The organism is Serratia sp. GW822-FHT06E05, assembly GCF_058799445.1.
On the sequence record NZ_JBXALM010000005.1, the window covers coordinates 1 to 55730 of the forward strand.

Genomic DNA, 55730 nt, shown 5'->3' on the forward strand with positions numbered 1-55730 from the left:
CTCAGAAGTGAAACGCCGTAGCGCCGATGGTAGTGTGGGGTCTCCCCATGCGAGAGTAGGACACTGCCAGGCATCAATTAAGCCAAGAGGCCATCCGCAAGGATGGCCTTTTTGCTATGTCCGCTATATAAATATTTGCTGTTATTTCGCCCAATTTTCACGCCAGTCTTCAATGCGCATCACAAAAATCACGCTATATTCTTCGCCCGCTATTTGTTTTAATTGTTAACTCAATATTAACAATTGAGTTACATTTAAACGGCAGGACGCCGACTTCACGGTTTATCTGGCTCGGAGAATAGAAAATGACAGAAACAACCTCGGCCATTGAGGATGGAAATACCGTCGATCCGGCAGTGCAGGACAAAAAGAAACGCATTTTCGCTATTGTTGGCGCTTCATCGGGTAACCTGGTGGAGTGGTTTGATTTTTACGTCTATTCCTTCTGTTCTATCTACTTTGCCGCTTCATTTTTCCCCGCCGGTAACAGCACCACCCAATTGCTGCAAACTGCCGGCGTGTTCGCCGCCGGTTTCTTCATGCGCCCGATCGGCGGCTGGTTGTTCGGTTATATTGCCGATAAGCATGGTCGCAAAAACTCGATGCTGATCTCTGTTTGCATGATGTGTGCAGGATCGCTGGTGATCGCCTGTTTACCGACCTATGAGTCGATCGGAAGTTGGGCTCCGGTGCTACTGTTGGTTGCGCGTCTGTTCCAGGGCCTGTCGGTCGGCGGTGAGTACGGTACCAGCGCCACCTATATGAGCGAGGTGGCAATAAAAGGGCGACGTGGTTTCTATGCTTCTTTCCAGTATGTCACGCTGATTGGTGGCCAATTGCTGGCGTTGCTGGTTCTGGTGGCTCTGCAGCAGATCCTCTCTGCTGAGGAATTAAAAGCTTGGGGCTGGCGTATTCCCTTTGCGATTGGCGCGGTATTGGCGGTAGTGGCGTTATATCTGCGTCGGTCGCTGAATGAAACCTCCGATGCCAAAACCCGTAACCATAAAGATGCGGGTTCACTGAAGGGGCTGTGGAAAAATCGTAAAGCCTTCCTGATGGTGTTGGGCTTTACCGCCGGTGGTTCGCTGAGTTTTTATACTTTCACGACCTATATGCAAAAGTATCTGGTCAATACTTCCGGGATGGACGCCAAGCTGGCCAGCGGCATTATGACCGCTGCACTCTTTATCTACATGCTGCTGCAGCCCTTGGTCGGGGCATTGTCAGACAAGATCGGTCGCCGCAGTTCAATGCTGATCTTTGCCTCGTTGGCGACCTTGCTGACCGTGCCTATCTTGCTGACGCTGAAAAATGTCAGCAACCCTTATGCGGCCTTCGGTCTGATTGTGCTGGCGTTATTTATCGTCAGTTTTTATACCTCGATCAGCGGGCTGCTGAAGGCTGAAATGTTCCCGCCGGAGGTGCGTGCGTTAGGCGTTGGCCTGTCTTATGCGGTGGCTAATGCGATGTTTGGCGGGTCGGCGGAATATGTTGCACTGTCGCTGAAGTCGTTTGGCTTCGAGAATGCCTTCTTCTGGTATGTTTCCGGCATGTGTCTGCTGGCGCTGATCGTTTCTCTTCGCTTGCACCGCAAAGGGAAAGAGATCCAGCTGTGAATCAGCGGGTTGCGTGGTAAAGGCTATAGCCGGTCGCTGCTCCCGCGACATCCCAGGCAAAATCTTTCCAACTCCAGCCGGTGCCGCCTTCGCGACTGTCATACAGTTCTTTGGCGGCGCCGAGCCCGATTGAAAACATCAGGCCAAAGCTGCGGCTGCGTGCCTCATTCCAGTTTTGATGATCGCCATAAGCCGCACCGGCGGCAGCGAAAGCCGCAGACGCGACAAAGTGCTGTGCCTTGTCTTTCCCGGTCCAGCTGTCATTTGCCAGGTGGGTACAGCCGCTGGTGAGCAATAAAAAAGGGAGCACGGCCAGGCAGCGGAGTGGGCGCATAATGAAAACATCCTGTTGTCATGACACATAAAAACCCCGGCATAGGCCGGGGTCTGCGATAGCTAAATTATAGCGGGATTACAGTATACGGCTAATCAACCGGTCAATACGGATACGGCGCAGACGGCGGATCAACTTGCGCACTTTGATCGGGTACTGCTGGATGCTTTGCAGTTCCAGGTAGTTCCCCACGACGGTGGTGTGAGTGCGGATGCACTCCAGCTCTTTATGCCGTTGCTCACGCATCTCCTGCTTGGGATCGTGGATCAGAATGGCATTTTCCAGATCCAGTCGCCAGGCGCGCGGATTAAGGTTATTACCGGTAATCAACTGCCATTCGTCATCCACCCACATGCCTTTCAGGTGGTAGCTGTTATCGCCGTCTTTCCACAGGCGAACAATCAACTGGCCGGTATCGACATAGCGCTGCAGGCGGCTGAGAAAGCGTCGCAGGTTGATTTCGTACAGATAAGGCAGGGCGCCGATAATTTTGAACGGCTGATCTTCCGGAATATAGAAATCATTGGCGGTTTTGTCGCCCACAATAATTTCCACCTGTTTGCCCTGGCGCAGCAGATAGATGATATTGCGCACCAGCAGGGCCGGCAGGTTGAAGTAAGGGGTGCACAGCGTCAGTTTCTGATCGGCACAGGACATCAGATGGTGAATGGTTTTATTCAACACGCTTTGCTTACCCAGCCCAACCAGCGGCGTTACCGCCAGCTCATCGTTGCCCGCCTGGTTGCGAAACTGATAACCGGCTCGGCGCAGACCGAAACGAAATAAGCGAGTTTCGTTTTTGATCTCCGGGCTCTTGGGACGATCGTCACGATCCAAACGTTGCACGGCACCGGCGGTCAGCAGGTGCTGCTTGATGTAATCGATCATGGTATTGGCCAATTCGCCATTGGTGATCAACTGGTAACGATCGTAGCGGTATTTCTCATGCTGATGCAGGTAAACGTCATTGATGCTGGCACCGCTGTAAACCACGGTATCGTCGATCACAAAACCTTTCAGGTGCAACACGCCCAGGGCTTCGCGGGTATTCACCGGCACGCCGTAGATTGGCACGGCAAGCTCTGGGTGCTGGTCTGCCATTGAGCAATACCAATCGGCGTTGGTATTGGCGGCCGCGGCGCCGATGCGCCCACGCTGGGCACGATGCCAGTCGACCAGAATGCAAATCTCCAGCGCCGGGCACCGCTGCTTGGCTTGATAAAGCGCGTTGAGAATATCGCGTCCGGCGTCGTCATGCTCCAGATACAGAGCGACCAGATAAATGCGTTGGGTGGCGTTAGCGATCAATTCCAGCAGCGTGGCACGGTAATCAGACGGTGTGTACAAAGTACGTACATCAGCTACCGTCTGGGGGAGTTTGGGCAGTTGTGCAAGGTGTTGTTGATGTTTGCTACGTTTAAATTTTGACAACATCACAGTGCGCTTCTTCTCTCATGATTAGATGGCCGGAACGCCAAATACGGGAAAACAGTAAATCGAATAATCGGGCGATAATACCACTAGTTGTCCCGATTGTGCGTATGTTTTGGCGTTAAGTGGTGGATTCGTAGCGCATTGCGACACAGGTCACTGCGCTTCTTCCGCCTGCAGCGGCAGGGTCAAATTGACGATACCGTCCTCAAGCTGCACATCGATGCCAAAGCCCAGCCGTTGCGCCAGCGCTATCATTCCGCGGTTATTAGGCATGGTGATGCCGGTCAGGCGGGCCAACCCGTGGGCGCGGGCATAGGCAATCATTTTTTCCAACAGTTGGCGCCCCAGACCGAGCCCTTTCAAATCTGAACGCACCAACACGGCAAATTCCGCGTCGGTATTATCCGGGTCGGAGAGAGCACGTGTTACGCCAATGATTTGGTCATCCCGCACCGCGACAAAAGCCATCTCCCGATCGTAGTCGATCTGCGTCATGTTAGCCAAATCGTCATGGGTAAACTCGTTGATCTCACTGAAGTAGCGATAGTAGAGATCTTCCTTGGTCACGCGATCGATAAAGTGTTTCAGCGCGGGTTCATCTTCCGGCAGGATCGGTCGGAACAGGCATTGCGATCCGTCTTTCAATCCGATGGTTTCTTCCAGCTCATGAGGGTAAGGACGGATCGCCAAGCGTGCCTGCGGATCACCTTCGAACGGAGCAAGCTGCATGGAAACGTCGAGCAGGGTGAATTCGCTGCCAGAGGCCAGAACCGGGTGGATATCCAGACGGGTAATTTCCGGGCAGTCGAGGATCAGATTGGACACCTGTACCAGCAAGCGGCTCAGTCCAGGGATATCCAGCGGTCGTAAAGCGCTGCGGCCGCGAATTTTTCCGCCTTTCACCGCCTGCAATACCAGATAACGCGCCAGCGCCATATTCAGCGGCGGCAGCGCTACGGCGACCTGATTTTCCTGGCGCCATTCGATACCGCCTTCACCCAGCATGATTAGCGGGCCGAAAATGGCATCTTGCTCCACCGCGATACGAAGCTCCTGCGCTCCGGCGCGGTTGGCCATGCTCTGAACCAGCAGGCCGTGAATGCGCGCTTGTGGATAGGTACGTTTAACGCGGTCGAGAATTGCCTCAGCGGCGCGTTGTACCTCGGTAGCGGTGCGCAAATAGAGCATTACACCCTGAACTTCAGACTTGTGCGGAATATCGGGGGAGCGCAGCTTCAGGGCCACAGGATAGCCAATTTGCTCGGCAATATGCACGGCTTCGGCGCTGTCTTCGGCAATCCAGGTAGGCAGCGTCGTCAGGTCATAGGCCTTTAGAATCGACTGTACCTCGTGGGTATCGAGCTGCGTTGCGCCCTCCGCCAGCGCCTGCTGAATCAATCGGTGAGCGTCGGCGGTGTTGGCCGTCAAACCGACCGGAAGCGCCGGGGTTTCTTTAAGCTGTTTCTGATTACGGCGATATTCCACCATATGCATAAACGCGGTTACTGCACCTTCCGGCGTTCGGTAGGTGGGAATACCGGCTTCGGTAAATAACCGGCGGGCTTCTTGCGAAGAGTACTCGCCGCACCAGTTGGTCAGCAAAGTCACGCGTTTACCACGCGGGTGCTGACGCACGGCCTCGATAATACGTTCGGCGGTCAGGGTGCCTGGGGCTGCCGCGCTAGGAGCGTGGATCAGCAATAAAGCGTCGTAGTCGTGGCTGTCGAGCAGGGTCTTGACCGCCGCCAGATAGCGCTGCGGTGTTGCATCGTCTCGCAGGTCAATCGGGTTGCCGGCGCGTATAAAGTCGGGCAAGGCGTCACCCAACTGCGCCAGGATCTCGTCTCCCAGCGGCGCCAGCTTGCCGTTGCGGCCCAACAGTTCGTCCAACGCCATTGCCGCCGGTGCCGCACCGTTGCTGACGATCATCAACCGCTCTCCGCGCAACGGATGCATATGGCTCAGCGTTTCCACTGCCGAGAACAGCTCGTGGGTATCCTGTACGCGCAGTAAACCGGCGCGTTGGATTGCGGCATCGTAAGCGGCATCCAGCCCCTGCTGACTGTTGAGCAACAGCTGGGCCTGCTGACTGCGTCCGCTTTTGACCACCAGAATGGGTTTGTTGCGCGAAGCACTGCGCGAGGCAGATAAAAAGCGGCGCGCATCGCTGATGTTTTCCAGATACAGCAGGATGGCGCTGGTTTTACTGTCGCGTGCCAGAAAATCCAGCAGGTCGTCGACGTCAATATCCAGGCTGTCGCCCAGCGCGATAAAATAGGAAAAGCCGACTTCGCGTTGCTGTGCCCAGTCGAGAATGGTATTGGCCACCGCGGCGGACTGGGAAATAAACGCCAGCTTGCCCTTCAGGATCGGTACCGGCGAGAAACTGGCGTTGATGCCTTGCCAGGGGGCCAGCAGGCCCAGGCTGTTCGGCCCCAGCAGGCGCATAGAATAACGCTGCGCGCAGGCTTTCAGCTCGGCGAACTGTTCTGGCGGTGAGGAGAGCACAATGGCCGTTTTGCAGCCGCGTTTGCCCAAATCCTCAATCAAGGCCAGATTGCGATGCGCATGGGTACACAGTATGGCCAGATCGGGGCTGAGCGGCAGGCTGGCGACGTCCGGGTAGGCCATGACTCCGCATACCGCCTTATAACGCGGCGTGACGGGCATGACCGGCCCGTTGAAGCCGCCGGCCAGCAGGTTGCTCATCATCAGGTTGCCGGCGCGGCCAGGCTGCTGTGAAGCGCCGAGAACGGCAATCGATTTAGGACGTAAAAGCGCTTCTAACCCTCGCTGGCTCATGCACGGCTCCTTTATATCCGTTATCCTTCAAAAGACAGGGGTGTTGGCTGCCCTCTCTCACCCTGGTCACTTAGTTAACTAAGCTCCCTGGGATTCGTTCAGTTGCCGCCTACCTGTCTTTCGAATGCTATTGGCTATAGGCAACGTTACCGACTTGATTCTAGGCGTTTTACAACGGCTTTGCTGTGACCGGTGCCTCCGGGCGAGTAGGTTTCCCTGCCAGATACTGTTGACGGAAGTAGCGAAAATGCTCAGCCAGGCCGTCGGCCGCGGCGGTATCACCGGCCTGTTGCAACAGCGCTGTCGCCACTTCCGCGGTGCAGTGCTGCTCGGTGCGGCTGGCTTCTCGCAGTTGGTAATTTGAGGCAGCGGTAACATTGAGCGAAAACACCGGAAACTGATTGAGGTACGGGCTTTTGCGGAACATCTTGCTTGCCTCGGTCCAAGTGCCGTCGAGCATAATAAACAGCGGCGGTTTACCACCGACGGGCAGTTCGCTGAATACCGGTCGTTCAGGGGCGGCATAGGACGCGGGAAACACCACGTAAGGCTGGCGTTCGGGATCGTTAATCGCCGCCAGCAGGCCAGGGTCAACCTCGGTACGCGACCAAAGAAACGCCTGGGTGTCCGGCAGAATATCGGCGATCAATCTGCCGGTATTGCTTGGTTTGAGCGGTTCTGCGCCAAACATGATCAGGCAAAAACGGCTGGCGGCCGGCTGCGGCTGGATGGTGTCACACAGGCAGTTTTTTTGTGGCAGCAGACACCCCTGACAACGCGTAATGCGGTTGCCACGCGCCAGAAAAGGGCGGGTTGATCGTTCCAGGCGAAACTGGCGCAGGCGAAGTACGGCGTTGTCGGTCATAAAGATCCCGGGGAAAAAACGCCATTGTAACGCAGAAAAAAGCCCGACGGGAGCGTTCGGGCCGGTTTGAAATGCGGCGGTGTCATTGACAATGGGCAACACCGCCTGGACTTTCTGCGTTAAACTAGTTCATTGAGCCAGTTATCAAACGGCGTTTTCGGCATGGCGCCATTGAGCATGTCGACCATTTTTCCGTCGCGGAAGAGCATAATGGTCGGGATGCTGCGGATGCGGAAACGGGCGCTCAGTTCCGGTTCAGCCTCGGTATTCACTTTTACGAAGCGGACTTTACCGGCGCGCTCTTCGGCAACGTCTTCGAAGATTGGCGCAAAGCTGACGCAAGGGCCACACCACGGTGCCCAAAAGTCGACCACCACCGGCAGGCCATCCTGCAGCAGCGCGTCCAGTGTCGCGGCGGTGGCATTGATCACTTCACCGTCAAAAAGCGCATGGCCGCAACGGCCGCATTTTGCGCCGTCAGCCACACGATCTTCAGGTACGCGGTTGGTGGCATTACAAGCGGGACAAACTGTATTCATGATGACCTCGGATACTGGGAAAGCACGACATACCGCATTCGGGTTGCGGAGATGTATCTTTAATGCTGCTTATTATCGTTAAAAGCGCGTCAATGAACAAAGAGGTTTGTTCAATGAATACGATAGTTGTTAGCTTTTAGCGCAAGTAGGTGGCTTAGCACCCCAACATCAGGTAATCTTCGCGCCCTGCGCGTTGGTGGAGAAGAAAATGAACGATTCATTTAGTGGCAAGAACGGTAAAGTTAAAGTGATGTACGTCCGCAGTGACGACGACAGTAACGGCGACGACCGTAACAAGAATAAGCGTCCGGCCGGCAAAGGCCGTCCGGCAGACGGTGCTCGCTCTTCGGGCCGTACCGGTCAGGACAAGCCGCGCGGTAACAACGATCGCCGTGGCTCTGGCTCTGATTCCCGCCGCAGTGAAAGCGATCGTCCTCGCCGTCCAGCGCGTACTGAAGACCGTGGCGGTTATGATTCGCCATGGAAAACCGTTTCTCGTGGTCCGGAAGAAGAGCCGGCGTTCGATCACGGTGGCATCAGCGGCAAAAGCTTTATCGATCCAGAGCAACTGCGTCGCCAGCGTGCGGAAGAAACCCGCGTGTACGGTGAAAACGCCTGTCAGGCGCTGTTTGCCAGCCGTCCGGACGCGATCGTCCGCGCCTGGTTCGTGCAGTCGGTCACGCCGCGTTTTCGTGAAGCGCTGCGCTGGATGGCAGCCAACCGCAAAGCCTACCACGTGGTAGATGAAGAAGAGCTGGCCAAAGCGTCCGGCACCGAGCACCACGGCGGCGTATGCTTCCTGATCAAAAAACGTCAGGGCCTGGATGCGCAAACCTATCTGAAAGAAGCACCGGCGAAAGACTGCGTGCTGGCATTGGAAGAGGTGGGCAACCCGCACAACCTGGGCGCTATCGTCCGTTCTTGCGCACACTTTGGCGTGAATGGCGTTCTGTTGCAGGATCCGGCATTGCTGGAGTCCGGTGCGGCGGTACGTACCGCAGAAGGCGGCGCGGAACACATCAAGGCGATCAGCGCAGATGACTTCCTGTCGGTGCTGGATACTTTCCGCAAGGCCGGCTACGCCATCGTGACCACTTCTAGCCATAAAGGCACCCCATTGGCGCAGGCTAAGCTGCCGGCCAAAATGGTGCTGGTATTGGGGCAGGAGCGTGATGGCCTGAGCGACAGCGCCTGGCAGCAGGGTGATATGAACGTGTCTATCGGCGGTACCGGCAAGGTAGAAAGCCTGAACGTATCAGTCGCGACCGGCATTTTGCTGGCCGATTGGTGGCGTCAAAACCAGGCTTAATATCCGTCGCCTGGCTGCAACGGTATAAATAAAAAACGGGCGCCTCTGGGCGCCCGTTTTGCTTTCTCTGGTTTAGTGAGCGCCGCCGCCCCCACCGCCGGAGCTGAACGGCGGTTTCGCCACCCAGACCAGCACCAGCAGGACCAGGAACACCCCGGCCGACAGCCAGAAGATCTCGTTGGCGGAGATAATCAGTCCCTGCGCGGTGATCTCGTTGGCGATGTAGGCCGAGGCCTGCTGCTTGCTCATGCCAATTTGTTCCAACTGCCGGTACATCTCTTGTGACTGTGGGTTGTAAGGATTCACAAACTCCGTCAGCTGCGAGTGATGCTGCGATTCTCGCTGGGTCCACAAGGTCGTGGTGATCGATGTCCCGATCGACCCCGCCAGTGTTCGAGTAAAGTTCGACAGGCTCGATGCCGCCGCCATGCGCTCCGGCGGCAGACCGGACAGCGTAATGGTGGTCAATGGCATAAAGAAGCAGGCGATGGCGAAGCCCTGAATAAACTGCGGCCAGGCCGAGGCGCCAAAGTCCATTCCCGGTTCAAAGGTATAGGCGCGCCAGTAGAAGCACACCGCATACATAATGAAACTGAAGGTCACCAATCGTCTCATGTCGAGCCGGTTGCCGAACTTGCCGATGATCGGCGACAGCAATACCGGTATCAACCCGACGGGTGCTGAAGCCAGTCCTGCCCAGGTGGCGGTATAGCCATAAACCTCCTGCAGCAACTGCGGCAATAGCACAATGGCGCCGAAGTACAGCATGTAGGCCAGGCTGATACACAGGCAGCCGACGGTAAAGTTGCGCGATTTGAACAGTGACAAATCCACCACCGGATGGTCGTCCGTCAGTTCCCAGACAATCAGGAACAGCAGCGCCACCACCGCCACCACCGTCAGAACGATGATCTCGGTCGAGTTGAACCAGTCGAGCTCCTTGCCCTGATCGAGCATCACCTGCAAAGATCCTATACCGACGATCAGCAGCACCAGACCGACGGTATCGATCGGTTTGATCTCGGTTTTGGTTTCCCTGCCTTTCAGCGTCGACATCGCCACCAGGATTACCACGGCACCGATCGGGATGTTGATGAAGAAGATCCAGCCCCAGTGATAGTTGTCACTGATATAACCGCCGAGGATAGGCCCGAAAATGGGCGCAACGATCACCGTCATCGACCATAGTGCCAGGGCCATCGCTCGCTTGGCGGGCGGATAGTTGTTCAGCAACAGACTCTGCGACAGCGGGATCAACGGCCCTGCGACCACACCCTGAATCACGCGGAAGAAGATCAGCATGCCCAGGCTGTTGGAAATGCCGCACAGCCAGGAGGCGAGTACGAACAGCGCGGTGGACCAAAGGAACAACCGCACTTCACCGATGCGCTTTGCCAACCAGCCGGTGATCGGGATGGAAATGGCGTTCGCCACGCCAAACGAGGTGATCACCCAGGTTCCCTGCGAGTTGGAAGACCCGAGGTTACCCGCAATCGTTGGGATCGCCACGTTGGCAATGGTGGAGTCCAGCACCTGCATAAAGGTCGCCAGGGCAAGCGCGACCGTCATCCAGGCGAGCTGAGCACCTTCAAGCGGTTTCTGTGCCAAGGTAGCCTCCCGCGCGCTTAACCGGCATTCGCATGGATCACGTCGGCGATCATTTGGTTAACCGGTGCCAGGTTCAACGCCAGGGCGTCGCTTTGGTACAGCGGTTTGTCGCGCACCACGTCAGACAGCACGCGGCCGTCCAGATTGGTGGTGTCAACTTTAACCAGGGTCGACAGACCGATGCGCAGCGGATGATCGGCGATTTGCTTGGCGTCCAGTTCAATACGTACCGGCAGACGCTGAACCACTTTGATCCAGTTACCGGTGGCGTTCTGCGCAGGCAGCAGTGAGAAGGCGCTGCCGGTACCCATATCGATACCGACCACTTTGCCCTTATACACCACGTCATCACCGTAAATGTCACTGACTACGGTAGCCGACTGGCCGATACGCATATTGGCGATTTGGGTTTCTTTGAAGTTGGCATCTACCCAGATGTGATCGGCTGGCACCACTGCCATCAGCGGGGAACCGGCGGCGATTTGCGCGCCAACCTGTACGCTGCGGCGTGAGACATAACCGGTGATCGGGCTGATGATTTTGGTCCGTTGCAATGCCAGCCAGGCGTCACGCATTTGCGCTGCGGCCTGTTGAATGGCCGGCTGCTGCTCCAGCGGGGTATTCAATACCATCGCCTGGTTAGCGTTGTATTGCTGCACCGCCACTTCCAACGCCGCCTTGGCGCTGTCGACTGCATCGCGAGCATGTTGCAGCTCTTCACGGCCGATAGCGTCAACGCTGCCGAGCACGACGCGGCGTTTCAGATCGTTTTCAGCCTTACTCAGGTCAGACTTGCGCAGGGCAATATTGGCCTGATACTGCTTGCTGTTGATGATCAGCTGGTGGGTCTGACGCACGCTATTGGCCAGGCCGGTTTTGGCGCGTTCCAGCGCCTGTTCGGCATCGGTCGGATCCAGGGTAACCAACACGTCACCCTGTTTCACATAGTCGGTATTGTCGAAGTTGACGCGGTTAACGCTGCCGTTCACCTGGGCCATGATCTGGACCTGGTTACCGGAAACATAGGCGTCGTCAGTTTCCTGATGATGACGTAACACCAGGAACCAATAGACTAAATATGCCACCCCAATAACGATGAAAATAACCGTCAGCAGCAGCAGCCAAAATTTACGCTGCTTCTTTTTGCCTGCCGGTTGCTGCGGGTTTTGAGTCTCCGCGCTTGCGCTCATGGTGTTCTCCAAGCTCTCTATTTTATTATGCTTTTGAACCCGTAGCGGCCGGGGCCTGATAGCCACCGCCCAGCGCACGGATCAGTCCTATCTTCGCCTGCAGCAAATTGCTGCTGGCATTCAGTTCCGCCTGCTGCTGCTGCAAAAGCTGCGTTTGGCTGGTCAACAACTGGTCGCGCCCGATAATCCCTGCCTGGTATCGAGCGTTAGCGACGCGGTACACCTGTTGCATCGATTCGGACGCAGATGCCGCCTGCAGCTGCTGTTGCGCAGTGCTTTGTTGGACGGTGATGGCATCGGCGGTTTCCTGCACGGCATTCAGGATGGTTTGGTTATAGGACTCCACCGCCTGGTCATACAGCGCGGACTCCTCACCCAGCTTGCTGCGCAGCGCACCGGCGTGGAAGATCGGCAATGAAATTGCCGGCATCACGTTCCAGGCCTGGCTGGCCGCTTCAAACAGATTCGGGCTGGTCCCACTGGTGTTGGTGGTGGTCAGGCCGGCAAAGGCTGAAATGGTCAGGCTGGGGTAAAATTCTTTACGGGCGGCGCTGACGCGCTGGTTATAGGACTCCACCAACTGGCGCTGTGCGGCGATATCCGGACGTTTACCGAGCAGATCGGCGGTCAGTTCACCTTTTGGCGCCATCAAACTGCTGGCGGGAAGGGCCACCGGGCGCAGGTGCTGCATGGCGTTCGGGCCCTGGCCTGCCAATGCGGCCAGTTGGTGTCTGAGCTGTTCAATCTGCGATTGCAGTTGCAGGATCTGCTGCTTGGCGCCGTCGGCTTGCGCCTGGGTTTGTTGCGGAACATCAACGCCGGTGATGCCGGCCTTATATTGCTGTTGACGCAAGTCCGCCAGGCGTTGGTTGTTGTCCACTTCCTGCTGCAACAGCTTTTCCAGCGCGAAATTGCTCTGCAACTGGTAATAGGCGGAGGCTACCGAACTGGTCAGCGTCAACGCGGCCTGTTCCTGCTCGGCGCGGGCTGCATCGACCTGTGCCTTGGCGGCGTTGACCTGGTTGCGGTATTTGCCCCACCAGTCGAATTCATAGGCCAGGTTTAGCCCCAGCGAGTTGGAGGTTTCGTAGATCGGTTGATGAGGATACCCCAGCCCCAGGTTCACGTTTTGCGGCACTTTCTGGCGGTTGCTGCTGGCGTTGAGATCCAGATTCGGCCCGTTGGCGGCGCTGGCTTCCCCCATTACGCTTTGTGCTTCGCGTACGCGTGCCGCTGCCTGTCGCAGCGAAGGGGAGCTTTGCAGCGTCTGGGTCATCAGCGCGTCAAGTTGCTGGTCGTTAAGCGCGCGCCACCACTGCGGGCTGACGTTCAACGAGCTGACCTTCGGCTGCGCAAGCTGCAGAGCCTGCGGATCCATCAGGGTGGATTGCGGGGCAATATTATCGGTAGACGCACACCCGGCCAGCAGTAATACGGCGAACAGTGGGGTGAATCTCCAGTTAAATGGGGATCGCATAGTATGTATGTACCTGAACAGAAATTATTGGGATAACTGTTCTGTAACTTCCATCTGGTCCAGGCGCGTCAGCAGCTTACGCGTCAGCTTTTCAAGCTGTTGCTGTTCATCATCGTTCAGCGTGGACCACAGGAAATGCAGACACTTGTGCTGCGGTGGCAGCAATTGATTGAGAAACTCTTCTCCCTGCGGCGTCATGTGCAGGTGCAGGCAGCGACGATCGTTGTCGCTTTCACGGCGTTCAATCCAACCGCGTTTCTCAAGTTCGTCGGCAATGCGCGTGGCATTGGTCCGTGACGAGCCCAGGGCAGAGCTTAGCTCAGAAGGCTGAATGCTGTGGCTTTCCTGCGCATCCAGGGTAATCAGCGCCATAAACAATGTTTCGTTAATCCCTTGTGCTTTCAGCATTTTATTGCGATTTTCCAGCAGCTTGCTTTGCATGTGCATGCACAGGCGGGTCAGCAGGATTTCCTGATAAGGGAAATCTTTCTGACGCTTGGCGCGGAAATTAAGCATTTGTTCAATGGGAGCAAACGAGCTTTCCATAATTTTGGGCCTCATTAGTTTCGTCCGAGATAGTAACGATAGTGATTAATAATGTAAATGTTCAGCAGGGTGATTAATTTAGCAATTCGTGTCATTTGTCAGCGGATTGTCAATAAACCCACTTTAAGCAAAAGGGTTAATGCGACGTGCTGCCTAAGATTAAAGGTTACCCTGACTGAAAATCATAAATAACTTTAATGTAATGCCAAAGGATGCCGCGCCAATCAGCGTCGACAAAATGATGCTTTTGGTTCGGTAAAAACACAGGCCCAGCGCGGCGAAACCGACCAGAGTGGGCCACAGCTTGTCCGGTTCACGCATCACTACCGGGGTGCTGGAAACCACCAGCAACGCGCAGATTGAGGCGATGCCGATGCTGTCGAGCAACAGTGCGGTTTTACCGCGTTTGATTCCCGGTTGTGCCCGCGCAGGCGCCAAACGCAAGGGTAAGTAGCGGAACAGATAATTAGCACAGCCGACCACCAGGCCGATCACCAGCACATCAGTGTTCATCAATGGACTCCGTTGCTGTGGGTTGGAACAGGGCTGCGATACAACCGGCGCTGATGCCGGCCAAAATGGCCACTGGGATAGAGAACAGCACTACGCCAAGCAGTGCACCGGCCAGCGCGGCGGCGATGGTCAGGCTTTGCGGACGTTTGAATGCCGCCAGCAGGAAGCTGAGGAACAGCGCCGGCAACATAAAGGATAATGAGGCTTCAATCACCGGGAACTGCTCTAGTGGCCCATTGCCGAACACGGCACCCAGCGCGGTGCCTGCGACCCAAGACAGCCAGGAGCATAGCGAGATGCCGATCATCCAGTTCTCGCTCCAACTGCGGTTATTGCGCATCAATTTAGCGGTGGCCGCGGCGAACACTTCATCAGTCAGGCCAAAGGCCCAGAGCGCAGTTTTGCCAGCCGACATGCGCGAGACGATGCGGTGGCGCAAAGCAGGACCATACAACAGGTGCCGTATATCCATTGCCATCACGGTCAGCGCGGAAACCCACAGTGACATACCGGCGCTTAACAAGGCGGTGATCACGAACTGGCTGGCACCCGCATAGATGATGCAGGAGAAGAAAATGCTCTCTAGCGGGGAGAACCCCAGCTTAACGGCGCTAAGGCCAAACGCAAAAGCCACCGGCACATAGCCGATAACGATCGGTAAACTGTCGACGATGCCGTGGGTGAAGGTGGAACTGACGGCTGGGGGATTGATACTTTCTGCAGCTTGGCTTTGCATAATGTATTTGAATCGCAGGGTATATAGGGAACCAATAGTTTATCCCCAGAACATTACCAGAGAGTAAGTAATGTTTATACCCTGCGCCGCTAATAAATTTCCGCTATGACTATTCGCTTGCTAATCAGATGGCCGCCGGTCCCTGGGGATCATGGCGCTTGCCCAACCACCAGGTGAGCAGGTTAAACAGGCACAAAATGCCCCCTGCTGCAGCGACCCCTGTCCACCCCGCGTGCTGATAGGCTGAGGCAGACAGCAGCGAACCCAGAGCGCCGCCGATAAAATAGCTGGTCATGTAGCCGGCCGTCAGACGATTGCGCGCTTCCGGCATAATGCGATAAATCACGCTCTGGTTGGTAACGTGTACGGCCTGCACGGCCAGATCGAGGATCAGAATGCCGACGATCAGTGCCCACAGCGATTGTTTAGCGAAAGCGATAGGTATCCACGACAGCAGCAGCAGTACCAGGCCTACCGTAGTGGTTAATCCCGCCTTGCCCTGATCCGCCAAATGCCCGGCACGGGAGGCGGCCAACGCTCCGGCGGCCCCCACCAGCCCGAACAGGCCGATGACCCCTTCGGAATAACCAAAAGGCGGGGCCGCCAACAGGAAGGCCATTGAGGTCCAGAGCACGCTGAAGTTGGCAAAGGACAGCGCACCGAGCACTGCACGGGTTCGCAGCATCGGTGATCCGCAAAACAGGGTGAAAATAGACTTCAGCAACTGAGGGTAATTCAGTCCGGAGTGCTGTTTGTAACGTGGCAGCGCGCGCCACAAGATCAACGCCATCAGGATCATCAGCACGCTTGCCACCCAGTAAATGGTGCGCCAACCGCCGAACGATGCCAGTGCGCCCGCTACGGTACGTGCCAGCAGAATGCCGAGCAGCAGGCCGCTCATAATGATGCCAACGGTTTTTCCGCGTTTTTCCGGGTGTGCCAGCGTAGCGGCCAACGGCACCAAAATTTGCGCCACTACCGAGAACAACCCGGTGAGGGCAGTCCCCAGGATCATCATCGGCAGCGTGGTGGAGCTGGCGGTGATCAGCATGCCTCCGGCGGCCAGCAGCGTCATAAAGACGATCAGCCCACGACGCTCAAACATATCGCCGAGCGGCACCAGCAGCAGCAGGCCTACGGCGTAGCCCATTTGGGCGGCGGTGACGATAAAACCGGCCTGATTGACCGATAGCCCAAAGTTTTGAGCGATGGTTTCCAGCAGTGGCTGCGCGTAGTAGTTACTGGCGACGGCCAAACCGGTGGCGATGGCGATCAGCACAATCAGTGCCGGGCTGAGGCCTGGAGGTGAATTTTGTTGGCTCATTGGTTTCAATCACAAGAAAAAGTGGTGCAAGTATCGGGCAGGACAGCGGGTTAAACCAATGTATAATTTTCATCTGATTAATCTCATTTAGAGATAAATGAATGAACCTGAAACAGATTCGTTTTGCGCTGGCGGTTGCCGAAGAGCAGAGTTTTACCCGGGCGGCGCAGCGCTGTCATACGGTGCAATCGGCGCTCAGCCACCAGATCGCCAAATTGGAAGAGGAGCTGGGCTGTGCATTGTTTGAGCGTACTTCGCGCCGGGTCAGGTTGACCACCGCCGGGCAGGCATTTATTCAACCGGCGCAGCGACTGCTGGCGGCAAAACAGATGCTGGTGGAAGAGGTTGTCGCCGCCAGCGGCACAGTTTCCGGTACCCTGACCATCGGCACAATTTCCACCATAAACGCGATTGATCTGACCGAAAAATTGGGTAACTTTCACCGCCATTATCCCGCAGTGAATATCCGGCTGTACGTGGGCATGAGTGAAGAGCTGTTGGAAGACGTTCGGCAGCAAAAGACCGATGTGGCGTTTGTCGGCCTCTGGCCGGGGGATATCGATATGCTGCCGGTGTCCCATCGGCAACTGACCGACGAGCCACTGGTGGCGTTGGTGTCACCACAACACCCGCTAGCCAGTCGGGAACGAGTGAATTTGCAAACCTTGTCGGAAGTGCCGCTGGTGGACTTTTACAGCGGGACCGGTGCCCGGCGCCAGACCGACCGCGCGTTTCAGGCGGCAGGCATCAAGCGTCACGTCAGTTTTGAGATTGACCATATCGAATGGCTGGAGAATTTGGTACGCCGTGGGTTGGCGACGGGCATTGTGCCGATTTCGACGGCACAGCGCTTGAGCACGCTGGTGTCGATTCCGATAGAAGATGGTCCACGGCGTCAGGTGTACTGCGTTTGGCCACAGCCGCTGCCACGGACCGCCGAGCGTTTTTTACAGTTTAGCGGGATTGAAATCAGCGAATAGGGCGCGACAGGCTGCCGCGCCCAGGGTGATTATTTCTTCGCGGCTTCCGCGGCGGTTTTCACCCAGCCGTCGAAGGTGGCCTGATGCGCCTTGATCCAGCCATTTACATGGTTTTGGATATCGGCTTCGGAGGCCTGGCCTTCATGCATCCGCAGGTTCTGCGCATTCACGTCGGCAATCGGCAGCTTCATGATGGCAAACAGCTTGGCGGCCGCCGGGTTGGCTTCGGCCCACTGCTTGTTGGCGGCGATGCGCATGGTGTTGACCGGGAAACCATAGTTGGCGCCGTTAGGCAGCTTGGTATCGAGGTTTTTCTGCTCGCCCGGCATGGCGGAGAACGGCACCTGTAACCAAACAACGTCGCGGCCTGGCACCAGCACGTCACTCACCCAGTACGGCGTCCAGGTGTAGTACAGCACCGGCTTGCCTTCTTTGTAGCGAGTAATGGTATCGGCAATCATCGCCGCGTAGTTGCCCTGATTGTGCTCGACGGTTTTCTCCAGGCCGTAGGCTTTGATGTGATGGTTAATGGCCGCCTCGCAGCCCCAGCCTGGCGTACAGCCGGTCAGGTCGGCCTTGCCGTCGCCATTGGTATCGAACAGCTTGGCAATATTGGGATCTTTCAACTGTTCAACGTTGGTGATGTGGTATTTATCGGCGGTTTTCTTGTCGATCAGATACCCCTGTGCCGCCCCGTTGACGTAAACCCCTTCACGGTAAAATTTGGCGTCACCGCCTGCGGCCTTGTATTGATCGGCGTGCAGCGGATCCCAGTTAACCGCCAGGAAGGTCGCGTCGCCGGAGGCGATGGAAGTGTAGGCGACGTTGTAGTCCACTTCGCGGGTGTCTTTAACGTCATAGCCCAGCTTTTCCAGCGCCTTGCTGACCAGCAGCGTCTGGAAGGTCTCTTCTGAAATGGTGCTTTGCACCGGCTGAACGGTGACACCTTTACCGGGCAAGTCGGCGGCGGAAACCGCCTGTGAGCTAATCAGTGTGGTAAGGGCAACCGCCCAGATTCCTGTAGTGCGCATAGTGAAATACCTTTTTATGTTATGAAGCCGGGATTTCCGGCACCCTGGGATTATTTCGCTGCTGCCGCAGCCGTAGTGATCCAGCCGTCAAAAGTGGCCTGATGTGCTTTGATCCAGCCGTCTACGTGACGTTGTATGTCGGCGGCGCTGTTCTCGCCTTTGTGCATGCGCAGGTTCTGCGCGTTCACGTCCGCCAACGGCAGTTTCATGATGGCGAACAGTTTGGCGGCGGCCGGGTTAGCCTCGGCCCATTGCTTGTTGGCGACGATATGTTCGTTGTTGACGGAAAAACCGTAATTTTTGCCGTTCGGCAAGGCGGTATCGTTATCTTTCAACGAACCTGGGCTGGCGGAGAACGGCACGGTTAACCAAACCACATCACGACCCGGTGCCAGCTCATCGCTCACCCAGTACGGCGTCCAGGTGAAATACAGCACCGGTTTACCCTGTTTGTAGCGAGTCAGGGTGTCGGCGATGATGGCGGAGTAATTGCCCTGGTTTTGAGTGACGGTGTCGCTCAGGCCATAGGCTTTGATATGGGTGTTAATGACGTTGCCGCACACCCAGCCAGGTTCGCAGCCGGCCAGATCGGCCTTGCCGTCGCCGTCGGCATCGAACAACTTCGCCAGCTTGGGATCTTTTAACTGGGAGATATCGCTGATGTGGTATTGATCGGCGGTTTTCTTGTCGATCAAATAACCCTGGGCCGCGTTGGTGATATAGGCTCCCTGACGATAGAATTTCTTGTCGCCGCCGGCGCTTTGGTACATGTCGGTTTGCAGCGGATCCCAGTTCACCGCCATGTAGGTGGCGTCGCCGGAAGCGATAGAGGTGTAGGCGATATTGTATTCCACCTCGTCGGTAGGCTGGACGTCATAGCCCAGCTTGACCAGGGCGCGGTTGACCAATTCGGTTTGGAAGCTTTCTTCGGCGAGAGTGCTTTGCAACGGTTTTACCGTGACGCCTTTGCCGGGTAATTCGACGGCGAACGCCTGTGTGCTTAGCAATGAAGTCAGGGCCAGAGCCCAAATTCCTGTCGAGCGCATAGTGGTTCCTTCGTTTTTATAAATGCTGTCGGTGCCCCCGACGTTTGGCCGGGGGCAGGGCGATTAAGGCTTTTTGATGAAGGGCCGGGTGACTAACCCGATCGGGCCGTGAGCATACCAACGGCCGATGCCTTTGCTGCGGCGATCGCGCCCCAGCGATTGGGTGAGGCGGTCGAGAATAATCGCCAGGATCACGATACCGACCCCGCCAACGGCGGCCAGCCCCATATCCAGACGACCGATACCGCGCAATACCATCTGGCCCAGGCCGCCAACGGCGATCATCGAGGCGATAACCACCATCGACAGCGCCAACATCAGCGTTTGGTTTACGCCGGCCATTATGGTTGGCATTGCCAGTGGCAGTTGCACTTTAAACAGCAGTTGGCGCGGGCTGGCACCAAAGGATTCGGCGGCTTCGATCAGATCCTCAGGCACTTGGTTAATGCCCAGAATGGTCAGTCGTACGATCGGCGGCAGCGCAAAGATAATGGTCACCACCACCCCCGGTACGTTACCGATACCGAACAGCATGACGATCGGCACCAGATAGACGAAGGCCGGCGTGGTCTGCATGGCGTCGAGCAGTGGCCGGATCACCTTGCCTGCATGTTTGCTGCGCGCCAGCCAAATGCCGAGCGGCAGACCGATGACGATACAGAAGAACAGGGCGGTCAGGACCAGCGCCAGGGTCACCATGGCTTGCGACCAGGCGCCAATCGCGCCAATGGCAATCAGCGAGACCAGCGTCGCAGCACCCATACCAAGGCTGGAGAGCTGCCAGGCAATCAGCGAGAACAGCAGAATGGCGATCGGGGCAGGCATGCCGAGCAGCAGCTGCTGAAAGCCGCTGAGAATAAAATCGACCGGTACGCGAATGCCCTGAAACAGCGGGCGAAAGTGCAACACCAGCCAGTCGATGCCGTGGGTCACCCAGGAGTCAAACGGCACCCAGGTTTTGTGGAACGGATCCAGCAGGCTGAAATGTTCCTGTTGGACCGGTGCGCTGTTAAGCCAGTCGGCACCCTGAGCGGCCTGATTGGCGGCGTCATGGGTTTCCGGTGGCGGTGCGCTGGACCAGGCATCGCCAGCGGGCGCTGACGAGGTTGCGGCGTCAGTCGCCGGTGCGGCGCTGGGGTCGGCAGGCGCAGTCGCCCATGGATCCTGTGTAGTGTCACTCATTCGCTGGGCCCTCTTTATCTAAGGCCTGCAACAGCATGGCCTTGGAAATTATTCCGATATAGTTATTTTCTTCGCAGACCACGGGGACCGCACAGGGCGCCAGGGCAACCAATGAAATCAGTTCGCTCAGCGGCATGTCGGCCGGGACCGGGGCAGGGGCTTCCAGCAGGGCGTCATCCAACGTCTGGTTGGAAGCCAGCGCCTGCTTGAGTGAATCTACCGACACCACGCCGATAAATTTCTTCCCGCGTTCAATAACATAACCATAATCGCGGTCTTCATCGCGCAGCAGCTGTAGTGCTGAACGCGGACCAAAACCGGGGGTTTTACGAATAAGGGCGACAGGACGACGCTGGGCGATATCCTTGGCGCTGAAAACGTGGCTGATATCGACGCCACGGAAGAAGGTGCGGACATAATCGTTGGCCGGATTATTTAATATTTCCTCCGGCGTACCGACCTGAATAACCTCTCCGCCTTGCATAATGGCAATACGATCGCCAATACGCATTGCCTCATCCAAATCATGGGAAATAAAGACGATGGTGCGCTGATGCTGGGCCTGTAATTTGACCAGCTCATCTTGCATCTCGGTACGGATTAATGGATCCAGCGCCGAGAAGGCTTCATCCATCAATAATATGTCCGGATTATTCGCCATGGCACGGGCTAATCCCACGCGCTGACGCATCCCGCCGGAAAGTTCATCGGGATAAGAATAGGCATAATTCTCCAGCCCGACCTGACGTAATGCTTCCAGGGCTTTTTCCTGGCGCTCCTGCGGTGGAATGCCGGCCAATTCCATACCGAACGCGGTGTTATTCAATACATTCATATGCGGCATTAAAGCGAATGATTGGAACACCATGCTGATCTTATTACGGCGTACGGCGCGCAGTGCGCTGTCGGATATTTTAGATATATCCTCGCCATCAATCAGCACCTGACCGCGGGTGGGTTCTATCAGACGATTGAGAAGGCGTACCAGGGTGGATTTTCCGGATCCGGAAAGCCCCATGATGACAAATATCTCGCCTTCTTCAATGGCCAGAGAGGCGTCTTTTACGCCCAGTGATAATCCGGTTTTTTCAAGCAATTGGTCTTTTGTCAGGCCTTTTTCAATCAGTTTGAAAGCGCGATCCGGATGTTCGCCAAATATCTTATACAGGTTCTTTACTTCGAGTTTAATTGCCATGCAATTTGCTGTTTCCTCTGATGAATTATCAAACGATAAAAATTTCCCAATAGAAAATAATAGTCCCCTATACCCTAACACAGTGAATATCTGAGACAACCCTCAATGTCCGATGAATGGGATATTGACGATTTACATCAAGTTTTCGATTAGTTATGGTAATGAGGTGAGTGCTCAATTATCAGTGGCTGATATTTCCGATAAACGGTTGGTTTTAAGTAAGAATAATCCGCTCGGATTATTGCTGTTATTTGCCTGCCAAAGCCTGTTTTCGGACAATAAAAAACCCGACCAGAGGCCGGGTAAAAGTCATCAGTATTTCATCAATTTTCAACGACAGGTGCCGATATCGAGGGGATATCGCCGAAGTTATATTACCCCTTAAATATGACAGCCAGATGGCAGCTTATGCCTTGCGATACAGACGCCGCGGATGACCAATATTGCCGTACATCATTTCAACGCGCACAAACTGGGTGGCGACGCAGTATTCCAGATAACGTCGGGCCGTGGTTTTGCTGATCCCGACCTGTTCGACCACGTCTTCTACCGCATGCGCAGCTTCCGGTTGCTTGATAAACAGCGCCTGCACCAGCTCCAGCGTGTTGGTTTCTATGCCTTTGGCGGTGGGTTCGCTGGAGAACTGCTTGGATTGCAGGTTATACAGCGCGTCGACGTTGCTTTGGTCGATTACCTTGAAGGTGCGCTGGGTTTGCACAAACTGCATAAAGCGCTCCAGTGAGTTGCGCAGCCGCTTGTAGGAGACCGGTTTAATGATGTAATCGAAGGCGCCATTGCGGATCGCCTGGCTGCAGGTATTCATGTCGCTGGCGGCGGTAATAAAAATCACTGAACAGCCGGGGTTTTTCACCGCCGCTTCTTCCATCAGTTCAATGCCCTGGCCGTCAGGCAAAAAATTGTCCAGCAGGATCAGCCGTGGCTGGTGGGCATTGACTTTGACTCTGGCCTCGGCCAGCGTGGCGGCATAAGCCACCACCCGCAGAGCAAAGTTCTGCTCAATAAATTCCGCGTGCAGCGTCGCCAGCTGTGGCTCATCTTCCACGATCAAAACGTCCAGTGCTTCTGGTTGCATCATTCGGGTGCTCAAGATTGTTTAGGGATAAACAAAGAAAAAATAGCGCCGTGCGGATCGTTGTCCGACACTTCTATGCTGCCGTGCGCCTGCGCCACGTGGCTGGCAACCAGGTGCAGGCCGATGCCGTGGTCACCCTTGTCATCTTTGGTGGTGACGCCCTGTTCGAACAGCGTATCGCGCACCTCAGGGGCAATACCGGTGCCGCGATCGGCCACTTCAATCACCAGTTCATTGCTGCTGTCGCTGATATAAAGTTCTACCGCCTCATAGGGCGCGCCGTAATGCAGCGTAGCGTCTACCGCATTATCCAGCAAATTGCCGATGATCGACATCAATTCGGTTTCATTCAATGCCGCCGGGATCTGCCGCAGCTGGCAGGCCGGGTCGAAGCGAAGCTCCACGCCTTTTTCCTTCGCGCTGGAGTATTTGCCCAGCAGCAGGCCGCATAATGCCGCCGAACTGAAACGCTGTGAGATAAAGTCGAGGATCTCCTGCGCACCTTCAGATTGCGCCTCCACATAACGGATGGCCTCGTCGTAGCGTTGCATATGCAGCAGGCCGGCGAGGGTGGCGGTCCAGTTCAGCTGTTCGTGGCGCATGATGCGCAGGTTGTCAGCATAGCGCTTCACCTGGCTAAGCTGGCTGCTCAGGGTGTTGATGTCGTTTTTGTCGCGGAAGCTGATCACCCAGCCCTGCAGCTCTTCTTCCTGCATGATGCGTACCCGGCTGGCGATAACCCGGACATGGTTGAAGCGACAGACCTCGTCATGGGTATCATGCCCTAACTGTGAGGCGCCGAAGAAATCCGGCTGGGATTGGATCACCTCACCGATTTCTCTGCCCATCAGGGCGGCGGCGGGCTGACGCAGATCCAGCAGTTCGCGGGCCGCGTGGTTAATGGTGATGATCCGCAACTGAGGATCGACGGCAATCACCCCTTCATAGATTGCTTCCAGCAACGCTTTCTGTTGGCGTACCAACAGGGCAATTTCTTTCGGTTCCAGCCAGAACATTTGGCGTTTTAAATTCTTCGATAACAGCCACGAAAATACGAACAGCGCGATTAATAAAAGCACTATCGACCCAAGAATTTGCGTCAGAGTTCTGGAATTTAAATTGTCGATATGTGATTTGAGATAACCCACCGAAACAATGCCGATGACGTTATTATTTTCGTCCAAAATGGGCGCTTTACTGCGCAATGAAATGCCGATGCCGCCTTTGCGAATGGAAATAATGCTTTTGCCTTCGAGAACCTCTTTATTATCGCCGCCGACCATCGGCGTGCCGATACGGTTGGCATATTCAGAGTGATAAAGATGCCGGGTTTGCTTATCGCCGATAACGATATAGCTGGCATCGCTGCTGGCGCGAATTTTCTTCATTAGCGCTGCAATTTTAACCGGGTCTTTTTTTTCCACTGCGGTGATCAGGGAAGGGATCAGGGCAATCTCTCGGGCCTGCACCTGCGCTCGTGCACCGAGGTCGCGGTGCAGTTGCGCATCGAGCTGGTAGTAGGTGTAAGCACCAATAAACGTCAACAGCAGGCAGGAGAAGGCAACCAGGCACAGGAATAGCTTGATTTGAAATGAGAGTTTTATACGCATGACCGGGGTTCGCCCTGATAAATCCTGAAGGCTTACCCTATCATGAGTGGCCGTTAATGTAATATTGCGCCGGATCAACTTGTGATCGCAGCCACGGGATTATTCTTGTCTGGGTGGTTAATGCAGCAGCTGCAATAAAACTGATAATTCTTAAAGTAAAAATAACGTTAACACCATTAAAACCACGGCAAATTTTACATAATCCTAATTAACACCATAGAAACCATAACCACCATTAAAAACCCTTTTTAACTTTGAACAAAATCACAGCAGATAATCCGTGCGTTTCTCTATGATGGCTGAACAAACTAATAAGAGGCCAGATTATGAGCACAACAGATGATTCTTTCCTCGCCGCCAAAGACAAAACCGCTGAAATACCGCTGCGGGAAAAATGGTGGCATATACTGGACAATTACAAAGTAGGAATTATTCCGTTGCCGTTCTTTGTTCTGGCCGGCGTACTTATTTTATTGGATTGCCTGGAAGGGAAATTACCAAGCGATATCGTGGTCATGGTTGCCACATTGGCGTTCTTTGGTTTTGCCTGCGGCGAGTTTGGCAAACGCCTGCCGCTGATCGGCAAAATGGGGGCCGCGGCGATCTGCGCCACCTTTATTCCTTCTGCGTTGGTGCATTACGGCTTGCTGCCGGACGTGGTGGTGGAATCGACCACCAAATTCTATAAATCGACCAATATTCTGTATCTCTACATCTGCTGCATTATCGTTGGCAGCATTATGAGCATGAACCGTCAGGTGCTGATCCAGGGCTTTCTGCGCATTTTCGCGCCGATGCTGTGCGGTGAGATTGTCGGCATGCTGGTAGGAATGGCGGTGGGCATGGCGTTGGGGCTGGAGCCGTTCCAAATCTTCTTCTTCCTGATTTTGCCGATCATGGCCGGTGGCGTCGGTGAAGGCGCGATCCCGCTGTCGATGGGGTATGCGGCGATTCTGCATATGGAGCAGGGGGTAGCCTTGGGGCGCATTCTGCCTATCGTCATGCTTGGCAGCCTGACCGCCATTGTTCTGGCCGGCTTGCTTAACCAACTGGGTAAACGTTACCCGCACCTGACCGGCGAAGGCAGCCTGATGCCGAGCAAGCAGGGCGAAAGCGAGATGAGCGCGGTGGAAAAAATCAGCGGTAAGGTGGATGTCAGCACCATTGCCTGCGGTGCGCTGCTGGCTATCCTGCTGTACATGGTAGGGATGTTGCTGCACCGCATGATTGGCCTGCCGGCACCGGTTGGCATGCTGTTCGCCGCGGTGGCGGTGAAGCTGGCACATGGCGTGTCCCCACGCATTCAGGAAGGTTCGCAGGTGGTCTATAAATTCTTCCGTACTGCGGTCACCTACCCGATTCTGTTCGCCGTCGGCGTAGCGATCACTCCGTGGCAGGAACTGGTTAACGCCTTCACCTTCCAAAATCTGGTGGTGATCGTCAGCACCGTGTCTGCACTGGTGGCGACCGGCTTCTTCGTCGGCAAGAAAATTGGCATGCATCCGATCGATGTGGCGATTGTCTCCTGCTGCCAGAGTGGGCAGGGGGGCACTGGCGATGTTGCCATCCTCACCGCCGGCAACCGTATGTCGCTGATGCCTTTTGCGCAGATAGCTACCCGTATCGGCGGCGCGATCAATGTCTCGCTCTCTTTGCTGGTACTGGCCAAATTCTTCGTATAACTCAAAAAAATCCTTAGTGTTTCTTTGCCTTTCCCCGCCCCCGCGGGGATTTTTTTATTCATTTTTTGCCTCCGGCAGGCGTCATTTCCGCTTTGGGTTAATACTTAGCGCTCAAACGACAACAAGGAGTCACCATGTTCTGGAAACGTTACCTGCTGGGGGCGGCGCTGGCCGTTATGTCGCTGCAAACCCTGGCCGCCGCGCCGCAGGTGAAAACCCCCGCGCCGGGTTTTTATCGCATCATGCTGGGCAGCTATGAAGTCACAGCCTTGTCTGATGGCGTACTCCGCTTGCCGGTTGACAGACTGCTGCTGAACAGTTCGCCAAAGCTGATAGAGACCGCTCTGGCCGAGCACCATCAGGGCCTGCCGGTCGTCACCTCTGTTAATGCTTACCTGATCAATACCGGCAGCAAGCTGATCCTGGTTGATACCGGTGCGGGTTCGCTGCTGGGGGACGGGTTGGGCAAACTGGTCGTAAACCTCAAGGCTGCCGGCTATCAGCCACAGCAGGTGGATGAAATTTACCTGACGCATATGCACCCGGATCATCTCGGCGGTTTGACGCAAAACGGTAAAGCTGCTTTTCCAAATGCAGTGGTGCGTGCCGGGCAGCAGGATGCGGATTTTTGGCTTAGCGAGAGTCGGTTGAAACAGGCGCCGCCGAAGGAGAAAGCCTCGTTCGAGAATGTTATCGCCGCGCTCAAGCCTTATCAGGCCGCCGGACATTTTAAAACGTTCAGTAATGATGGTGAGCTGTCGCCGGGGATCAGTGCGTTTGCCGCCCATGGGCATACGCCAGGCCACAGCATCTATCTGGTGGAAAGCCAGGGTAAAAAATTGCTGCTGCTGGGGGATTTGATCCACGTGGCGGCGGTGCAGTTCACCCATCCACGTGTCGCGATAAGTTTTGATAAAGATGCCAAAGCGGCAGTAGCCCAGCGGCTGCGGGTGTTTGGTGATAGCGCTCAACGCAGTGTGCTGGTGGGCGGACCGCATCTGTCATTCCCCGGGCTGGGTTACCTGAATAAACAGGGGGAAGGTTACGACTGGGTGCCACTGGAATATGGCGCCATGTAAGGCATTTATCGGTTACGGGTGGCGAACACTTTGCTGAACCAGTCGATGAAAACCCGAACCCGCGGTGAAAGTTGGCGGTTGCGCAGGTAGAGCAAGGAGACCGGCATCGGAGTGGAGGGGAATTGCGGCAGCAGGGGCAGCAAGCTGCCGTTGTCCAGGCTGTCGCGCAGGTGATAACGCGGCACCTGAATGATCCCCAGCCCCATGCGCGCCGCAGCAACCAGGCTTTCCGCCGCGCTGACCGACACCGTGCAAGGCAATGTCACCTGCCGCGCCTGGCCGGCCACCTTAAATTCCAGCGGCATCAGGGTGCCGCTGGCCGAGGAACGGAAGCCCACCATGCGGTGGCCTTCAAGTTCGCTGATGGAATGCGGCGTGCCAAAACGTTGCAGGTAGTCCGGGGCGGCGCAGGTAACCTCTTCAAGCTCGCCTAACCGACGCGCCACCATATCGCTGTCTTTCAGTTTGCCGACCCGCACCACGCAGTCGATACCTTCCCGCACCGGATCTACCAGCCGATCGCCCTCGCTCATAAAAAGTTCGATATCCGGATATTGCGTCAAAAAGTCGGGAAGTTCCGGCAGCAAAAAGTGCCGTGCCAACGTGCCGTGCACGTCGATGCGCAGCAGCCCACGCGGTTTGGCACCGGCAAACGCCATCTCGGCATCTTCGATATCCGCCAGAATGGTCAGGCAGCGTTGATAGTAAGCTTCGCCATCCAGGGTTGGACTGACGTGACGGGTGGTGCGTTGCAACAACCGCACCTGCAGCCGAGCTTCCAGTTGCTTGATGGCATCGGTCACCGTCGATCGCGGCAGGTTCAGATCCTGTGCGGCCTGGGTAAAGCTGCGTTGTTCCACCACGCGGGTAAACAAGCGCATGGCATCGATTCTGTCCATGGTTATTGTTCGCTAAATTCGGATAGTGATAACGAAGAGTAGGGGATTATTCGCCAAGGCGAAAGGTGCATGATGTTGTCACGCCGGTAAGTCGCCGGCGCATAGCCGACGAGGATAGAGAGCATGAACACCAAGACTCAGCAAGTTGCCATTGTCACCGGCGCATCGCGCGGTATAGGCGCGGCCATTGCCGAACGCCTGGCTGCCGACGGTTTTACCGTGATCGTCAACTATTCAGGCAATCAGGCATTGGCCGATGAGCTGGTGCGCAAAATTGAACAAAGCGGGGGGCGGGCGCTGAGCGCCAGGGCGGACGTCAGCGACGCCGCCGCCGTTGCCCAGCTGTTTGACCGTGCCGAGCAGGCTTTCGGCGGCGTGGATATCCTGGTGAATAACGCCGGGGTGATTGCGCTGGCTCCGGTCGCAGAAATGAGCGATGCCGATGTCGATCGGCTGATCGACATTAACCTGAAGGGGACCTTCAACACACTGCGAGAGGCGGCGAAACGCCTGCGCGACAACGGGCGCATCATCAACTTTTCATCCAGCGTGGTCGGGCTGCTGCAGCCGAGCTACGGCATGTATGCCGCCAGCAAGGCTGCCGTCGAAGCGCTGACCAGCGTGCTGGCGAAAGAGCTGCGGGGGCGCAATATTACCGTCAACGCTATCGCGCCGGGCCCGACCGCCACCGGGCTGTTCCTGGACGGTAAAACGCCGGAGCTGATCGACCGGCTGGCGAAAATGGCTCCATTGGAGCGTCTGGGTCAGCCGCAGGATATCGCCGCGGCGGTGTCATTCCTGGCCGGTGCAGACGGTGCCTGGATCAACGGCCAAACCCTGCGGGCCAACGGCGGCATTATCTGATTTTACCGGGGCGGTTTCTCTCGCGGCAGGATCGGGTATCCTGTCGCGAGAAATCCACCGGAGGAAGCGCCTTATGGTAGGCCGCAGCAGAAGAAGAAAAACCGGCAGTCAGATTGACGATGGCGTGCGTTCACCCTGCAATAATGTTTGCCAGATCGACACCGAAAACGCGTGGTGCCGGGGCTGTTGGCGCACGTTGGAGGAAATCGCCGCCTGGTCGAGTGCCGATGACGAGGAAAAGCGGGCCATTTGGCAGCGCATCCGACAGCGTACCGGAAATATCTAAACTGTAGGGGCGCGGTAGCCTGCGCCCGTTCAGCGGTTATGGTTTAGAGCGAAGTGATTCGCCCCCGCGATTTCACTCAGAAATCCCAGTCGTCATCTTCAGTGTTGACCGCTTTACCAATCACGTAAGACGAGCCTGAGCCGGAGAAGAAGTCGTGGTTCTCGTCGGCGTTTGGCGACAGCGCCGACAGAATGGCCGGATTGACCTGCGCCATCGACGGCGGGAACAGCGCTTCGTATCCCAGATTCATCAACGCCTTGTTGGCGTTATAGTGCAGGAAGGTTTTCACGTCCTCAGTCCAGCCTACACCGTCGTACAGCTCTTCGGTGTAACGCACCTCGTTATCGTACAAATCCTGCATCAGATCGAAGGCGAAATTTTTCACCTGTTGGCGCCGCGCCGCGTCGACCTTCTCCAATCCTTTTTGGAATTTATAACCGATGTAATAACCGTGCACCGCCTCATCGCGGATGATCAGACGGATCAAATCGGCGGTGTTGGTCAACTTGGCGCGGCTCGACCAGTACATTGGCAGATAAAAGCCCGAATAGAACAGGAACGACTCCAGGAATACGCTGGCGACCTTCTTCATCAGCGGATCGTCGCTGCGGTAGTGGGCCAGAATGATGCTGGCTTTTTTCTGCAGCGCGCGGTTTTCTTCGCTCCAGCGGTAGGCATCGTCGACGTCCGGTGTCTGGCACAGCGTAGAGAAAATTGAGCTGTACGAACGAGCATGCACCGCCTCCATAAAGCTGATGTTGGAGTACACCGCCTCCTCATGCGGCGTAATCGCATCTTCGATCAGCGCCGGCGCGCCCACGGTATTTTGAATGGTGTCCAGCAGCGTCAGGCCGGTGAATACCCGAATGGTCAACTGCTGTTCTTTTGGCGTCAACGTTGCCCACGACGGAATGTCGTTCGACAGCGGCACCTTCTCCGGTAGCCAGAAGTTGGAGGTCAGGCGGTTCCACACCTCCAGATCCTTGTCGTCTTCGATGATGTTCCAGTTGATCGCGCGCACCAACTGCGCCGGTTTAGGGGTATTCATAGATTGCCTCACAGTGCGCAGGACACGCAGCCCTGCACCTCGGTGCCTTCCAACGCCATCTGGCGCAGGCGGATGTAATAGATGGTTTTGATGCCTTTACGCCAGGCATAAATTTGCGCGCGGTTGATGTCGCGGGTGCTGGCGGTATCGCGGAAAAACAGCGTCAGCGACAGCCCCTGATCGACGTGCTGAGTGGCGGCGGCATAGGTATCGATAATTTTTTCCGGCCCTATGTCGTAGGCATCCTGGTAGTACTCCAGGTTGTCGTTGGTCATATAGGGCGTCGGGTAATAGACGCGACCAATTTTTCCCTCTTTGCGGATCTCGATGCGTGACACGATCGGATGGATGCTGGAGGTCGAGTTATTGATGTAGGAGATGGAACCGGTGGGCGGTACCGCCTGCAGGTTCTGGTTGTACAAGCCGTGCATCATCACCGACTGGCGCAGCGCCAGCCACTCTTCGCGGCCAGGGATGGCGATATTGGCGTCGGCGAACAGCGCGCGAACCCGTTCGGTTTGCGGCTGCCATTCCCGTTCGGTGTATTTGCTGAAGTATTCACCTGAAGCATAGGTCGACTCTTCGAAGCCGCCGAATGCGCTACCGCGCTCGATGGCCAACCGGTTAGAGGCGCGAATGGCGTGGTAAGCGACGGTATAGAAATAGATGTTGGTGAAATCAATCCCTTCTTCTGAGCCGTAGAAGATGCGTTCGCGAGCCAGGTAGCCGTGCAGGTTCATCTGGCCGAGGCCAATGGCATGCGAACTGCGGTTGCCTTCGGCAATCGACGGCACCGAGCGAATGTCGCTCATGTCCGCCACCGCCGTCAGCGCACGGATCGCGGTGTCGACCGCTTTGCCAAAGTCGGGGGCATCCATGGTTTTGGCGATGTTGAGCGAACCGAGGTTGCAGGAAATATCCTTGCCTACCTGGTCGTAGCTCAAGTCATCGTGATAGGTGCTGGCGCGGTTAACCTGCAAAATCTCGGAGCACAGGTTGCTCATGTTGATGCGCCCGGCGATCGGGTTTTCACGATTGACCGTATCTTCAAACATCATGTACGGATAACCGGATTCAAACTGGATCTCCGCCAGTACCTGGAAGAATTCACGCGCATTGATGCGTGATTTGCGGATGCGCTTGTCATCCACCATTTCGCGGTACTTCTCGCTGACGCTGATTTCCGAGAACGGCACGCCATACACTTGCTCGACGTCATAGGGCGAGAACAGGTACATCTCTTCGTTATTCTTCGCCAGTTCGAAAGTGATATCCGGGATCACCACCCCCAGCGACAGCGTCTTGATGCGGATTTTCTCGTCGGCATTTTCACGCTTGGTGTCGAGGAAACGCAGAATATCCGGATGATGAGCGTTGAGATAGACCGCACCGGCACCCTGACGCGCGCCCAGTTGGTTGGCGTAAGAGAAGGCATCTTCAAGCATCTTCATGATAGGGATCACCCCTGAAGACTGGTTCTCTATGCGTTTGATCGGGGCACCGACCTCGCGAATATTGGTCAGTAAGAACGCCACGCCGCCGCCGCGTTTTGACAGTTGCAGCGCAGAGTTCACCGCCCGACCGATGGACTCCATATTGTCTTCGATACGTAACAGAAAACAGGACACCAGTTCGCCGCGCTGCTGCTTACCGCAGTTGAGGAAAGTGGGCGTCGCCGGCTGGAAGCGGCCCGAGATCATCTCCTCCACCAAATCTTGTGCCAACGCGGTATCACCTGCCGCCAGCGTTAAGGCGACCATGCACACCCGGTCTTCGTAGCGTTCCAGGTAGCGCTTACCGTCGAAGGTTTTCAGCGTGTAGCTGGTGTAATACTTAAAGGCGCCGAGGAAGGTCTCAAAGCGGAATTTTTTCGCATAGGCCTGTTGGAAAAGCTGTTTGATAAAGGCGAACTCGTACTGCGCCAACACGCTCTGTTCATAATAACCTTCCTCCACCAGATAGCGCAGCTTCTCCTCCAGGTTATGGAAGAACACGGTGTTTTGATTCACGTGCTGCAGGAAGTAGTGCCGCGCTGCTAACCGATCCTTGTCAAACTGGATACGGCCTTCGGCATCATAAAGATTGAGCATCGCGTTGAGCGAATGGTAATCCAGCGCGCTTGCGGCGGGCCGGGTCAGTTCTGTCGTTGCCAAAATGCGGTTACTCCCTGTCGAACGTTTGCAACGTCTTGTGTGGTGCCGAGCAGCTCAAAGCGGTAAAGAAAAGGCACCTGACATTTTTTGGCGATGATGTCGCCGGCAATGCCGTACGCTGCGCCGAAATTGGTATTCCCGGCGGCGATAACGCCGCGCAGGAAAGCGCGATTTTGTGGATCGTTGAGAAAGCGGATCACCTGGATCGGCACGGCTCCTACGGCGCTGCCGCCGCCATAGCTGGGCACGATCAAAATATAGGGTTTATCCATCAGCAGTTTGCTGCGGGCGCCGGCGATAGGGATACGTATCGCCGGCAATCCCAGTTTTTCAACGAACCTGTGGGTGTTCTCCGAACTGCTGGAGAAATAGACCAGCGGGTTCATGGGCAACCTCAGGACGCCAGGGCGTGGGCCAGCGCGCCGATTTTGTCCGGCCGGAAGCCAGACCAGTGATCTTCACCGGCGATAATCACCGGAACTTGCTGATAGCCAAGGGATTTAACATGGTTCAGCGCCTGCTGATCCTGGGTGAGGTCGATCACCTGATAACCAATCCCTTGTTTATCGAATGCGCGATAGGTGGCGTTGCACTGGACACAGTCCGGTTTACTGTAAATAATAATGCTCATGATTCGCATTTACCTTTTAGGCTGAAGGAAAGGCGGACAGGTCAGATAACGGAGCATTGAACGGCGTTTCTGACGGCGTTACCAACCGCTACATGTTCCCTGCGGTTGATGGGTTAAATACTATATGTGGATATTTAATTTATCAACCACGCTATATATGGTGTTTTGGCAGGATTCACGTTGAGGCCGCATCAGGGCTGGAAAAGCAGAGGGAAAAATTTTTTTTGGCGGTTGTTGGCGGGAAACCCCTCTCGGGCGAGAGGGGGATAAGTGCGGTTTCGTCATTGACGCATGCTGATGGCCAGGCGGTTAAAGGCGTTCATGATGCTGATGGCGAAGGTTAAATCGGCAATCTCCGCCTCGCTAAAGTGCGTCTGCAGCGCTTCAAACGCGCTGTCCGGTGCGCCAGTTGCGGCGATCAGGGTCACGGAGTCTGCCCACTCAAGCGCCGCGCGCTCGCGGTCGCTGAACGCATGACTCACGCGCCAGCCCGCCAGTTGGTCCAGCTTGGCGTTGTCAACGCCACTTTCTCTCAGTGCTTTACCATGCATATCCAGGCAGTAGGCACAGCCGTTAATCTGCGATACGCGCATAAACATCAGCTCAATTGTCGCCTTGTCCAGCGCGCCTTTCTCCAGTGCCATCAGGGCGGTCACCATGCCTTTGTAAGGGGCAGGAGAGAGTTCGGAATATTTCAAACGTTGCTTAATCATGGTCAACCTCAGTTAGCGAACAGCAGAATAATGAGGCTACTTTAAAGGCGATATGGACTATGCTATAGAGCCATAAAATGATTATTTAACCAGGCCATGATGCGTCCGTTTCTCTCCTCTTTACGGCTGGATGCTCAGCTCGCAGATCCTTTGTACCGGCAGATTTATCTGCGGATTAAAGACGCCATTGCGCAAGGAAGTCTGCAGGCGGGCAGTCGGCTGCCTTCGGTGCGTGGGCTGGCGAGCGATCTGGGAGTGGCGCGGGCCACGGTGGAAAGCGCTTACGGCCAACTTATCGCCGAAGGTTTTCTGCAAAGCCGGGGACAGGCTGGCACTTATGTTTCGCCGCAGCTGCAGAATCTGCCGGTACGCGCAGCATTGACGACGGAAGTGTTGCCGGCGGTGGCGGCGAATCCATTGCATCCGAGTGGGGCAACGCAGCCTTTTCAATTGGGGCTGCCGGCGCTGGATGCTTTCCCGCGCGCACTATGGCAGCGGATTGTCGGTCGCCAATTGCGTACTGCTCCTTTGGCGGCCATGGCTCATCCGTCAACTCAAGGGTTGCCAGAGTTGCGCGCGGCGATCGTGAATTATTTGCAGCTTTCGCGTGGTATCAATTGTCGACCGGAACAGGTTTTTATTTGTGCCGGCTATCAGGCATTGCTGGATTTGGTGATCGGCACTTTACTCAAGACCGGTGACGAGGTGTGGCTGGAAGACCCTGGCTACCCGGTGACCCTACCGCTATTTCGCGCCGCCGGCATGCAGCCGGTGGCCGTGCCGGTTGATGAGCAGGGGATGAATATCGCCGTCGGTGTTGCCGCTGCACCCCGAGCACGCATGGCGGTGCTGACGCCGACCCACCAGAGTCCCCTGGGCGTCTCGCTTAGCCTGGCGCGGCGCATGGCCTTACTGGAGTGGGCACAGCAGCAGGGGGCATGGATCCTTGAAGACGATTACGACAGCGAGGTTCGTTATCATGGTCGGCCGCTGCCGCCGTTGAAAAGTCTCGATCGTCAGGGCAGGGTGCTGTACGCCGGGACTTTCAGTAAAACCTTGTTTCCGGCACTGCGTATGGCTTATTTGGTCGTGCCGCTTGAACAGGTGGACGCTTTTGGACGCAGCAGCCGGTTACGCGGTTGCGGCTGCCCGCCACTGATGCAGGCTAGCGTGGCTGATTTTATCCATCAGGGGCATTTCTATCGCCATCTGAAACGTATGCGGCCTCTCTATCGCCAGCGCCGTGAATGGCTGGCGCAGGCGCTTGCACGACAGCTGGGGGAGTATTTGACGGTATCGTCGCAGGCCGGGGGCATTCAATTACTGGCACGATTGACGGCAAAAGGCTTGGATCGGAGGATCGCGCAAGAGGCCTGGCAACGCGGGTTGTCGATACAGGCACTTTCGGATTGGCACATAGCCAGTGCGGCGGGAGATGGCCTGCTGATGGGGTTTGCCAACTTTACCCAGCAGAGCGAGGCTGAGCGGGCAGTGGCCAGGCTAGCCGAGTTGTTTGACGCCACAAATTAAACGGCCCGCGGTTTCCCACGGGCCAGACGCACATCTGTTGTTTTATCTTTATGACTGCAAGGGGTGTTAACGCCGGGCCAGCAGAACGCCGAGGACGATGCCAACCGCGGCCCCGATCCCTACGCCCTGCCAAGGTTTGTCGCGCACGTAGCTGTCGGCTTGTTCGACGGCATCGCGGGCGTGCTGTGTCAGATTGCTGGAACCATTGAAGCGAGCACGGGCGTCGCGTAACACGCCTTTGGCTTTGCTGTGCAGCTCTTTCAGTTCCTCTTTGGTTTTGTCACCGGATGCACGTAGCACCTCATCCAATGTATCAGCCAAAAGAGTGACGTCCTGATCAATGTCGCGTTCTACTTTTTCTGATTTCTTAAACATTCGACTCTCCGTTTTTGACACATGTCTCTTAAGTGTAGACCATTTCTCAAAATGTGCCGGCGATCACGGTAAAATACCTGGTGGGATAACGTCACCGGCGATGCCTGTCTGTGTTGTACATTTGGTTACTCGGCGAAACCAATCACTCACGGAAGCGGCTCATCGATTCCTCTAGTATCTGCTTCAACGGCCCAACGGGGCTTACTGAAAAAACACTCTGAGGAATTAAAGATGAAAAAAGTATTAGCCCTGATCGTTGCTGCCACCATGGGTCTGTCTTCTGTTGCTTTCGCTGCTGATACTGCTGCAGCTCCGGCAACGGCTGCTCCGGCTGCAACCACCCCTACCGCTGCGCCAGCTGCTGCTGAGAAGGTTCCTGCTAAAGCCACTCATCATAAGAAAGCGCACCACAAAGCGGCCAAGAAAGCCCCAGCTCAGAAAGCCCAGGCGGCTAAAAAGCACCACAAAGCCACCAAGAAAGCCCCAGCTCAAAAAGCTCAGGCCGCTAAAAAGCACCAAAAAGTAAGCAAAAAAGCCCCAGCACAGAAAGCTCAGGCTGCTAAAACTCACCACAAAGTAAGCAAAAAAGCGCCAGCTCAAAAAGCCCAGGCTGCTAAAAAACACCACAAAAAAGCGCCAGTGCAGAAAGCTCAGGCCGCTAAAAAACACCACAAAGCCACCAAAAAAGCAGCAACTCCAGCCGCTTAATTGAGTGAGGAATGCGGTGCCTGAGGGGGCCGCATCATCCCGACGTTATTGAGACACCCGGCTTGGCCGGGTGTCTTCTTTTGAGGGCTAGCTCATGATGATCAATCGCTATCTGTTCGAAGTGATTTTCAGCGCCGTCACCCTGTGTGGGCTGATCGTGGCCTGGGAACTGTTTCTGGCCGACGGTTTTCTCTGATTACTGCGCGATGGGCGTTTCATGCAGGTGTCGCCAGCCCAGCCCGGTTTCGGTTTGTTCAAACACCACGGTGGAGTTGCGCAGCGTCGCCGCCTGTCCAGGCAGCCTCTGTTTCTCGCGATAGCTGACCACAGCCCCCGTCGGCCATTCGGCCACCAACGTCATCTCTTCTATGCTGATTGCCAACCCCGGTTTGGCGGCCCGATGCGCACGGAAAAAAGCGCTCAGTGCGGCAAAATCCAGTCGGCTGCCGTTCAGCGCGATCATGCTGAAGGCGGGATCAAAACGTGCCAACAGCCCCTGTTCATCTCCGGCCCCTTTTTCCAGCCAGTTTTCAATGGCGACGTGTGCGTCGATCACTTCGGTAAAATATTGGTTCATTGGTGTTCCTGTTGAGTATTGAGACGGCGCACTATGGCGCGGTTTGCGATGCGCAGGCACAGCAGCATGGGGATCAGCGTGCTGGCGGCGGCCAGGTAAAAACAACTTTTGTAGGCGACGGTGGGGGTAAAATGTTCCAGCAGCAGGTTGAGTAACAAGCTGAGCAGGGCGACACCCAGGCAGAAGCTGAGCTGTCGGTTGATATTCCACAGCGCACTGGCGTCGGCCAATTGCTCATCGGCAATATGCAAAAATGCGCTGCTCTGCGCGGTGCTGCTGCACAGGCTGCCGCCAAAGCCCATCAGGGCGAAGGCCGCAACCTGCAATCCGTAATTCCCTGCGTGCGCAATCTGCGACAGCGCCAAAATGCCCAACCCTTGCAGCAGACAGCCGAAGATAAACAGCGGTTTCGGGCCAAAATGGTTAAATTTTCTGCCGGTCAACGTGATGGCCAGGAACGAGGCCAGCGACCAGGGCAGCATCAGGCTACCGACCTGCGCGGCACGCATGCCCAACTGATTTTGCAAATACAGCATGGCGATCAGGCTGACGCCGATAAACAGGCCGGGGATGCACTGATAAATCATCATCGACGTGCGCAACAGCGGATCCTGAACCAGGCGCAGATTCAGCAAAGGGTGGGTAATGCGCAGGCTACGGCGCAGGAAATAGGTCAAGGCGATCGCTCCTGCGGCCAGCAGTAACGCGCCTTGCGCAAGGCCCCCGCTTTCCCCCAGTCGGGTGAGGCCCAGTAAGATCAGCGTCAGGGCCGTACAGGCGCTAAGCAACCCCTTGATCTCGAGCGGTCGCCGTTGCGGATTGGGTGCCTGAGGGCGTAGCCAGAGTGCGGCCAACAGCAGCGCCAGCGCGGCGAGCGGCAGGTTGGCAAAGAACACCCAGCGCCAGTCGAGCCGGTCGACAATAAGCCCCCCCAATGCCGGTGACAGTGCCGGGGCCAGCAGGCCTACCAGCATAATGGCGGCGGAAAGCCCCGCGCGCTCATGGCTACGGTACAGTTGGTAGGTCAGCGTTTGGCCGATCGGGATCAGCAACCCGCCGCCCATGCCCTGCAGCACTCTCCAGCCAACCAGTTCGCCGATGGAATCGGCATAGCCCGCCGCCGCCGTTGCCAGCATAAACAAGGTTAACGACAGCAAAAACACCCGCCGTCCGCCAATGCGCTGCGCTAACCAGGCGCTGAGCGGGATCACCAGCGTCAGGCCGAGAATGTAGCCGTTACTGACCCAGGCCAATTCACCGACCGAAGCCTGCAGCGCATGGCCGATTGAGGGGTAAGCGACGTTGGCGATAAACATGTTGATCAGATCGACAAAAAATCCGAGCAGGTAGACGATTGCGACTTTGATGCGATAGGGCATGGTGCCTCCGGTTGAAGGCCAGCAGTGTAACGGGCGGGAAAGTGCGGATAAATCGGCTACGAGCGATTACACTGTCAAAATTATTTTGACAATAAGGGGCGACAACATGCTTAACCTGCAGCGTTTGGCTATATTCGTGGCCGTGGTGGACGCCGGCAGTTTCACCGCAGCTGCGGTGGCGTTGGGACAAACCAAGGCGGTGGTCAGCTTCAATGTCAAACAGCTGGAGAGCGAACTGGGGGTGTCGCTGCTGGTGCGCAGCACCCGACGGCTGGCACTGACCGACGCCGGCGAACGTTTTTATCAACGTTGTCTGCGGTTGTTGCAGGATGCGGAAAACCTCTTGGATGACGTACGTCGGGATCACCATGGACTGAGCGGCGTATTGCGCATCACGACTACGCCGGAATATGGCGCTCAGGTGGTGGTACCGGCGTTGGCGGCGTTTTCCCAATTGCATCCGCGCCTGCGCATTCAGCACGTTTCCTCTTCCTATCATGCCGATTTGATTTCAGAGCGTTTCGACGTGGCCATCCGGCTGGGGCAACTGGCGGATTCCAGCCTGCGGGCGGCACTGCTTGACAGCTTTGCTATTGTGCCGGTCGCCTCGCCGGCCTACCTGGCCCGCCATCCCATTGCGTCTCTGGCCCAACTGGCACAGGCACAGTGGATTGCTCACAGTCGCCTCAGCTCGCCGCTGAGTTGGCAGGTCATTACCCCTGAGCGCCAGGCGGTGCTGTTCAAAGTGGAAGATGCCGCCACGTTGATGGGCGACAGTGCCGCGGCGCTGTTGGCGTTTGCTTTGCACGGTGCCGGGGTGGCGCTGTTGCCCGAATGGCTGGTGCGGCCTGCCCTCGCCGAGGGCAAGCTGTGTCCGCTACTCACGGACCATCAGTTTCCTGCGCAGAGTATTTATGCGCTATACCCCAACACCCGCCACGTACCGGAAAAGGTGAGGGCGTTTATCGATTTCCTGCGGGCGCGGGTAGCCACGGATGAATAAATGCCATGATGGCGGCCAGCGTTTGCCGGTGTACGGCTTCGCGTTGTTCGCTGGAAGAGGCGCAAAGCACCGCCCCATCATCTTCTTCACTCGCCAGGATTTGCCGGCCTTTGGGCTGACAAACCGGCAGGAAATCGAAATGATTGCCGCTGGATAGCCTCAGTGCATGAATAGGTTGCTTTCCGTGATCCGCCGCCAGCGTGGCACCGCCAAGCCCGGGTTCCTGGCCGTCGGGCAAAAAGTGCTGTGGCTCGACGATCAGTAACGGTGCGCTGAGCCGACGCAGGCTGGTCGGCAGCAGGTAGGGCACCATGCCGGGATCTAGAGCCACCGCAAAGCGAATGCGCGGGTCGGTGTAGTCGGCGTTAAATGCCCTGGCGGAAAGCTTCGTCAGTGCGACGTTGGCTTGTGTATAAAACTGACAGTTTGGGGACTGCGGTGCTTGTCGGCAGCCATCGATGAAATCGCTCAGCCGGACTTTACCGCCGATAGCTGCAATGGTGCTGTAACCGCCCTTGGAGTGGCCGATAACGCCAATCGCCTGAGGGTTGAGCATCGGCTTCCAGCGAGGGTCGGTGGTGACGGCGCTAATCAAGGCGGAAATATCGCTGGTTTGTAACCACAGCTCGGCAGATAAAGCCGGAACCGAGTTACCGGTAGTGCTGCCTGGGTGGTTGGCCGCCACCACGATCGCGCCTTGTTGGGTCAGCGCTGCCGCCAGCCAGGCCTGGCTGGCGTTATTGCCGCCGCTGCCGTGGCTGATTACGATCAGCGGAAAATGCCCACTTGCTGCCGGCGCGTCCGGTTGACTCTCAATGCCGGTAAAGACCCGGTTTGCACCGATGAGCTGCGGTTTAGCCGTTTCGGTGGTGGGGTAGTAAATTCGGCTGACTAACGAACGCGAGCCGGCCTGAACGGTTTCATCGTGGGTGGCGACCTGATAGGGGGACGCGCTCGTAGTACCGCACCACAGCATCAATAACAACAAGGTTCTTTTCATTTTCACTCCTCAAGGTATCGAGATTGAGAGGGTGGCATTGGCGGTGCCATCCGGCGACCTCGATCGCGATCCGGGTCGTTAAATGATTGTTTTAACAGTACACTGTTGATTCCGTGTGCAAACGACAAGACCTTGATGATGCCGCTTATTCCTCTCACATTTCTGTTCGGTCTGCTGTGCCTGGGGCTGCTGTATCGCCTCGGTCGTCCAACGGCGCGGCGCTGGGTCTTTCAGCTATTGTTGTTGCTGTGCGCGTGGCAAAGCCTGCTGGTGGGTATCCGTTATGGCTACGGCATAACGCAATTCAATGGGCTGCAACCGTTCGGCGCGATGGCGATCCCTTCACTGGCTTATGTCGCGTTTTTGGTGAGCACCCAGGGCCGTTTGCGGCGGCGCGAACTGTGGCATCTGATGCCGCTGTGCCTGACGCTGTTGGCCAGCCTGACGGCGCCCTTTTTGCTGGATGCCATGATTGTCGGGGGTTATCTGGGGTATGGAGCCGCATTGCTGTATGCGTTGCGGCGCGGTGAAAACGCTTTGCCGCAGGTGGCGCTGGCGGAAAGTTGGCTGAGCTATCGACTGTGGCGCGGTTTGGGGGGCTTGCTGATCATGGTGGCGGTAGCCGAAGGGGTGATTGCGCTCGACTTTTCCCTGTTTGACGGGCGGCACGCCGGTTGGCTGGCAACGATCGATAATCTGTTGGTGGCGTTGAGCCTATGCTTGGTGCTGTCGCGCAGCCGACCTGCGGAAAGCCCGGTTGAGGTCATATCGGAAACGGCGGATAGCGGGGGGGAAGATGAGGATCAACTGGCCGAGTGGTTTGAGCGGGTGCAACAACGGCTGCGGCAAGATGACTTCTACCTGGAGCCTGAGCTGAACCTGGCCCGGCTGGCGCGCAAGGTGGGCTTGCCGGCGCGACGGGTTTCGCAGGCTATCAATCGGCATACGGGAATGAATGTGTCGCAATATGTGAATCAACTGCGTATTCGTCAGGCGGCGCAGTGGTTGCTCACCGGTGATGAGCCGGTGACTGATATTATGCAAAAGGCCGGATTCACTACCAAATCGAATTTTAACCGCGAATTCTTGCGCATTCAGGGTGTGAGCCCAAGTGAATGGCGCAGGCAACAACAGCGGCTTTAAATAATACTTTGTTATCCCTTGCCGGGTTTGGATCGGAGCTATGCTAAATGCTGTTGATGAGCCGTACGGGCGTGCCGTAGATCTCTTAATTTTACGGTACTGAGGGTGTTTCCGGGCGTGATGTTGACGCTGCGCCTGCTGTTGCAAAAACGGCAAAATACCTAGTTAAGGAATATTCCTAAACCCACATCCATACCGAAAAATTTATTGTTTCATCTCATGATTACGGTAAGGTCGCTCAGCGGTCCAGAACGAGAGGAGAAATCGATGTATTTACGGCCGGATGAAGTGGCTAGAGTGTTGGAGAATACGGGGTTTGAGCGTGATTATGTCACCGATCAAGCCTATGGTTACCGCAAGGGTGAGCACTACGTGTATGTGAATCGTGAAGCGCGGATGGGCAGAACCGCGTTGGTGATCCACCCGGCGCTGAAAGAGAAAAGCGTGCATTTCGCCACGCCGACCTCGCCGATACGCACCAGCGATCAGTACCTTGAGTTTCCCCTGGATTTAAGCAGCGATACCCCGAGTGCGCGTTATGGCATTCCCCACGGTTTCAGCTCGCGTGACGCGCTTTCGCGCTATATCTACAGCATGTTTCTGTAATGCCTCCCCCGCCTGCGGGGGACATCTTCACCAATTGGCAATGGCTTCCTGGTTAAAACGCTCGTTGTAGGCGCGGCGGAACTGTGCCAGCTCGAAAGCATCGATATCCAGATCGGCAAAATAAAACAGCGCGGCTTCGGTGTGCTCGGCATGTAACTCTGGCGACAGACCGGCACGCAGCAGGGTTTCCCGCCACAGGGCAATCTGGTGGTCGTCTGCCTGTTTGATAAAGGTCAGATAGATAAACAGCAAATAGGCCGCCTGGTGCATCTCTTCGGTGTAACCGTTGTTCAGCATGCGGATAAAGGTCTGGCTGTTGCGGCTCCCCATCTCCTGAATCATCGATTCAATCAGCATAGGTTTCACTTTCAACAGGTGGGCCAGAGAGTCAATGGCTTTGCGGGTATCGGAAGTCAGAATGCGGTAACCAATAATAAATACAACGATCAGGGCAGCGATGATGATCCAGGTCATTTATGATTTATTACACTCTCGGAACGCCAGTATTTGGCAGGAGGCGCTGCAGGACAGCGCCCGGTGTCAACGCTGTTCGCCGCTGAAATTGTCGGCTGCCCGCTGCTGATTGCGCAGGTGGTGGTTGAAGCTGGCGGCATCTTTGGCCAGTGCGTCCAGATGGGCGCCCAGCATTTTAATTTGCTTCACCAATGCGTGCTGCTCCGGCACTGAACTGGCGGTGCTCAGCTTGCGTACCAACTGTTCGTTCTGCATACGCAGTGCGACTTCGCGCTGTTTAGCCTCTTCCAGCAACTGCTGCAGGGCCTGATAGCTGTGCTGCCATTCACGGTGCTGCTTTTCGAAGCTGGCCTGCAACTCACTCATGGCATTTTGAAACTGGGTTTCCAGCTCGCGCATTTTCATGGGATCGATCCTTTGCGGCACTCAATAATGGTTTTGCAGTATAACGAAAACTGCACAGAACCTCACCCGTTGACGACGATTGCGGAAAATTCCCGGCTTGCAACCGGAGCTGTGGGTCTTACAATCAGGCTTATTCCGGCATGAAAGGCTTAGTGTCCAAGAGTGGCTTTGAGATGAGCAACCAAGACAAAGATTTTTTTGAACAGGCGATGGCGGATGTCATTCCGTTATCCCGTGGTCCCGAGACGTTGTACTTGAAGCCGCAGGAGACCATGGATAAGCGCGCGCGCCGTGAAGCGCAGGCGCTGCAGCAGGAAAACTTTCTCAGTACCGGCTTTCTCGAACTGATCCCCTGTGAGCAACCGTTGGAATATAAAGGCGAGGGCATTCAACAGGGCGTGCTCGACAAGCTGAGCCATGGCCGCTACCCGCCACAGGCCAGTCTGAACCTGTTGAAACAGCCGGTGGAGGCCTGTCGGCAAGCTCTGTTCCGTTTTATTGTGCAGGCGGAAAAGCAAAGTCTGCGTTCGCTGCTGATCGTTCACGGCCGTGGGCGAGATGATGAAAGCCACGCCAACGTGATCCGCAGCTATGTCGCCAAGTGGCTGACCCAGTTTGAGCAGGTGCAGGCTTTTTGTCGGGCGTTGCCGCGCGATGGCGGTGAAGGTGCCTGTTACGTGACGTTGCGCAAATCTGCACAGGCGAAAGCCGATAACTTCGAACGTCACGCCAAACGTAGTCGATAAACGGGGCAACAGAAGGCCAGCCGGTAGCGGGGCCACCGGCTGGTGGGGGTTATTTATTGAAGAATTTATAATCCAGCGAATAACGTCCGGCGCCGGTGACCGCCAGCAGCAACAGCCCGCCAATAATGCTGATGTTTTTGAAGAAGTTTATTTCATTGCCCATCATTTCCATGCCGGTCATTTTCCAGAATGGGTGGCCGATAAACGCGGTGCCGAGTACGTAAAGGGCAAAAATAACCGCGATAGGGCGGGTAAATAACCCAAGAATAAGCGCAATGCCGAAAAAGAACTCCACCACCACGGCGATAATCGCCGCTAAATAAGGCATGGGCGTACCATACCCTTCCATTGCCGTGACGGTTGCACCAAAGCCAACCAGCTTCATCCAGCCAAATATGATAAACAGGATCATCAACAATATTCGGGATAGCAGAATAACGCCGTCTTTTGAGCTTTCACCCATTTTGAACTCCTCAGCCACTGTCACAATTATGTTGTGTTACTGATTAAAGAGTAGACTAATATTGGCTTTGTTGTAGCGACAACCGAGAGTTACGCACTTTTTTATAGGAATAAATTCTATGGATCTTAAATTTTTGGAAGATGAAAAGCGTTTCTATATAAACGATCAGCAGGGGAAGATGATTGCCGAGATATCTTTTGTGCCCAGCGGCGACAAATTAACCATCATTGATCACACCTGGGTTGACGAAGTGCTAAAAGGCCAGGGGGTAGGTAAAAAGTTGGTGGCGCTGGTGGTTGCCAAAATGCGCGCGGAAAACCGCAAAATCATTCCGTTATGCCCGTTCGCCAAACACGAATTCGACACCACGCCAGAATATCAGGATATACGCGCCTGAAACCTAGCGGGGCGTAACCACGTCCCGCTGCTCAGCACATGCCAAAGTTGCTACCACTGCGTTGGCCGGAACCTGCGGTCTTTGCGCGTAACCCATGCTGATAAGCTTTTCCCCCAATAGCGAACTCGCTCTTTGTGGCAGCGCTGGTTGCATAATAATCGCTATATAATATATTACATAACGATTATTAAAACAGAGGGATAGCAATCTAATGCCGGGATTATTGATGTTCTATGTGGGCGGCACCGCACCGGGTGCCAATATCGAATTGCACGACGTACAATTCGTTGCAGCGGAGCGGCCAGAACAGGCTTATCCCTTGCTGCGCGAGAAATGGTTTGGCGATAAGAACAAGGTGCATGTTGATGGCTATTCGCGTATTGAATGGGCGGATGGCTATGACGTGGCGCTGAAGGCAGAGCCGTTCGTCGGGCCGGAGAAGCTGTTCTTCGTTAACGTGGGCGGTTACCGCAGTGACGAGTTGGCTGAGCTGCACGAGTTTGGCCTGTTTGTCGCGCACAGTGCGGATGAAGCCAAAGAAAAAGCCAAGCAGACGCTACTGACCGGCAGCTTCAAGCAGCATAAGGATGATCTGGCAGAGGTGGATGATTGCCTGCTGTTGCAGTCACTGCAGGGTTACCATGTTCATTTGCAGGCCAATGCGCAGGGTAAAGCGGCGCAACCGCTGTGGCAGGGCTATTTGCCGATCGGCGAGTAGAACGTGATAGCGGCGCCGATGCCTGCAACCGCGGCCTAAGCCATTGGGGGGAGGCAGCCTCCCCAATATTGGATGTGTTCAGGATTTATTGCGGAAAAAAAGCATTAAGCAGGTTTATGAGCGGCGAGAATAAATATCATTGGGCGCTCTTTTTCTTCGTCCAGCGCTGGGTTTTCTGCGATTTGTTGAGCCGAAGGGCCCCATTCGTTCAGATAGCTAATGACGAAGCCTTGCCGGATCAGCAAGTTTACGTAGCTGCCAAGCGTGCGGTGCTGCTTGATGACCCCATCTGCCAACCAATTTGAAATCCGCTGACCTTCCTGCTGATAGCCGTTAACCGGCCACGACTTCTGCCCGTTTTGATCGACCCACCATCCCTGATGCTGCGGTGCGGTATAAATGGGGTGCTCAGCGGTGAAGATAAACTGCCCGCCAGCCGCCAGCGCCTGATAAACCGTGGCGAACAACCGCGCCAGATCTTCGATGTAGTGCAGCGTCAGTGAGCTGTAGGCGATATCAAAAGACGCCTGCGGCAACTGAAGCTGTTCCAGATCCTGCTGGCGGTATTCAATGCCGGCATCCTGGGTCATCGACTGCGCTTTACCGAGCATTTTTTCTGAGACGTCCAACCCCAGTACGCTTACGGCACCTTGTTCACGAGCGCTGCGGCAGAACCACCCGTAGCCGCACCCGAGATCGACTACGCGCTTGCCGTGCAAATCCGGCAGTATGCTGCGGATAGTCGGCCATTCCGGTGCGCCGTCCAGCCCGTTCACCGAGCGGCTGAGCTGAGCATAGCCGTCGAAGAAGGCCTGATTGTCATAAATATTTTGCGTCATAATGACTCCTGTTTTGGTGAAATCGCTGCCGGTTAAGGGGCAGCGTCGCCATATTATCTGCCCACCCTGCTGATTTCCATGATAAAGGTCGTGCTAACCTTCACGGGTTACCGCATAATTTTACGCCAGAAAAAGAATGAAAAATCACCTCAGGAAAAGATATGAAGATTATTTCGGTGCGTCAGTCCCCCGAGTTTAAACAGCAAGCGATCGGTTATTTCCAACAACAATGGGCTTCGGAAGAAACGCTGATGATGTATGAGGATGCCATCACTCGTTGCATCGGTGCGGCTAATCCATTGCCGCAGTGGTATTTGCTGGTGGATAACAGTCAGATCCTGGGGTGCGCAGGATTAATCACCAATGATTTCATTAGCCGCGGTGAACTCTATCCATGGCTGTGCGCGCTGTATGTGGAGGAGGCCCACCGTAACCGCGGTTACGGCACGTTGTTGATTAACCATGTAGCGGATGAGGCTCGCCAGCTGGGTTTCCCACAGTTGCATTTGTGTACCGATCTGGAAGGCTACTACGAGAAACAGGGGTTTGCCTTTAATGGGTTGGGTTACCACCCCTGGGGTGAGGCTTCGCGAGTGTATACACGGGATCTGTAAGAGGATTAACGGGCTCTGATAGCCAGTTAATAACGCTTTGGCAGCCGGTTAACCGCCAGCAAAATACCTTTTTCGACGGTAATATAATCTCCCTTGCGCAGGTCAGATAATATTTTCATGATGCCACTGCGCGAGAGCTGCGTTCGTTGCTGAATATAGCGTGGAACCGTAGTGGATAAGCGAAAGGCTTCTTTTTCATTCATTAGCATCAGCAAGTGATTGCAGACAACCTCGTAGGCATCGTTGCCTGACAATAACCTGTCGCGGATGCTCAGAACTTGGATGACATAGGCTTGTATATGCACTAAGTTTTGCCAAAGGTTTTCCCGTGCCAGCGTTTCCAGCACATCACTTTCCTGGTACATCACCAGTTCAACCGGTGATTCGGCCAGGAAAAAGATCAACTCTTTAGGGAAGAAGGTTTCCGCGATACCGGCGAGCGAGGGTTCTCTAAAGTTGGCTATTTTCAAACCATCACTGTCGCGGCATGCGGACATTTCACCGGACTGGAGCAAGAACCAATGCCGAATGCCATTGTGAAATAAGCGAATTTTTTTGCCCGCTGGAAAAGAACATTTTTTACCATAGGGCATTAAGGCGTGCTTAATCGCCAAGATATGCTCTATCGGCTTATCATCTTTATTAAATAAAGTGGCTGAGTTTCTTTTCCCAAGAGTGAAGAGAACGTCTGTTTCCATAATGTCATGTTCCAGGGGCGTAAATTTATTACGGTGAAGCCAGGGTCGAATTTTTCCGCATACTATATTATGCCTTGTAGCTATGCAATTATGCAGCTCTGTCTGGTGGGTGGTGGCGGGCAGTGAATGGTAAAATAGGGTGAATATGATTAAAAATCAATTTGTTGCCTGGTGTGCATTTTTGGACACTTAAGCCGCTATCAGACAATTACCCTGGTGGAGTAGTATGCACGGCGTTTGATGCTCCCACTATGGATGATAATAATGAAACCGTGCTCAGATTTTCTAACTCCTCGTATTAGGGGGAGTAAGTTTAGTATTTCGCTTTCGCTAATTTTCGCTTACCTTATTTATTCGCCTTTTTCAGTTGCAGCGAGCTGGTCCTTAGGGGCAGCTGCGATGGTGAATGATTATGGTTATGTTGATACCGATGCTAAAACCCAGGGATTGCCCACGTTAAACTATGAGAAAGGGAACTTTTATATTCACTCTTTGGCGGCGGGATATTATCTGCTGAATATGCCAAAGGATCAGATTTCGATCATCACCTATTATTCCCCCCTGGGTTTTGATCCGGATGATAGCAATAACAGCCAAATGAAAAAGCTGGATAAGCGCGATGGCACAGTAATGGCCGGGATGGCCTTCACCCATAAAGAAAAATGGGGGGTTATTCGCGCATCGCTGGCTGGTGATACCCTTGATAACAGTAACGGTGTGGTAGGGGACGTGGCCTTCCTGTATCCAATCAAGGCGGGCAAGCTACGCCTTGTTCCCGGTATTGGCGCGGTCTACAACAACGGTAACCAGAACGATTACTACTATGGCATTGGCCATGCGGAGGCAAAAAGCAGCGGTTTCTCAACGTATTCGGCCGGAGAGAGCTGGAGCCCTTATGTGGAGCTGAGCGCCAACTACCAGTTTAACGAACATTGGTATGCCTTGGCGTCAGTGCGTGCCGTGCAGCTGAGCAGTGAAATCACCGATAGCCCAATGGTGGATAAAGATATCTCCAGCCAGGCTTTACTGGGCGGTGGATACCGATTTTAAGCTACATGTTAGTAAGCCTGTGCCGCCTTCAGGGCATGCGTGCCTGTCTGCTCTGGCGACGCGACCAGGTTGCGAGCGAAGTGACGATCGGGAAAGACCGGTAAACGAGTAACTGTCGACGGTTCGGAAAGACGAACAGCATCACCTCGCTTCGGCGGGGTTTTGCTTTTAGTGTTTGTGGCCGTTATCGCTAAATCAGGCGCTGCTCATGCAATTTCATATTATGCATGATGCTGTCCATCATCACCTGAACCCTGTGGGGTAACACCCCACGCTGGCGATAAATAAGAAAGGCTTGCATATCGATACAGCGCTCACGTTCAATGCAAGGCATCAGTGACCCCGATTCTAGCGCAGAAGCGACGGAGTAATAAGGGGCATAGACGATGCCAAGCCCCTGTTTTGCCAGCTCGATGGCCGGCAGAATATTGTCGCATATGCTGCTGCCGGTGACTGCTACCTGCATCAATTGGCCCTGAGAACTATAACAGCTCCAGGTATTGTGGCTCCCTCCCAGCACCCGCAAGGTAATGCAGCGATGCGCAGTCAGCTCCTCTGGCTCGACAAGAGGGGCGTTCGCGATATAGTCCGGTGAGGCAAATAACCCGACGCGAAAACGGGTCAGGGGCCTGGCGATCAGGCTTTCATTTTGCGGCTGGAAGAAACTGATCAACAGATCGCAGTCACTGTCGAATACCGCACCGTACTTCTTCTCGCGTTCATCCGGATTGCGGGTGACCAAATCGACGATCAGCTCCGGCGATTCGCGTAACAGCGGCGGCAGCAGATAACGGGTCAGGAATGAATGGATACCAATTGGTGCGCCCAGCGTCACCATGCCATTCAGACTGCGTTTATAGGTACCTGATATATCGAGCAGATCGTTATGCTCATCTAACAGCTGAGTGGCTCGGCGTAAAAATTGTTCGCCAAACTCGGTTAGCGACAAGCTGCGCGGGGTGCGTAAGAAGATCTCCAGGCCAAGCCGGCGCTCCAGCGCCGTCAGGGTGCGCGACACATTTGACTGTGGCATGTCTAGCCGCTGAGCGGCCTTGCTGACGCTGGCCGTTTCGGCAATGCAGCGAACGATCCTGAGTTCGTCGATCTTGAAGTCTTTTGATTTCACTCTACGCGCCAGTCTGATTTTGTATATCAAAAATGATATACATTTTTGCCTGTATTGTCATATGACTTATCAGTCACTAGCGGGTACTATTTCGATTAATTATTTATTGCTTATTAAATTAATATTGGAAGTTATGATGAGAAAAAAACGTGCGGCCATTTTGCCCTTGGTATTCATTCTGGCCGCTTGTTCATCCAAGGTCACCGAAAAAGAAAAGTATTCTACGTTCCTGAATAATTACAATGATATTACCCAGGGGGAATCGGCCTCCGGTAAGGACGTTTTATATTGGAAACAAAATAACGTTGACTATTCTAAATATAAATATTTGGTTTATCAGCCGATGATCTATTTCCCGCGTCCGAAACCCACTGAGATGGTAAGCCAGCGCGCACTTGATAATATCCTGAACTACACCAACCAGCAGTTTAAGCAGTCCATGGCATCCCATTTTATCTTAGAAGATGTGCCACGTGAAAATACGCTTATTTTCCGAGGGGCTATAACGGCTATCGATACCCATAAGAAAGGGCTTCAAGTGTATGAGGTACTGCCAATCACGCTACTGGTGGCGGCAACACAGAGCGTAACCGGTCACCGCACCATGGAGAGCTCTGTGTATATGGAAGGCGAGTTTATCGATGCTTCGACTAATCAGCCGGTTATCAAAGTGGTGCGCAAAGCGTCCGGAAATAATTTGAATAATGAAAAGGCAAAACTCACCGTGGACGATGTTAAAAATGCCATTGATATCATTGCCAAAGATATCAAAGAGTATAAGACAACATAAGCCTCGATGCGTTATTTAGCGTTACCAGCCAGGGTGTAGCATGTTTCTAGATTATTTTGCTTTAGGCGTATTGATCGCCGTGTTTTTGATTTTATTTTACGGCGTGATAATTATTCACGATATTCCTTATTTGCTGGCCAAAAAACGGCAACATCCCCATCAGGATGCCATTCACGTTGCAGGCTGGGTCAGCCTGTTTACCCTGCATGCTATTTGGCCACTGCTGTGGATTTGGGCGACGTTATATCGGCCAGAGCGGGGCTGGGGCATGAGCGAGAAGGCCGAACACCCTGAAGTGCTGCAAGCGCGAATTCATCAGTTACAAAGCGAGTTGCAGCGAATGCAGATGCCCGCTGCGGATGAAAGCTCGTCGTCCAATAAAGGGTGTTGAAAGGGTATGGATCTCTTAATTATTCTCAGCTACGTAGCGCTGAGCTACGGCGTTTTCAAACTGTTCCGTATCCCCATCAATAAATGGACCGTGCCGACCGCGGTATTGGGCGGCATTTTTATCGTAGGAGCTTTGATTCTGGGGATGAATTACAACCATCCTTATACCTACCGGGCGCAGAAAATCGCTGTTTCGGTGCCCATTGTTCCCCAGGTATCGGGAGTGATTGCCGAGGTTACGGATAAGACCAATGTGCTATTGCATAAGGGCGATGTGCTGTTTCGCCTGGATGATACCCGCTACCGTGCCCGGCTGAGCAAGCTGCAGGCAGATCTTGCCAGCGCGCAGGCGGATGTCAGAACACGACAGGCTACGCTAAATGAGTCCTCGGCCAATGTGCAGCGGGTTTATGCCGAGTATGAACGCACGCGCCAGGATTATCAGCGTTACGCCAAAGGCGCGGCAATGGCAGTTAACCCTTTCTCGGAACAAGACATCAGCCATGCCCGGCAGCAGTATCAAGCGCAATCTGCAGCGCTGCAGGCTGCCAAAGCTCAGCATCAGCAGGCGCAGGAGCGGCTTTCGGGCCACTACAACGGTGAGGACGCCCGCATTGCCAGCCTGAAATCACAGATTGCGGAAGCGACCTACAATTTGGAACAAACGACCATTCGAGCACCCAGCGAGGGTTATGTTACCCAGGTGCTGGCTCGGCCTGGCACCACCGCAGTGCGCTTGCCGTTCAAGCCAGTGATGATTTTTATTCCACAGCAAAAACGGCAGGTGGTGGCGGTATTCCGTCAAAACTCGATCCTGCGTTTAACCCAGGGCGATAAAGCCGAGGTGGTATTTAACGGTTTGCCGGGGAAAATCTATGGCGGCTCGGTCACGCGGGTGCTGCCGGTAGTCCCCGACGGCAGCTATCAGGCCAGTGGTGTTATGCAAGGGCTAAACGTTGGCGCTCAGCAGGAGGGGGTTTACGTAATGATCGATTTAGACCCTGTTCCCGCGCTGGACAAATTGCCCGATGGGGTTATCGCACAGGCTGCGGTCTACACCGAGCACTTTGAGCATCTTTCCATCATGCGCAAAGTCCTGCTGCGCATGACCAGCTGGCTGCATTATCTCTATCTGGATCACTAACGACCAGTGTGCGCTACAGACACAAAAAAGCCCGCAACGTGAATTGCGGGCTTTTTCGTTATTGTCACCGGATCTATCTGGGGTCACCGGTGACCTATTTGGGCTGGCGTCCCTGTGATTGTTTTTGCAATTATTTGATATTATTGTATTTTTCATAGGTTATTTTAGGGTTCCAAATAGGAACCCTAAAACAGAGCCACAACACTACGCATGATACTAACATGCTTGTTGACGCTCTGCAGCATGCTCAATGTGAGTGTTATGGGATTGTGGCGGCACACGAAAATAGGACGCGGTATGGGAGTATTCCCTACAAATACCCACTTAAAATTGACCGAGTATTTTATGCTCAACCTAATCAACAGACAATATTTTGTAGATCTACTTAGGAGTTTTTAGGTATCCAGTACCTTCATACATTCGCACAATCTACTCATAGCACTTGAAGGGAAGTTAGAGGCTCTTCCATTAGCGAAGAGGGGGAGTAAACTTCGTATGGATATGTTACATTTATAAACTAGTCCTACTAAATAAAATAAGATAGAAAGAAATATGATTTATTTACCTGACCCTAGAACGCTGGGTCAGGTTGAGTATGTCACTGAGTATAAAGCTTTTGCTTTGTGATTGAATTGTCTCTACTACACTATAGTTTTTGCTGAAGTATTGGGATGAAATACTTATTTCTGACTTTCTGATCTTCCTTTACATCCTTTTTCTCAAAGTAGTCATTATAACTGGTTTGAAGTATAGTCCAATTCAGAAGGTTGTTCGATACGTCTGAAATTACTTTATTTTCAAAACTCACGTATCCTACCGGAAGAGAAACCCCCCGCTTATCATTCAACTTAAAATGGAATAAACTTGCGACCAGCACACCAGGGATAATTAAAAATTCTGCATCCTCACCACCATATTGAATAGGGAGGTCCAGCAGCTCGACATTAGATAACTTCCAAAAATTATTACTTAGCGCAATCGATTCTTGAAAACTATTACAAGTCATGCCTAATACAACTTTTGATGTACTCTTTCTTTTGTCGAAAAAGGCGTAGATTTCATCTATTAATTTATTTAAATCAGTGGTTTTCCCCCATGTTTTAGATTCTGAATTTGTGAGCCAAATCAAACCTGAACTCTCTGGTTTATCTTTAAATATAGACTTGATCCTATAAGATAAAAGCTCCCTATTACTTTCAGTGTAAAAATTACCAATTAGCATAAAAGTATCATCATTTATTTTTGCTAATCCATGCTCATAATGATTAACTAAAGCCTTAATATCAAGAGTTCTAGCACCATCATCCCAATACTGAATGAGGAATGGATCATTTGATGCAGCAAGATAATCGTTAAAACTATCATGCTGATCTTTCGCCACATCAACCTCAATAGTTGAATCCATTATAGAGAAAAAGGACTTATCTTCATCCCATTCATCAACTGTTTTGGAAGCATACTCCATTCTCAGAGTACTTGGTGATTCAGTGTCTATGAAATATTCGACCTCAAGAGGTAGAGTCGCATCGTATCGATCTGTAACCTGATTTATTTTATAAAGTTCTTTTATTTCTGAAAAAACATCTTCCTTCAGAACTAGTTCTCTGAATAAATTGAAGTTAGTATCGAACGCGCTTTGCGCTTTGTTCAATAAATTACGATAACATTCATCTGGTAAGTTCAGTGAAATATTAAAATCTTGTGAACTGGAACGTCTGACATCACTAGACAATATTCTAAAACTATACAGTTCAAACTCAACAGGTGAAGTCTCATCGGTTACTTCAAAAAAAGTAGGCCTCAGGTTTCCGTCTTCTTCTGTAAACTTACTCATCGCATAGTAAGTAAGCTTCACTTTTCCTTCATGCCACTCAATCAGATTTTCTTCTTGTAAATCATCTATAATTGCAAGAATCTCTTTATTTGTCAGGCCGAAGTAACCTTGTATTGTATCTAAGGTCGTTGAGGATAATGTATGAATCAGCCTTATCACGAACTCTTTAACTACAGGTAGTTCTCTTTTCTTACTAACAGTGTAATCCATAAAAAAAGACTTCATTGGTAGACCAAAGCAAACCTTATTTAATGCTATTCTCATTTTTTGACCTCCAAAGAAGATGAATTGATAACAGAATATTCTTCACTATTATGTTCTGAAATATATTTATATACTCGACCAAAGGCTGAGCCTTCATTACGATTTTTCCACATATCAGAATTGCCAATGATAAATAATGCCTCTTTGGCGCGAGACAGTGCCACGTTCGCTCTATTTTCTGACGCTACGTATCCTTGGCTACCGTTCAAATTACTTCTAACAAGGGAAACGATGACAATATCGTTTTCTTTACCTTGATAACTATCTACTGTATCTACTTTAATGATTCCCCTTTCTAATAACGTTCGTGCCCAGGCTACTCTATTAATTTCTCTAATCAGGTATCTAACTTGTTCGCCATACATGCAAATAATACCAATTTTGGGATCGTTGTCTTCAATCAAGAGATCTTCGGAATTTTTGTTTGAAGACAACTTATTTAGAAGTTCCAATATTATTTCTGCTTCATATTTATTAATGTAGCTCTTATGATTCGCATTTTTTGTAGTTGGTCTAGATTCAAATGAATTCTTTTTAGTTTTACTCGTATCAATCCAGGTTACAGGAGTGCATACATCTTCAAACAACTCCAAATAAGCCTTTTTAGTTTTACCTCTACCAGTTTCTAAACCACCTTCTTCTATGTAAAAACATTCTGATACTAAGTTTCCAACAGCCGGTATCATTCTATATTGGACTTTCAAAAATCGGCCAACAGTTTTCCCGTAAGTGGAAACAAAGGCTCTTTCAAAATCACTGCGCTTTAACTCATCAGTGCTAACGTTTGGTAATATTCTTTTTGCTGCTTTGATATGTTCTTCATCGAACAAAGGTGGTAACTGTTTGTGATCTCCAACAAGGAGGACTTTACGTCCGACCTGCATTGCTATTGCAAGCTCACTTGCAGGGGATCTGGCAGCTTCATCAATAACAACTAAATCATAAATGTTCTCTTGAATTCCATAATGATTTCGGCCGATCCCAACACAGGTACCGCATACTAATGTTCGAGTTTTGGCTAAGAAGTTTTGGAATTGAGATTGACTTGAAGCCATAACACTCAGCCACTCATTTGATATAGAAATGATGTTATTAAACTTTGATATTAAGTTTTCTGAGAAAATTTCATAGTGTCTTGCTAACGCTGAATAAATGAATTCTCGATAGTTGGCAAGCTCAATATTATCTAGATTAAGAACAAGGTCTGCTCTGCGAACGAAGAATTCAGGTAGCTTCTCACGAAATATTTTAATGTGTTTTATTGAAGCGATTTCCGAATCACTATCTGTATCTTTCATGCGAGAAATAATACGATCTAATTGTTTTCCAAATGATCTTTCAAACTCAGTAGCAATGCGAGTAAACTCCTCATCTAAACCTATTTCCTGCGCAACTTTGGCGATGCGTTCTTCATATTCAGCTTTAAATCTATCTCTATAATGTTCTTGAAGGGCCTTTTCTCCCACATCATCAAGCTGTTCAGAAAGGACATGCTGATCGCCAAGACGCACAATATCTATCGATGTATCATTCCTTCCAAATAATGACTTAACTTTCTCTGTAGCATTGTTCACAGCCTCATGTGACTGACTCACCAAAAGTACTCGTCTGGCTCCATTTGAAATACAATAGTGTATAAAAGATCCAATAAATGCAGTCTTACCAGTTCCCG

56 protein-coding genes and 1 rRNA gene (1 of these 57 running past the window's edge) are annotated in these 55730 nt (G+C 53.9%); 21 read left to right on the top strand and 36 right to left on the bottom strand.

Annotation, left to right across the window (positions count from 1 at the left end):
• Both rrf and AC1RKC_RS13555 read left to right on the top strand, forming a co-directional pair.
• Window positions 1-72 (top strand): 5S ribosomal RNA (rrf, locus tag AC1RKC_RS13550); the annotation flags it as partial.
• A 233-nt stretch (window positions 73-305) separates the two neighbouring features.
• Window positions 306-1616: an MFS family transporter gene (locus tag AC1RKC_RS13555; RefSeq protein ID WP_020828328.1), complete on the top strand. Its 1311-nt coding sequence runs from the start codon at window positions 306-308 to the stop codon at window positions 1614-1616.
• A 1-nt stretch (window position 1617) separates the two neighbouring features.
• Here the strand turns inward: AC1RKC_RS13555 and AC1RKC_RS13560 are convergent, their stop codons facing one another.
• The 5 genes from AC1RKC_RS13560 to trxC all read right to left on the bottom strand — a co-directional run bounded on the left by AC1RKC_RS13560 (window position 1618) and on the right by trxC (window position 7590).
• Window positions 1618-1950, bottom strand: a complete 333-nt coding sequence (locus tag AC1RKC_RS13560) for a YfiM family lipoprotein (RefSeq protein WP_020828327.1) — start codon at window positions 1948-1950, stop codon at window positions 1618-1620.
• A gap of 78 nt (window positions 1951-2028) precedes the next feature.
• Window positions 2029-3384, bottom strand: a complete 1356-nt coding sequence (gene pssA / locus AC1RKC_RS13565) for a CDP-diacylglycerol--serine O-phosphatidyltransferase (protein ID WP_020828326.1) — start codon at window positions 3382-3384, stop codon at window positions 2029-2031.
• Between the two features lie 153 nt (window positions 3385-3537).
• Complete coding sequence (locus AC1RKC_RS13570) at window positions 3538-6186, bottom strand: bifunctional acetate--CoA ligase family protein/GNAT family N-acetyltransferase (RefSeq protein WP_122080066.1); 2649 nt, start codon at window positions 6184-6186, stop codon at window positions 3538-3540.
• A gap of 169 nt (window positions 6187-6355) precedes the next feature.
• The gene (locus AC1RKC_RS13575; protein ID WP_041415643.1) at window positions 6356-7051 is read right to left on the bottom strand and encodes a tRNA-uridine aminocarboxypropyltransferase; all 696 of its coding nucleotides are present in this window, start codon (window positions 7049-7051) and stop codon (window positions 6356-6358) included.
• Window positions 7052-7170: 119 nt separating this feature from the next.
• On the bottom strand, window positions 7171-7590 hold the full coding sequence (gene trxC, locus AC1RKC_RS13580; protein WP_041414882.1) for a thioredoxin TrxC: 420 nt from the start codon (window positions 7588-7590) through the stop codon (window positions 7171-7173).
• Window positions 7591-7798: 208 nt separating this feature from the next.
• On the opposite strand from trxC, the gene AC1RKC_RS13585 reads away from it, so the two are divergent.
• Window positions 7799-8899, top strand: coding sequence for a tRNA/rRNA methyltransferase (locus AC1RKC_RS13585; protein ID WP_020828322.1), 1101 nt, complete (start codon window positions 7799-7801; stop codon window positions 8897-8899).
• 72 nt (window positions 8900-8971) lie between these two features.
• Here the strand turns inward: AC1RKC_RS13585 and emrB are convergent, their stop codons facing one another.
• The 7 genes from emrB to AC1RKC_RS13620 form a co-directional block, all read right to left on the bottom strand.
• Window positions 8972-10507, bottom strand: a complete 1536-nt coding sequence (gene emrB, locus AC1RKC_RS13590; RefSeq protein ID WP_048761023.1) for a multidrug efflux MFS transporter permease subunit EmrB — start codon at window positions 10505-10507, stop codon at window positions 8972-8974.
• A gap of 17 nt (window positions 10508-10524) precedes the next feature.
• The gene (emrA, locus tag AC1RKC_RS13595; RefSeq protein ID WP_493092602.1) at window positions 10525-11697 is read right to left on the bottom strand and encodes a multidrug efflux MFS transporter periplasmic adaptor subunit EmrA; all 1173 of its coding nucleotides are present in this window, start codon (window positions 11695-11697) and stop codon (window positions 10525-10527) included.
• A 25-nt stretch (window positions 11698-11722) separates the two neighbouring features.
• On the bottom strand, window positions 11723-13174 hold the full coding sequence (locus AC1RKC_RS13600) for an efflux transporter outer membrane subunit (RefSeq protein WP_116691875.1): 1452 nt from the start codon (window positions 13172-13174) through the stop codon (window positions 11723-11725).
• A gap of 24 nt (window positions 13175-13198) precedes the next feature.
• The gene (mprA, locus tag AC1RKC_RS13605; protein ID WP_020828318.1) at window positions 13199-13720 is read right to left on the bottom strand and encodes a transcriptional repressor MprA; all 522 of its coding nucleotides are present in this window, start codon (window positions 13718-13720) and stop codon (window positions 13199-13201) included.
• Between the two features lie 159 nt (window positions 13721-13879).
• Window positions 13880-14233, bottom strand: coding sequence for an L-valine transporter subunit YgaH (gene ygaH / locus AC1RKC_RS13610; protein ID WP_020828317.1), 354 nt, complete (start codon window positions 14231-14233; stop codon window positions 13880-13882).
• Entirely contained in the window at window positions 14223-14969 is a 747-nt protein-coding gene (locus AC1RKC_RS13615) for an AzlC family ABC transporter permease (RefSeq protein WP_020828316.1), read from the bottom strand. Before AC1RKC_RS13615 ends, ygaH begins: the two co-directional genes overlap by 11 nt.
• Window positions 14970-15093: 124 nt before the next feature.
• Complete coding sequence (locus AC1RKC_RS13620) at window positions 15094-16293, bottom strand: MFS transporter (RefSeq protein ID WP_493092603.1); 1200 nt, start codon at window positions 16291-16293, stop codon at window positions 15094-15096.
• A gap of 101 nt (window positions 16294-16394) precedes the next feature.
• Between AC1RKC_RS13620 and AC1RKC_RS13625 the strand changes: the two genes are divergently transcribed.
• Window positions 16395-17273: a LysR family transcriptional regulator gene (locus AC1RKC_RS13625; protein WP_020828314.1), complete on the top strand. Its 879-nt coding sequence runs from the start codon at window positions 16395-16397 to the stop codon at window positions 17271-17273.
• A 29-nt stretch (window positions 17274-17302) separates the two neighbouring features.
• On the opposite strand, the gene proX (AC1RKC_RS13630) is transcribed toward AC1RKC_RS13625, so the two are convergent.
• The 6 genes from proX (AC1RKC_RS13630) to AC1RKC_RS13655 form a co-directional block, all read right to left on the bottom strand.
• A complete protein-coding gene (proX, locus tag AC1RKC_RS13630) occupies window positions 17303-18304 on the bottom strand; it encodes a glycine betaine/L-proline ABC transporter substrate-binding protein ProX (RefSeq protein ID WP_020828313.1) in 1002 nt (333 codons plus the stop codon).
• Window positions 18305-18354: 50 nt separating this feature from the next.
• A complete protein-coding gene (gene proX / locus AC1RKC_RS13635) occupies window positions 18355-19350 on the bottom strand; it encodes a glycine betaine/L-proline ABC transporter substrate-binding protein ProX (protein WP_020828312.1) in 996 nt (331 codons plus the stop codon).
• 63 nt (window positions 19351-19413) lie between these two features.
• Window positions 19414-20532, bottom strand: coding sequence for a glycine betaine/L-proline ABC transporter permease ProW (proW, locus tag AC1RKC_RS13640; RefSeq protein ID WP_046372791.1), 1119 nt, complete (start codon window positions 20530-20532; stop codon window positions 19414-19416).
• The gene (proV, locus tag AC1RKC_RS13645) at window positions 20525-21727 is read right to left on the bottom strand and encodes a glycine betaine/L-proline ABC transporter ATP-binding protein ProV (RefSeq protein WP_261287523.1); all 1203 of its coding nucleotides are present in this window, start codon (window positions 21725-21727) and stop codon (window positions 20525-20527) included. Before proV ends, proW begins: the two co-directional genes overlap by 8 nt.
• A gap of 406 nt (window positions 21728-22133) precedes the next feature.
• A complete protein-coding gene (locus tag AC1RKC_RS13650) occupies window positions 22134-22820 on the bottom strand; it encodes a response regulator (RefSeq protein WP_493092646.1) in 687 nt (228 codons plus the stop codon).
• Window positions 22821-22831: 11 nt separating this feature from the next.
• Window positions 22832-24430, bottom strand: coding sequence for an ATP-binding protein (locus AC1RKC_RS13655; protein ID WP_020828308.1), 1599 nt, complete (start codon window positions 24428-24430; stop codon window positions 22832-22834).
• Between the two features lie 326 nt (window positions 24431-24756).
• Here AC1RKC_RS13655 and AC1RKC_RS13660 point away from each other — a divergent pair, with 326 nt between their 5' ends.
• Window positions 24757-26112, top strand: a complete 1356-nt coding sequence (locus AC1RKC_RS13660) for a 2-hydroxycarboxylate transporter family protein (protein WP_020828307.1) — start codon at window positions 24757-24759, stop codon at window positions 26110-26112.
• A gap of 134 nt (window positions 26113-26246) precedes the next feature.
• Window positions 26247-27191, top strand: coding sequence for an MBL fold metallo-hydrolase (locus AC1RKC_RS13665; protein WP_493092604.1), 945 nt, complete (start codon window positions 26247-26249; stop codon window positions 27189-27191).
• Window positions 27192-27196: 5 nt separating this feature from the next.
• Here the strand turns inward: AC1RKC_RS13665 and AC1RKC_RS13670 are convergent, their stop codons facing one another.
• Window positions 27197-28090 carry a LysR family transcriptional regulator gene (locus AC1RKC_RS13670; protein WP_493092605.1) on the bottom strand — a complete coding sequence of 298 codons (894 nt, stop codon included), beginning with the start codon at window positions 28088-28090 and terminating at the stop codon, window positions 27197-27199.
• Between the two features lie 123 nt (window positions 28091-28213).
• Between AC1RKC_RS13670 and AC1RKC_RS13675 the strand changes: the two genes are divergently transcribed.
• On the top strand, window positions 28214-28954 hold the full coding sequence (locus AC1RKC_RS13675; RefSeq protein WP_115058164.1) for an SDR family oxidoreductase: 741 nt from the start codon (window positions 28214-28216) through the stop codon (window positions 28952-28954).
• Between the two features lie 73 nt (window positions 28955-29027).
• Window positions 29028-29240 (top strand): DUF1289 domain-containing protein, encoded by a 213-nt coding sequence (locus AC1RKC_RS13680; RefSeq protein WP_020828303.1) that lies wholly within the window; start codon window positions 29028-29030, stop codon window positions 29238-29240.
• A 76-nt stretch (window positions 29241-29316) separates the two neighbouring features.
• Here the strand turns inward: AC1RKC_RS13680 and nrdF are convergent, their stop codons facing one another.
• The 5 genes from nrdF to AC1RKC_RS13705 all read right to left on the bottom strand — a co-directional run bounded on the left by nrdF (window position 29317) and on the right by AC1RKC_RS13705 (window position 33785).
• Window positions 29317-30288, bottom strand: coding sequence for a class 1b ribonucleoside-diphosphate reductase subunit beta (gene nrdF, locus AC1RKC_RS13685; protein WP_020828302.1), 972 nt, complete (start codon window positions 30286-30288; stop codon window positions 29317-29319).
• Window positions 30289-30296: 8 nt separating this feature from the next.
• Window positions 30297-32441, bottom strand: a complete 2145-nt coding sequence (gene nrdE, locus AC1RKC_RS13690) for a class 1b ribonucleoside-diphosphate reductase subunit alpha (protein WP_493092606.1) — start codon at window positions 32439-32441, stop codon at window positions 30297-30299.
• A complete protein-coding gene (nrdI, locus tag AC1RKC_RS13695; protein WP_020828300.1) occupies window positions 32423-32827 on the bottom strand; it encodes a class Ib ribonucleoside-diphosphate reductase assembly flavoprotein NrdI in 405 nt (134 codons plus the stop codon). Before nrdI ends, nrdE begins: the two co-directional genes overlap by 19 nt.
• An 8-nt stretch (window positions 32828-32835) precedes the next feature.
• The gene (nrdH, locus tag AC1RKC_RS13700; protein WP_020828299.1) at window positions 32836-33072 is read right to left on the bottom strand and encodes a glutaredoxin-like protein NrdH; all 237 of its coding nucleotides are present in this window, start codon (window positions 33070-33072) and stop codon (window positions 32836-32838) included.
• A 281-nt stretch (window positions 33073-33353) separates the two neighbouring features.
• Window positions 33354-33785, bottom strand: coding sequence for a carboxymuconolactone decarboxylase family protein (locus AC1RKC_RS13705; RefSeq protein WP_020828298.1), 432 nt, complete (start codon window positions 33783-33785; stop codon window positions 33354-33356).
• Window positions 33786-33881: 96 nt separating this feature from the next.
• Between AC1RKC_RS13705 and pdxR the strand changes: the two genes are divergently transcribed.
• Window positions 33882-35315: a MocR-like pyridoxine biosynthesis transcription factor PdxR gene (gene pdxR, locus AC1RKC_RS13710; RefSeq protein WP_493092607.1), complete on the top strand. Its 1434-nt coding sequence runs from the start codon at window positions 33882-33884 to the stop codon at window positions 35313-35315.
• Between the two features lie 66 nt (window positions 35316-35381).
• Here the strand turns inward: pdxR and AC1RKC_RS13715 are convergent, their stop codons facing one another.
• Window positions 35382-35690, bottom strand: a complete 309-nt coding sequence (locus AC1RKC_RS13715) for an ElaB/YgaM/YqjD family protein (RefSeq protein ID WP_020828296.1) — start codon at window positions 35688-35690, stop codon at window positions 35382-35384.
• A gap of 231 nt (window positions 35691-35921) precedes the next feature.
• Between AC1RKC_RS13715 and asr the strand changes: the two genes are divergently transcribed.
• Entirely contained in the window at window positions 35922-36398 is a 477-nt protein-coding gene (gene asr, locus AC1RKC_RS13720; protein ID WP_493092608.1) for an acid resistance repetitive basic protein Asr, read from the top strand.
• A 196-nt stretch (window positions 36399-36594) separates the two neighbouring features.
• Here asr and AC1RKC_RS13725 read toward each other — a convergent pair whose 3' ends face one another.
• Complete coding sequence (locus tag AC1RKC_RS13725; protein WP_048761063.1) at window positions 36595-36975, bottom strand: cytoplasmic protein; 381 nt, start codon at window positions 36973-36975, stop codon at window positions 36595-36597.
• A complete protein-coding gene (locus AC1RKC_RS13730) occupies window positions 36972-38354 on the bottom strand; it encodes an MFS transporter (RefSeq protein WP_493092609.1) in 1383 nt (460 codons plus the stop codon). The genes AC1RKC_RS13725 and AC1RKC_RS13730 overlap by 4 nt, the downstream gene beginning before the upstream one ends.
• A 106-nt stretch (window positions 38355-38460) precedes the next feature.
• Here AC1RKC_RS13730 and AC1RKC_RS13735 point away from each other — a divergent pair, with 106 nt between their 5' ends.
• Window positions 38461-39357, top strand: a complete 897-nt coding sequence (locus AC1RKC_RS13735) for a LysR family transcriptional regulator (protein ID WP_116691891.1) — start codon at window positions 38461-38463, stop codon at window positions 39355-39357.
• Here AC1RKC_RS13735 and AC1RKC_RS13740 read toward each other — a convergent pair.
• On the bottom strand, window positions 39317-40357 hold the full coding sequence (locus tag AC1RKC_RS13740; RefSeq protein ID WP_493092610.1) for an alpha/beta hydrolase family protein: 1041 nt from the start codon (window positions 40355-40357) through the stop codon (window positions 39317-39319). The two genes, AC1RKC_RS13735 and AC1RKC_RS13740, sit on opposite strands and share 41 nt — an antisense overlap.
• Before the next feature lie 138 nt (window positions 40358-40495).
• On the opposite strand from AC1RKC_RS13740, the gene AC1RKC_RS13745 reads away from it, so the two are divergent.
• Both AC1RKC_RS13745 and AC1RKC_RS13750 read left to right on the top strand, forming a co-directional pair.
• Window positions 40496-41500, top strand: a complete 1005-nt coding sequence (locus tag AC1RKC_RS13745) for a helix-turn-helix domain-containing protein (RefSeq protein WP_493092647.1) — start codon at window positions 40496-40498, stop codon at window positions 41498-41500.
• Window positions 41501-41767: 267 nt separating this feature from the next.
• Window positions 41768-42106, top strand: a complete 339-nt coding sequence (locus AC1RKC_RS13750) for a DUF2002 family protein (RefSeq protein WP_020828289.1) — start codon at window positions 41768-41770, stop codon at window positions 42104-42106.
• A gap of 27 nt (window positions 42107-42133) precedes the next feature.
• On the opposite strand, the gene AC1RKC_RS13755 is transcribed toward AC1RKC_RS13750, so the two are convergent.
• Together AC1RKC_RS13755 and AC1RKC_RS13760 are read right to left on the bottom strand one after the other, a co-directional pair.
• Entirely contained in the window at window positions 42134-42580 is a 447-nt protein-coding gene (locus AC1RKC_RS13755) for a DUF1198 family protein (RefSeq protein ID WP_020828288.1), read from the bottom strand.
• A gap of 66 nt (window positions 42581-42646) precedes the next feature.
• Window positions 42647-42985 carry an MbeD/MobD family mobilization/exclusion family protein gene (locus tag AC1RKC_RS13760; RefSeq protein ID WP_020828287.1) on the bottom strand — a complete coding sequence of 113 codons (339 nt, stop codon included), beginning with the start codon at window positions 42983-42985 and terminating at the stop codon, window positions 42647-42649.
• 173 nt (window positions 42986-43158) lie between these two features.
• On the opposite strand from AC1RKC_RS13760, the gene smrA reads away from it, so the two are divergent.
• A complete protein-coding gene (gene smrA / locus AC1RKC_RS13765) occupies window positions 43159-43731 on the top strand; it encodes a DNA endonuclease SmrA (protein WP_401661864.1) in 573 nt (190 codons plus the stop codon).
• Window positions 43732-43780: 49 nt separating this feature from the next.
• On the opposite strand, the gene AC1RKC_RS13770 is transcribed toward smrA, so the two are convergent.
• Window positions 43781-44194: a DoxX family protein gene (locus tag AC1RKC_RS13770; RefSeq protein ID WP_020828285.1), complete on the bottom strand. Its 414-nt coding sequence runs from the start codon at window positions 44192-44194 to the stop codon at window positions 43781-43783.
• Between the two features lie 118 nt (window positions 44195-44312).
• Between AC1RKC_RS13770 and AC1RKC_RS13775 the strand changes: the two genes are divergently transcribed.
• Window positions 44313-44591, top strand: coding sequence for a GNAT family N-acetyltransferase (locus AC1RKC_RS13775; RefSeq protein WP_020828284.1), 279 nt, complete (start codon window positions 44313-44315; stop codon window positions 44589-44591).
• 211 nt (window positions 44592-44802) lie between these two features.
• Entirely contained in the window at window positions 44803-45309 is a 507-nt protein-coding gene (locus AC1RKC_RS13780) for a DUF1543 domain-containing protein (protein WP_041414871.1), read from the top strand.
• Window positions 45310-45413: 104 nt separating this feature from the next.
• On the opposite strand, the gene AC1RKC_RS13785 is transcribed toward AC1RKC_RS13780, so the two are convergent.
• The gene (locus AC1RKC_RS13785; protein WP_020828282.1) at window positions 45414-46148 is read right to left on the bottom strand and encodes a class I SAM-dependent methyltransferase; all 735 of its coding nucleotides are present in this window, start codon (window positions 46146-46148) and stop codon (window positions 45414-45416) included.
• 161 nt (window positions 46149-46309) lie between these two features.
• Between AC1RKC_RS13785 and AC1RKC_RS13790 the strand changes: the two genes are divergently transcribed.
• Window positions 46310-46762 (top strand): GNAT family N-acetyltransferase, encoded by a 453-nt coding sequence (locus AC1RKC_RS13790; protein WP_187961828.1) that lies wholly within the window; start codon window positions 46310-46312, stop codon window positions 46760-46762.
• Window positions 46763-46788: 26 nt separating this feature from the next.
• Here AC1RKC_RS13790 and AC1RKC_RS13795 read toward each other — a convergent pair whose 3' ends face one another.
• On the bottom strand, window positions 46789-47460 hold the full coding sequence (locus tag AC1RKC_RS13795; protein WP_046372807.1) for a winged helix-turn-helix transcriptional regulator: 672 nt from the start codon (window positions 47458-47460) through the stop codon (window positions 46789-46791).
• 264 nt (window positions 47461-47724) lie between these two features.
• Between AC1RKC_RS13795 and AC1RKC_RS13800 the strand changes: the two genes are divergently transcribed.
• Complete coding sequence (locus AC1RKC_RS13800) at window positions 47725-48510, top strand: MipA/OmpV family protein (protein ID WP_052730602.1); 786 nt, start codon at window positions 47725-47727, stop codon at window positions 48508-48510.
• Between the two features lie 190 nt (window positions 48511-48700).
• On the opposite strand, the gene AC1RKC_RS13805 is transcribed toward AC1RKC_RS13800, so the two are convergent.
• The gene (locus AC1RKC_RS13805) at window positions 48701-49636 is read right to left on the bottom strand and encodes a LysR family transcriptional regulator (protein WP_020828278.1); all 936 of its coding nucleotides are present in this window, start codon (window positions 49634-49636) and stop codon (window positions 48701-48703) included.
• A gap of 136 nt (window positions 49637-49772) precedes the next feature.
• Between AC1RKC_RS13805 and AC1RKC_RS13810 the strand changes: the two genes are divergently transcribed.
• From AC1RKC_RS13810 to AC1RKC_RS13820, 3 genes are read left to right on the top strand one after another with little or no spacing between them, the layout of a single operon-like run.
• Complete coding sequence (locus AC1RKC_RS13810; protein ID WP_258090508.1) at window positions 49773-50426, top strand: DUF3313 domain-containing protein; 654 nt, start codon at window positions 49773-49775, stop codon at window positions 50424-50426.
• A gap of 40 nt (window positions 50427-50466) precedes the next feature.
• Window positions 50467-50817, top strand: a complete 351-nt coding sequence (locus tag AC1RKC_RS13815; protein ID WP_020828276.1) for a DUF3302 domain-containing protein — start codon at window positions 50467-50469, stop codon at window positions 50815-50817.
• Window positions 50818-50823: 6 nt separating this feature from the next.
• The gene (locus AC1RKC_RS13820; RefSeq protein WP_493092611.1) at window positions 50824-51960 is read left to right on the top strand and encodes an HlyD family secretion protein; all 1137 of its coding nucleotides are present in this window, start codon (window positions 50824-50826) and stop codon (window positions 51958-51960) included.
• A gap of 646 nt (window positions 51961-52606) precedes the next feature.
• Here the strand turns inward: AC1RKC_RS13820 and AC1RKC_RS13825 are convergent.
• Both AC1RKC_RS13825 and AC1RKC_RS13830 read right to left on the bottom strand, forming a co-directional pair.
• Window positions 52607-54058, bottom strand: a complete 1452-nt coding sequence (locus AC1RKC_RS13825; RefSeq protein WP_493092612.1) for a hypothetical protein — start codon at window positions 54056-54058, stop codon at window positions 52607-52609.
• Window positions 54055-55730, bottom strand: the end of a protein-coding gene (locus AC1RKC_RS13830) for a DEAD/DEAH box helicase (protein WP_493092613.1). 2329 nt of this gene lie beyond the right edge of the window; 1676 of the gene's 4005 nt are visible here — the last part of the coding sequence; its start codon lies off the right edge, out of view; the stop codon is at window positions 54055-54057. The genes AC1RKC_RS13825 and AC1RKC_RS13830 overlap by 4 nt, the downstream gene beginning before the upstream one ends.

Excerpts from the sequence above, each read along its gene's own strand:
- AC1RKC_RS13555 (WP_020828328.1), top strand. The coding sequence starts at position 306 with ATGACAGAAACAACCTCGGCCATTGAGGATGGAAATACCGTCGATCCG.
- AC1RKC_RS13560 (WP_020828327.1), bottom strand. The coding sequence starts at position 1,950 with ATGCGCCCACTCCGCTGCCTGGCCGTGCTCCCTTTTTTATTGCTCACC.
- pssA (WP_020828326.1), bottom strand. The coding sequence starts at position 3,384 with ATGTTGTCAAAATTTAAACGTAGCAAACATCAACAACACCTTGCACAA.
- AC1RKC_RS13570 (WP_122080066.1), bottom strand. The coding sequence starts at position 6,186 with ATGAGCCAGCGAGGGTTAGAAGCGCTTTTACGTCCTAAATCGATTGCC.
- AC1RKC_RS13575 (WP_041415643.1), bottom strand. The coding sequence starts at position 7,051 with ATGACCGACAACGCCGTACTTCGCCTGCGCCAGTTTCGCCTGGAACGA.
- trxC (WP_041414882.1), bottom strand. The coding sequence starts at position 7,590 with ATGAATACAGTTTGTCCCGCTTGTAATGCCACCAACCGCGTACCTGAA.
- AC1RKC_RS13585 (WP_020828322.1), top strand. The coding sequence starts at position 7,799 with ATGAACGATTCATTTAGTGGCAAGAACGGTAAAGTTAAAGTGATGTAC.
- emrA (WP_493092602.1), bottom strand. The coding sequence starts at position 11,697 with ATGAGCGCAAGCGCGGAGACTCAAAACCCGCAGCAACCGGCAGGCAAA.
- AC1RKC_RS13600 (WP_116691875.1), bottom strand. The coding sequence starts at position 13,174 with ATGCGATCCCCATTTAACTGGAGATTCACCCCACTGTTCGCCGTATTA.
- mprA (WP_020828318.1), bottom strand. The coding sequence starts at position 13,720 with ATGGAAAGCTCGTTTGCTCCCATTGAACAAATGCTTAATTTCCGCGCC.
- ygaH (WP_020828317.1), bottom strand. The coding sequence starts at position 14,233 with ATGAACACTGATGTGCTGGTGATCGGCCTGGTGGTCGGCTGTGCTAAT.
- AC1RKC_RS13615 (WP_020828316.1), bottom strand. The coding sequence starts at position 14,969 with ATGCAAAGCCAAGCTGCAGAAAGTATCAATCCCCCAGCCGTCAGTTCC.
- AC1RKC_RS13620 (WP_493092603.1), bottom strand. The coding sequence starts at position 16,293 with ATGAGCCAACAAAATTCACCTCCAGGCCTCAGCCCGGCACTGATTGTG.
- AC1RKC_RS13625 (WP_020828314.1), top strand. The coding sequence starts at position 16,395 with ATGAACCTGAAACAGATTCGTTTTGCGCTGGCGGTTGCCGAAGAGCAG.
- proX (WP_020828313.1), bottom strand. The coding sequence starts at position 18,304 with ATGCGCACTACAGGAATCTGGGCGGTTGCCCTTACCACACTGATTAGC.
- proX (WP_020828312.1), bottom strand. The coding sequence starts at position 19,350 with ATGCGCTCGACAGGAATTTGGGCTCTGGCCCTGACTTCATTGCTAAGC.
- proW (WP_046372791.1), bottom strand. The coding sequence starts at position 20,532 with ATGAGTGACACTACACAGGATCCATGGGCGACTGCGCCTGCCGACCCC.
- proV (WP_261287523.1), bottom strand. The coding sequence starts at position 21,727 with ATGGCAATTAAACTCGAAGTAAAGAACCTGTATAAGATATTTGGCGAA.
- AC1RKC_RS13650 (WP_493092646.1), bottom strand. The coding sequence starts at position 22,820 with ATGCAACCAGAAGCACTGGACGTTTTGATCGTGGAAGATGAGCCACAG.
- AC1RKC_RS13655 (WP_020828308.1), bottom strand. The coding sequence starts at position 24,430 with ATGCGTATAAAACTCTCATTTCAAATCAAGCTATTCCTGTGCCTGGTT.
- AC1RKC_RS13660 (WP_020828307.1), top strand. The coding sequence starts at position 24,757 with ATGAGCACAACAGATGATTCTTTCCTCGCCGCCAAAGACAAAACCGCT.
- AC1RKC_RS13665 (WP_493092604.1), top strand. The coding sequence starts at position 26,247 with ATGTTCTGGAAACGTTACCTGCTGGGGGCGGCGCTGGCCGTTATGTCG.
- AC1RKC_RS13670 (WP_493092605.1), bottom strand. The coding sequence starts at position 28,090 with ATGGACAGAATCGATGCCATGCGCTTGTTTACCCGCGTGGTGGAACAA.
- AC1RKC_RS13675 (WP_115058164.1), top strand. The coding sequence starts at position 28,214 with ATGAACACCAAGACTCAGCAAGTTGCCATTGTCACCGGCGCATCGCGC.
- AC1RKC_RS13680 (WP_020828303.1), top strand. The coding sequence starts at position 29,028 with ATGGTAGGCCGCAGCAGAAGAAGAAAAACCGGCAGTCAGATTGACGAT.
- nrdF (WP_020828302.1), bottom strand. The coding sequence starts at position 30,288 with ATGAATACCCCTAAACCGGCGCAGTTGGTGCGCGCGATCAACTGGAAC.
- nrdI (WP_020828300.1), bottom strand. The coding sequence starts at position 32,827 with ATGAACCCGCTGGTCTATTTCTCCAGCAGTTCGGAGAACACCCACAGG.
- nrdH (WP_020828299.1), bottom strand. The coding sequence starts at position 33,072 with ATGAGCATTATTATTTACAGTAAACCGGACTGTGTCCAGTGCAACGCC.
- AC1RKC_RS13705 (WP_020828298.1), bottom strand. The coding sequence starts at position 33,785 with ATGATTAAGCAACGTTTGAAATATTCCGAACTCTCTCCTGCCCCTTAC.
- pdxR (WP_493092607.1), top strand. The coding sequence starts at position 33,882 with ATGATGCGTCCGTTTCTCTCCTCTTTACGGCTGGATGCTCAGCTCGCA.
- AC1RKC_RS13715 (WP_020828296.1), bottom strand. The coding sequence starts at position 35,690 with ATGTTTAAGAAATCAGAAAAAGTAGAACGCGACATTGATCAGGACGTC.
- asr (WP_493092608.1), top strand. The coding sequence starts at position 35,922 with ATGAAAAAAGTATTAGCCCTGATCGTTGCTGCCACCATGGGTCTGTCT.
- AC1RKC_RS13725 (WP_048761063.1), bottom strand. The coding sequence starts at position 36,975 with ATGAACCAATATTTTACCGAAGTGATCGACGCACACGTCGCCATTGAA.
- AC1RKC_RS13730 (WP_493092609.1), bottom strand. The coding sequence starts at position 38,354 with ATGCCCTATCGCATCAAAGTCGCAATCGTCTACCTGCTCGGATTTTTT.
- AC1RKC_RS13735 (WP_116691891.1), top strand. The coding sequence starts at position 38,461 with ATGCTTAACCTGCAGCGTTTGGCTATATTCGTGGCCGTGGTGGACGCC.
- AC1RKC_RS13740 (WP_493092610.1), bottom strand. The coding sequence starts at position 40,357 with ATGAAAAGAACCTTGTTGTTATTGATGCTGTGGTGCGGTACTACGAGC.
- AC1RKC_RS13745 (WP_493092647.1), top strand. The coding sequence starts at position 40,496 with ATGCCGCTTATTCCTCTCACATTTCTGTTCGGTCTGCTGTGCCTGGGG.
- AC1RKC_RS13750 (WP_020828289.1), top strand. The coding sequence starts at position 41,768 with ATGTATTTACGGCCGGATGAAGTGGCTAGAGTGTTGGAGAATACGGGG.
- AC1RKC_RS13755 (WP_020828288.1), bottom strand. The coding sequence starts at position 42,580 with ATGACCTGGATCATCATCGCTGCCCTGATCGTTGTATTTATTATTGGT.
- AC1RKC_RS13760 (WP_020828287.1), bottom strand. The coding sequence starts at position 42,985 with ATGAAAATGCGCGAGCTGGAAACCCAGTTTCAAAATGCCATGAGTGAG.
- smrA (WP_401661864.1), top strand. The coding sequence starts at position 43,159 with ATGAGCAACCAAGACAAAGATTTTTTTGAACAGGCGATGGCGGATGTC.
- AC1RKC_RS13770 (WP_020828285.1), bottom strand. The coding sequence starts at position 44,194 with ATGGGTGAAAGCTCAAAAGACGGCGTTATTCTGCTATCCCGAATATTG.
- AC1RKC_RS13775 (WP_020828284.1), top strand. The coding sequence starts at position 44,313 with ATGGATCTTAAATTTTTGGAAGATGAAAAGCGTTTCTATATAAACGAT.
- AC1RKC_RS13780 (WP_041414871.1), top strand. The coding sequence starts at position 44,803 with ATGCCGGGATTATTGATGTTCTATGTGGGCGGCACCGCACCGGGTGCC.
- AC1RKC_RS13785 (WP_020828282.1), bottom strand. The coding sequence starts at position 46,148 with ATGACGCAAAATATTTATGACAATCAGGCCTTCTTCGACGGCTATGCT.
- AC1RKC_RS13790 (WP_187961828.1), top strand. The coding sequence starts at position 46,310 with ATGAAGATTATTTCGGTGCGTCAGTCCCCCGAGTTTAAACAGCAAGCG.
- AC1RKC_RS13795 (WP_046372807.1), bottom strand. The coding sequence starts at position 47,460 with ATGGAAACAGACGTTCTCTTCACTCTTGGGAAAAGAAACTCAGCCACT.
- AC1RKC_RS13800 (WP_052730602.1), top strand. The coding sequence starts at position 47,725 with ATGAAACCGTGCTCAGATTTTCTAACTCCTCGTATTAGGGGGAGTAAG.
- AC1RKC_RS13810 (WP_258090508.1), top strand. The coding sequence starts at position 49,773 with ATGAGAAAAAAACGTGCGGCCATTTTGCCCTTGGTATTCATTCTGGCC.
- AC1RKC_RS13815 (WP_020828276.1), top strand. The coding sequence starts at position 50,467 with ATGTTTCTAGATTATTTTGCTTTAGGCGTATTGATCGCCGTGTTTTTG.
- AC1RKC_RS13820 (WP_493092611.1), top strand. The coding sequence starts at position 50,824 with ATGGATCTCTTAATTATTCTCAGCTACGTAGCGCTGAGCTACGGCGTT.
- AC1RKC_RS13825 (WP_493092612.1), bottom strand. The coding sequence starts at position 54,058 with ATGAGAATAGCATTAAATAAGGTTTGCTTTGGTCTACCAATGAAGTCT.